Here is a 56495-nt window from a genome sequence, read left to right on the forward strand (position 1 = left end):
CTTCGCCCTGGCCTTCAAGGTTCGGCGGCCGGGTCTCCATTCGGCCGACATGATCCTGCTGTAGCTGAAGTTCCGCCGTGTCCTCAATTGTCACAATGCGTTCTTTATTGGAGATGAGGCTGGACATGGCGTTGAGGATGGTGGTTTTACCGGTGCCCGTGCCGCCCGAAATCAGAACATTCAGGCGTGAGCGAACAACGACTTCAAGCATGTCTGCAATTTCAGGCGTAATCGTATCGTTATCGATAAGCCGGTCGACAGTGAACGGCATTTTCGAAAACTTACGAATCGATAGTAGCGGGCCATCGACGGCGCAGGGCGGCAACAGGGCGTTAACGCGGCTGCCGTCCGCCAGGCGGGCATCGACCCAAGGCTGGGACTCGTCTACGCGACGCCCTACTGCAGAAACGATTTTCTGGATGATACGCAGCAGATGTGAGTCATCCTTGAATCGCACTTCCGTTTTTTCGAGTTTGCCGAGCCGTTCGACATAAACTTGAGAGAAAGTGTTGACGAGAATGTCCGAAATACTCGGATCCTTTAACAAGGGTTCTAATGGCCCAAGGCCTAACACCTCATCGAGAATTTCTGACAGGAGCTGGGCATATTCCGATGTGTTCAGCGCCGCACGCTCTTCGCTGAGAAGCTTTCTGACCAGCGGTGAAATCTGTTCTGCGATTTGCTCGCGCGGCATTTTCTCCAGCGCGGCCAGATTGATTTTATCAAGCAGACGCTGGTGGATCGCGACCTTAAGATGCGTGGCGACGGCGTTGTCGGTTCCGTCTGTCAGGCCATTGAACTGGGCGCTATCGGAATAGGCCAGGCGCGGTTCGAATTTGCCTTTAGGATTGTTATTAAAACGTTCAAACATCTGCGTCTCCGCGCTTGAATAAGCCTCCGCCGAACGACCGCTTTTTCTGCGTTGCCGGTTTTGCCGACGCGCTTTCAAGCAATTCATCGATGGTGCGTGAATATTTTGAAGTAGGTTGCTGCAATATCGCCGGCACGCCCTGATCCAGGCTATTAATCAGAAGCCCGAAATTGCTGGGGACTGTCGTATTGATCGAGACGCGGAGCATCTTCTCTGCTTCCGCGATTGAGATTTTTCGGCCCTGACCTTTGGAAGGATAGCGGTTAGCAATCGCCATGATCGACTTTCCGCCAAGGTTTTCTTCCTGCAGGGTGTCGATGAGCCTCCGGGCGGAGCGAAGAGCTAGCACGTTCATCTGGGTCACGAGGAATATGCAGTCCGCGGCTTTTAATACGCTGTCCGTCCATGATGTCAGTGTGATCGGCATATCGATGACCACATAACGATGGTGACGGCGCGCAAGGGAAATGACTTTTTCAACGGTGCTTTTTTCAAGCGCATCAAAAGGCAACGGCTCATCCGGGCTTGTCAGAACGTGCAGGCCGTCAGGGCCCTTGATCATCAGGTTTTCGAGCATCCGCGAGTCGAGCCGGTCAGGCGATTTGACGAGTTCGAATAGGTTCGAACGCATCGGCAAATCGAGCTGCAGGTCTGCGTCGCCAAACTGGATGTCGAGATCGATAAGGCAGGCGTTGCCGCCAAATCTCTTCGCTTCTTTCTGGAGCTGGAGGGCGCTGTTCACGGCAAGCGTTGTTGCGCCAGCGCCGCCCGAAGCGTGAATGAAGACAATCGTACGTCGGCGGGACGCTGCATTACGGTCATCGCCAACGACGGCGCGATTGACCGTGGAGCGGGCGAGAGAACTGCTGAGTTCGATTTCGTTCGGCGTCAACGAGAGAATATCATCAGCGCCTGCGCGTAGCAGGTTGACGATGGCGTTCTTGGTGGGTGACTTCATCAACAGGCAGATATGCAGGAACTCTAGCTCCGGCTCTGCGCGGATCGCTTCGATATGAACTTCCGCATCGGTTGCGTCTTTTACTTCCAGGACGAGAACGTCAGGAATTTCAGCGTTTACCGTTACGCCATGCTGTTCGAACTCCCGCTGATTAAGGAGCTCGTATTCGACCCCTTCGTACCCTTTAAGATACGTCTCGATGGAGATACGCGCTTCCTGCGAGCTGGCGACCGCCAACAATCGCAGGCCGTCAAAGTTCAGCGCGTCCTCAATCGAAGAATCCAATACGACTACATTATCCGTCGTGTCCGTCACGGTGCTCCCCCGGTGTTCAAATCTTCGCCAGTCATGCTGACCGAATGTGTCGGCAGGGTGGCGAGCACGCCTGCGTTGGTTAACAAAAGACCGACCACGCCGGTCTGAAACGGAACGTCCGAAACCGTCACGGTGACGAGCGGTACTGTGGGTCCTCCTGCAAAACCCAGTCCAGTCCATTCATAGGTGATGGTGACGTTGTCGGGTGCTAATTGGCCCGAAAAGCCCTGCATATGGGCGAAAATACGGTTAAATTGGGTGGCGTCACAGGCTGTCCCGGTGCAGGACACGGGCGGGAATGAGACGCAGGGCGCCGATACGTCAGTACATGCGACGCCGAAAATGCCGGCCGGTGTTTTGGCGTTTGTCGCTGGAACGCCCGCAGCAAGTGGCGTTGAAACCACTGCCGCCCGCGCCCCGGCCTGCGCTGACTTATGAATGGCAGCTGAGAAAAAGAGGTAGAGCGTCGACTCGAGAACAAAAAATATCGTCGCAAGAATGACAAACATCAAAACGACGAATTCGATCGTTGATGAGCCCGTATCGTTACCCCAGAAACGCTTACATCGAAAACGCATGCTCAATCCCCCGAATGTCTGATGTCTTCAACAACAGATATGGGGATGGTTCCGTTATTACCGCCGAAGAAACTGGCGATAAGGAACTGGAAGTTTCCGGTTGCGCCGATCCGGATGACATCGTCGTCAACGCGGAAATTCGTGCCGCTGATCGTTGTGAAAGTAGGCCCAACGATGTCGATGCTGGTGGCCCAGGCCGGCAGCGAGCCGCCCGAAGGAACGCCCGTCTGAATAATGTTTTCAACCGCGGTTGCACAAGGATCATTCTGCGGATCGTCGCAACGGGCGATATAACGCTCGGCGGCGCGTACGTTGTTTACCAGCGTGTGATGCGCGATGAACATGCGTCCGAATTCGAATGAAAAAGCGAGCGCCGCCAGAATAAGCGGGAACATCACCACTGTTTCGACTGTGATTGATCCATCGTCAGCGCGTAAGAATTTACGCCGGCCTATTTTGTCCCCCTGTGCGCTCATCGGTAGAGCACCGGATATTCGTGCAGGATGCCGTCATCGTCGCCCGGATCGACGACGCCGATCATCTCGTAATAGATGTCTTTGTTATCGGACGGCTCGCCATTGGGATAAAGATCATCGTAATCGTCAATGCCAATTGGCTCAGTCACGAACACCTTGGCGAATTCCTCAACCGGAATCGGCCTGTTGTTGCCAATGGTGCCGGCGTTCTGGACGCAGTTCGCCACGGCGACAATCAGCACCCGGCGATCTTTTCGTACATCAGTTGAAGGCGTCGCCTGGGAGCAGGTGGGGTTTCCCTGCTCTTCTCCGACTACATTAACAAGGCCCGGATTATCGGATCCGCCATAGAGATTGTCTGTTGAGATTTCATATCGATAGGTCTGATAACGAGTCCATGTATCCCAGCCAGCCGGGCGGGCTCCCGGCGCAACGGTTGGGTGATTTGCGGTCCAGTATCCGTCCCGGTCCCATTCGCCGTCGCCGAACCGGTGCGGATCGCCGGAGGCTGGACTGTCGGTGCAGCCGACGCCGGTGCCGTTCACGAAACAATTGTCGCGCGGCAGCGGTATCGTGTCGGCCAGTTCCGGGTTGTTGCCGTTTGTGCAGCCGGCATTGTTTCCATTGGTGGCGACGGCAAGGCCCTTGGTTACGTTTGCAGCGGGCACATATTGCGGGTCGGTTTTGCTCATGGGTCCGTCGAAAATGTCAAAGCGGACATTCATGCCCTGTTTCACGGGACCGGTGTTGGAGCCGCCCTTGGCTTCGAGCGTACCAGAAATGCAGCTTGTGTTCGGATCAACTCTCGCCATGGCGTCGCGCCAATCGGAGGCGCCGTTGCCGGTAAAGCTTTTGATGATGCCGAAATTGCCGGAAAAATACTGCTCGCCCATCTTGCCGTGGATCTGCACGCCTGCCGGCGTGATGAAGGGCGCACCCGATCCAGCGAGCTCTTCATTAGGGTTGCAAAGAAAAAGCGGTACGATGTTGCAGACTTCGCGTCTGAACCCAGCGACAGCCTGTGGGGCAACTGAAGCGTCGGTCGCAATGCCTGGCGCAAGCGCGGCGGCGATTGGGAACATCACGTAGTTTTCGGTTTCCGTGGTCGCTTCCACGAGAACGAATGAGGCCTCGAGATCGGCCTCGACTTCGTCAAGGCCCGATGCAGAACAGTCGAATCCGCCGCCGGGCGTCCATTCGCAAAGCACAGCATCGCCGGCGAGCGGGGAGCGCGCATAAGGATCGATGTCATCGTCAGTGATCGCCGACATGAACACCATGCGGGCGACGCCCACAGCATTGTCGCCAGAAAGAGAAAACCGGAAACCCTCGGGGACGACGGGGCCGTCGGTCGCATCGCCGACGCCTGCGCGTACGGCGCGCTCCATGGCGCCCAGATCGCCATCAAGTTCAGCCGCAGCGGCGAGCGCCACGCGGTCCACATAGGAATTCGCCTGGCTGTGAATGTTCATGATGCGCCCGACGTCGATGACCATGCCGGTGAAGGCAATCATCAATGCGAACATGACGACGATAAAAACTGTCGCCGCGCCGTCTTCCTTGTTGAGAAAGGTTCTAGCCGGAATTTCTTTCCTGCTGTGACGTGAACGAGCCTTTAGCCGCATGACGTAACCTCTTCGATCTGGTCATTAGTTAGACCCGCCGCCGCCGGACCCCGGCTGTGTTGAGCGGAGCGTGCTTGTATCATCCGGCTTTTCGACTTCATCTTCTTCGTATCGTTCCTGAGCGAGCGCAGAGCGAGCGCCGCTGGCGGTCAAGACGCCCTCCGGCGCATTCGGATTAACAGTCTGCGCAGCGATGTTCTGCCGCACGGCATCTCCGAATTTCGCTTCCGTCTGGTCAGCGTAGAAATCGGGCAGGCCTGCTTCATGGGCGCAGCCGCCGAGCCCGAACGCGAGTACTATCAAGGCTGTTTTGATTTTCATGGCTGTTCATACCCATATTGGCCATCGACGCCGCCGGCGCCGGAAAGCTCAGTTACTTCATAGGTTCTGCCGAACAAGAACATATCGAATTCTTTCGGCGGCAGGAAATGATCCGTAGGCGCAGCAAGCCGGTCGCCGCCCACTGGCTGGACGAGGCGTGCCGTAATGATCACGACCAGTTCCGTCTGGCGGCGCTGAAAATCCTGCGAACGGGCGAGGGCGCCGAGGATCGGCACTGAGCCAAGGCCCGGGATCTGACGGACGGCGGTTTCAAGATCATCCTGAATAAGGCCGGCGATCGCGAAACTCTGGCCGTCCAACAGTTCGACAGTCGTGTTGGTCCTGCGGACTTTCAGGCCCGGAATGGTAATGTCCTGTGTTTCAACCGAAACGGTCGGATCGATGCTCGACACCTCGGCGCGCAGTTCGAGGTTGACCTTTTCCCGGTCCAGAACGGTCGGCGTGAAGGCGAGGCCGACGCCGAATTCCTTGAATTCTATCGTGATCGTGATGCCTCCGGCGTCGGATTCCTGAGCGACTGGGATCGGAAATTCACCGCCGGCCAGAAAGCTCGCGGTGTCGCCGGAAAGGGCAATGATGTTCGGCTCGGCGAGGGTGCGTACAAGACCTTTTTCCTCAAGCGCGTCAAAAGCGGCGCTCAGCGAGAAATCACTGCCAGAAACCAGCGCGGCGCCGCCGGAGAAGAACGCCAGCGGGTTAATGCCGCCGGAAGTAGAGCCGCCAAACTCGCCCGGCACGCCGATAAATGAGTTGAACCCGCCGCCATCAAGGTCCGTTAGCCGCAAGCGCGTGCCGATATCTTTGAGCGCAGAGCGCTGCACTTCGGCGAATTTGACTTGCAGCATCACCTGCTGGCTGCCCGTGATGTTCAGCATGTTGGTGACACGGTCAGGCGCGTAACGCTCGGCCAGCGCGGAAATGCGGCCGGCTTTTTCGGCGCTGTCGACGGACCCGGACAGAACGATCGAGTTGTTTGCAGTCCGCACTTCGACAGCGTCATCGGGCGCGACTTCGTAAATCTTGCGCTTTAGCGACTGCACGTCATAGCCGACGAGAACATCGATGATGTCGATCACCTGTCCGCGCGAGTCGGTGAGCACGATATTCGTGGATCCGATCGCCTTGCCAAGAACATAAAAGCGGTTGCGCGACAGCGGGACCACATCGGCGATTTCCGGATTGCCGACTGCGAGCTCGCGGAACTGGCGCCGCGTATTGATGATGCTGGATTTGTGCAGGATGACGCTGACTTCCGAGCCGTCCACCATGTCGCCATTGCGCGGGGTGGATACCGGCGAAAGCGTCTGGGTGCTTATGGGCTGCGCGGCAACAGTATTGTCATCGTTGCCCGCAGGCGCTGTCAGTTTGGTCGGCGCGCTATCTTGTGCGAACGCGCCGGTGGTGAGGGCCATACCTGCTGCAAGCAGTACCGCCTGCCTGGTTGGCCTCGAAATACGCAACTTTCTCACTTTTATAGTCCCCACTTTTAATCGCCTTTATTGCGGAACGCGTTCCGATTCCAGATTGTCGACGCCTTTGCGGACGCGGACGTAAATGCCGTTATCGCGTACAACCGGGCGCGGCGTATCGATGCCGAGATCACTCACGGAAATCCGCTTGACCTCCGCCGATTCTAGGTTGGCGTAATTGCGTAGCGTCAGGCTCAACGTGCCCAGTTGCTCCGCCAGTGCGAGCTTTTGCGCCTGTTCCGGCGTGACCTCGACCGTCGCGGTTCTAGCGATGACTGGATTTTCCGCCTGCTCGCTGGAAAGCTGGTCGATACCGAGAACGCCGACATTCTGAATAATGACGTCGGTAATGAGATTGCCGCGGCTACCGGTCAGTTCCCGGGTTAGCATTACGTCCACACGATCGCCAGGCAGGAGAAAGCCGGCGACGCCGCTAACGTCGTTAATCCGGATCGAAAATGCGCGCATATCATCCGCGACTTTGCGCGAGAGAGTCGGCTTTTCGCCATAGCCTGAAACCTTCGTTTTCAGGAATGGTTCGCCGGCGACAAAACTGCGTATCGCAATGCGTTCGCCTTCAGGTCCTTCGAGGAGCTCGTTACGTGTGGTGACGATGTTTTCCGGCACGCCGTCAACGGGCCATTGTACTACTTTGATAAAGTCAGGCTTGATCGCGTCCCCGAAAGCAAGGTCCTGGCTGGCGACAAGAACAGCGGCGGTTATCGGCGCCTCGGCGGCAATAGCCTGGCCGCCGGAGTTGGTGCGCATGTTGTAGATCACAAACAATGCACCCGCCGCGAGGACGACGCCGACTAGAAGACTGATGATCGGTCTGCGCATAATATTGATCCTTTGTAACGCAACTAGAATCTGTTCGCGGCGTGATACCCGACGTTAAAGCGCCGAGAACCCGCAGTTAGTTTCCTTCTTCGCCATTAATTTCTTCAGCTGTCGCACTCATTTGGCCGGCGACTGCGCCGCCCAGATCGCTGGCGCCGCCCAAAAGGGCGCCGGAAATGGCGATCGCTGCGATAAACGCCACAGCGGCAATTGATACCCACTCGATAGCGACGAGGCCGTCTTCTGATTTCAGAAATTTCGTTTTCTTTGACATGGAACAATCCATTTGGATCTAGAGTTCGGTGAATTTGGGACCGCCTCATGCGTCTCCGCGTGACGCGGCCCCAACCAAATTCATCGCTGTCAAATTTATCGACAGCGAACCATTCCGATTAAGGGAATGTCGGCAGTGTCGGTGCGTTTGCGCCTTCCGCCATCGTATTTGCGCCTTCGGCAACGGTCGTGCCAGCATTGAATGCGCCGGTCATGACTGCACCGGCGATGGCGATCGCAGCGACGAGCATGACGGCTGCGATGCCGACCCACTCGATGGCTACAAGACCGTCGTCTTTCTTAACGAAGCCCATCAGTTTCTTCATGGTGAATTCCCCACATGCTTACTTACCGAAAACCGGGGAATGAATATCCTGGAATGTCCCCCGGCCGTTGTCCCACTGACAACGAAAGCCGTCCTTGAACGGCTGAGAACCACGCTTGCATAACTTATGCCAGCGAATCAATTAAATTCTTACCAAAAAGTTAGTTAACGGGCGGTTTTTACTCAATTTTAACCTATTTGTTAACCTTTATTAGCTCGAATCGTTAAAAGTTAACGATTTTCTCGCCTATTTGGATGCACGTCGGTGCTTTTCTCACCCCATCAGGGTGTTGAAATTGGTGAAAAAAATCGGGTTTGTGCGCTAAAGGGCCCAGTTTTGCCGTCGCAATTATTCCGGCGCCGAAAATGGCATTTATCTTGCTCGCCCAAATATTCGCATGGCAAACGTAATATAGCGATCCCAGCGCGTCCCAACTGTCTTTGACACCCGTTTCGGGACTTCTCAGCTGAATAACGTTTTCGCCGCTGCGCATCCCAATAAATTAATCGCGTTCATAAAATCGCTGTTAACGGCGCTGCCCTATGCTTTGCGGCATGGGCAGAAGGACTAGCGACATCCGGCAAAAGAGACTGTTGCGGATCGCAGGCAGGACGACGGGATGAAGAGAACGAGGAATTTGCGAGGGCCGCTTGCGGCCTTTTTTCACGATGAAAACGGCGCGGCGGCGATCGTCATGGCGCTGATGCTGCCATTGCTGATTGCCGGGCTCGCATTCGGCGCCGAGACCGGCTTTTGGGAGCTGCAGCGGCGCAAGCTCCAGAACGCTGCCGACATGGCGGCGCATTCTGCGGCCATGCAAAAGCGCTCTGGCGTCAGCAGTGAATCGGATCTCAAAAGCGTAGCCGAGGTTGTGGCTGCGGTCGGCGGATACAAGCTCGGATCGGCCGGCATTACTCTCGCGTCGCCGCCGGCAGGTGGCGCGTATGCAGGCGATGCGTCAGCGGTCAGCGTGGCGCTGAACCATTCAATGCCGCGACGGTTTTCAGCCATTTTTCTTTCTGGAAATATCAACTTTACGGTGTCAGCGACCGCGCTGATTTCAGCCGGCGACCCGGCCTGCGTCTTGGCGCTCGACCCTTCAGCAGCCGGCGCGATCTCCGTTGGCGGATCGACAGATGTGACGCTCACAGGGTGCAACATCGCGGCAAATTCATCGAGCGCCTCGGCCATTCAATCGACCGGCAACGGAGCAACCCTTGAGGCGGATTGCGCATCAACGCCGGGCGGCGTCGATGACAGCCATGGCATTCTCGACCTCGGCTGCAGTGCGCCGCAGACAGGGACGGCGCCGGTTTCCGATCCTTACGCCAGCGTGCCGGAACCGACTGTCGGATCTTGCAGCAGTCTTTCCAGTTTCACCAGCGGCAACCCGGCTACGCCGGCGCCCGGCTGTTTTTCGGTTCCATCGGGTACCAACACGATCGGCAGCAATGTCGAGCTGTCATCAGGCACCTATATCTTCAACGGGCCTGGCGAGGTCAGACTCAACGGCAACAAAAGCATGACCGGAACCGGCGTGACGCTGTATTTCACCGGCGGCGCGTCGTTAAAGGTCAATGGCAACTTCGACCTCGACATCAAGGCGCCGACGTCAGGAACATATTCGGGTATTGCGATCTTCGGCAGCCGGACGAATGGCGGTGACTTCGACCTAACTGGTAATTCCGGCGTCGCCATTGTGGGCGCCGTCTATGCACCGGATTCTGACGTTACCTATACGGGCAACACGGCAGGGTTTGGCGTCGGCGAGTGCACGCAAGTGATCGGCGGCACCGTAACTTTCTGGGGCAGCGCTGAGTTTGACACCGACTGTTCAAACAGCGGCACGACGCACCCCACAACAGCCGGCGGCATAAAGCTGGTGGAGTAGAATATGATCTGCAGTAAACGTAATATCAAAAAGACAACGCTCTTTGCGCGCAATACATTTGGCGGCGCTGGCGTCGAATTCGCCATAGCGGCGCCGATTCTGTTGCTCGTCGTGCTTTCCATGATGGATTACGGGCTGGCCTTCAGCCGCCAGATGAATCTCGATCAGTCTGTGCGCGCAGGCGCTGAATTCGCTATGGGCGGCGTCGATGATACGAGCAAGATTGAGGACCTCGTGATCGCCGCGGCCACCGGTTACAGCCGTGACGAAATACAGGATGTTGGCGAAGACGCGCCGACCGCGGAAGTGACAGAGGTCTGCCGGTGCCCCGGATCAGGTGTTGAGGTTTCCTGCACGGCGTCGTGTTCCGGTGCATCGCCCTCTCGGTTTTACTCGATAACGGCGTCTGAAGAGTATGATCCGATTTTCATCCGCGTGATTAATTTATCGGCTTCAATGCAGGTGCAGGTCCAATGAAGACATTGAAGTCGAGCATTCAAGACCTTTTAGGAAACTGCACGGGGGCCACGGCAGTCGAGTTCGCCATGGTGGCGCCGCTCATTTTTGCGGCAATTTTCGGCACCTTCGAAGCGGGGTTAGCGCTCTATGAGAGAAACCGTCTTCAAGGAGCATGTTCCGCCGGCGCCCGTGAAATCCTTATTGCCGGCGCCAGCGACGACAACGCCATCGAAGCGGCGATACGCGCGCAATACAAAAACCCGCAGCAGCAGGACCTGTCAGTCGTTCTCGCGACAAAAACCGTCTCGGGTGAGGACTTCAAGGAAATCCAGATCAGCTATTATCACGAACTGATCGTGGGTTTTGGCAATGCGCTCGATGGGTTTACTTTTACGAGCACCTGTTACGGCCGAGGCGTTTAGTTAAGATTTCCGGGCCGGCTATTTTTCTTCTTTGCCGCCATTTCCAACGGCGCCGTCCCGCCGCGGATCAGCAGCGCCCGCCCAGGCGCCGTTTTCAAATGCGATTGCGTGAACGCCGCCGAAATATGGATCAAGCGAGCCGCGCGCTACCCCGTAATACGGGCGCCGGAGCTGGTATCCGCTTTTTGCCAGCGCCTCGAGCAAGTCTGCGGCGATCTCCGGGTTCTCGATATACGCATTGTTGCCCGGCGTGGGCCTGAGCTGGATCTGAATGCGATGGTTTTGCTGGTGCAGGCAAAAAATGGTCTTCGGCACAAAACACGCAAGCTGGCGCAGTCGCATCATTTTGACCAAGGTGTATCAGATATTACATCCCGTTGACCAAATGGAAGCCTGGGAAAAGGCACGATAAAAGGTCCCTATAGCTGTAAAAAAGGGAGAAAGGTAAATATTTACATTGCTCTTTTACAGCAGTAATTTCGTAGCGGGGTTATTGTGGGGATCATAAACCCATGAACAAAATTAGCTTAGGTTGTCTCGCCGCCGCTGTTGTTTTTGCGCCGCAGAGTGTTTTTGCAGAGGGAAAATTATACACCGATCTTGTGATCGGCGCTGCATTTCCTTCAGAGGTTGAGACTGTTGATTACGAATTCACTTTCGATGGTGATGATTATGTGGGGACAGGCGCCATCAACTACAATCCGGGTGTCGCCGGTGGTGCGGAAGTAGGCGTGCAGGGCTTATTCAGCAACCGGTTCAGAATAGGCGTTTCCTATGATTTCCTGCACCCAAAAGTGGATAACGTGACATTCGCTGGAACGGTGAACGGAATGCCGGATTCCGTGACTTTCTCGAACGAGGATATTCGAGCTGTTGGTATCGAGCTAGGTAATCAGGCTCACGTCATCCAAGGTAACGGCTATTTTGTGTTTCCGATGCAAGATGGGCGATTTGAACCCTATATCGGCGGCGGCGCCGGCGTTGCATTCTTGGAGAATACAGACACAAACTTTGCTTATTCAGGCACAGCGGGTGTACGCTACAATGTAACCGAGAATGCGTATATTGGTTTTCGCTACCGGTTCATTCGCATCAATAACATCATGGATGATCTTGGCTTAGAATACGACCCGATCCATGCGCATGTGACGTCGTTTGTCTTTGGCGCCCATTACTAATGCTGTTTGCTTTGACTGCTGCTGGCTAGCCAGTCGAAACGTGGTGGCGTCTGCTTAATCGGGATGTACGCGATGTATGCATAGCGATAGCGAACACCGACTATCGCCACTTCTTTCACACAGAGACTGGGCGGCTGTTATGGCCGCCTTTTTCTCACCTGCCTTGCCGTCTCAGGCCTCGATTTTATTGGCGTCCCCGACAGGATTCGAACCTGTGGCCCCCAGATTAGGAATCTGGTGCTCTATCCTGCTGAGCTACGGGGACTTGTGGCTCCGGCGGGCGACCTTAGCCAATATCGCAGCGCACCTAAACCGGCTTTAGTCGTCCGCGCGCCTGAATTTTCCCGAATTCTCCTTCAAATCGTTTTCCTTGTGCTCATTAACCGCCATAATTATCGCTCAGTACCCGTAAAGGGCGGGCGTTTTAAGGCGGGAGAAGACTATGGCGCGGCGACAAGGGGCGATTATTGCGGGCGGATTACTGGCGGCGTTTGCCCTGGGGCTGCTTTTAGGCCGGGTGATTGCGCCGGGTTCCGGCTCGGGCGGTGCGCCCAACTCCCAGCAGGTGATTGCCGGTGACCCCCGCAGCGACGCGCCGCGGCGCCCGTTTCAGGAGCTCCGTTCCGAGAACGCCGAGCGGCCCGAAGAAGATGTCATAAAAACTTTCGCCTATCGCCGTCTGCGGCTCGATACCGGAACCGAAACCCCGAAAGCGTGCCTGCAATTCACGCGCGAGCTGAATGACAGCGGCGATGTCAACTATGCGGATTTTGTTCGCATCACGCCCGATGACGGCGCCGCTATTGAAATCGATGGTTCGTCGCTGTGTCTTGCGGGTCTTGAATTCGATAAGGACTATCGTGTGCGCCTGCGCGCCGGGCTGCCGGGCGGCAAGAATGAGCGGCTGGAACGCGCCGAAGAAGTTGTTGTCGCGTTTGGCGACAAGCCGGCTTACGCCGGATTTGCTGGCGACGGCGTTATCTTGCCGCGGCTCGAAGCGGACGGCGTCGGCATCGAAACGGTCAATGTCGAAGAAATAGAAATTACTGTTTACCGCGTTTCCGACCGGTCGCTCGCGCGCAAGAACATCGTTGCAGGCGAAGCGAGTGGCGAGGGCGAATATTCCTATGTCTGGGATCAGGAAGACGGTAAGGATCTTGGCGTCAAAGTCTGGACAGGAAAGATCGCGACCCCCGGCGAGCGCAATGAAACGGCGACGACGGTTTTCGCGCTTGGCGCAGCGCTCGGTGAGCTAAAGCCCGGCGCCTATTTCGTCCATATCAGGGATGTTTCTCCGGGAGCGGACGAATATCGTACGGCGCAGGCGTGGCGCTGGATCGTTTTCACCGATATGGCGTTGACGACTTACTCCGGCTCCGACGGGATTGACGTTTTCGTTCGCTCTATTTCATCGGCTCGCTCGCTCGCCGGCGTCGAGCTTTCCCTCATCGCCTATAACAACGACATTCTGGCGAGAGCTGTTACGAATGCAGACGGCCGCGCGCGTTTCGAAGGCGCCGCCGTCAATGGTGATTATCCCCTGACGCCGCAAATGCTGATGGCCTACGGGCCGCAGGAGGACTTTGCGGCGCTTGATATGACTCGCGCTGCGCTCGATCTATCCGACCGCGATGTGGGCGGACGCAACGCGCCGTCGAAAGTCGATGCGTTCGTGTATCTGGATCGCGGCATTTATCGCCCCGGTGAAACGGTGCATGTGTCCGGGCTGTTGCGTGACGATGCCGGGCGCGCCATCGAAAATCGCCCGCTTACCGTCACTGTACGCCGCCCGAATTATACGGAAGCGGAGAAACTGCGCATCGACCAAACCCAGATCGGCGGATTTTCGTTTGACTATGAGGTGCCGGCCTCGGCGCCGCGCGGCATGTGGCGGATCGAGGTGGAAGCGGACGGTCTCGACGGCTTTGTCGGGACGGAACAGTTTTCCGTTGAAGATTTCGTGCCGCAACGCCTTGAAGTGAAACTTGAGGGCGATGAAAAAACGCCGCTTCGGCCCGGTGAAACCCGCGATATGCACATTGATGCACGCTATCTTTACGGCGCGCCAGCGAGCGCGCTCAGCGTAGAGGCGGAAGCGCGTCTGAGGCTCGATCCCAACCCGTTTCCGGATTTTTCCGGTTATCGGTTCGGTCCGGTGAATGGCCGGTTTGACGAGCGCTTCATCACGCTGCCGAACACGACTACCGATGCTGCGGGCAAGGCGAGCGTCGCGCTGAATGTGGACTCAGCGCCGAAAGATTACGGCGCACCCATGCGCGCGGATGTGGTCGTCGGCGTTGTTGAACCCGGCGGACGCGTGGTGCGGGAATCCGCGCGTATTCCGGTGCGCCCGGATGATAATTATGTCGGATTAAAACTTTCCGGCGAGGGCGGCAGCTTCGGTCAGGGCGAAACGGTGGCGGTGAACGCCGTGTTGCTCGACTGGCAGGGTCAGCCCGTTGACGGCGATCTCGAATGGAAACTCGTCGAAGAGGATTACTGGTTCGACTGGTATCGTGAAAACGGCCAATGGCGGTGGCGGCGTTCTTTCCGTGACGTGCTGATCGCGGAAGGACGCGGCAAGTCGAGCCCTGAACAGATTGCGACGCTCGTCAACCAGCGGGTGGACCCGGGCACCTATCGCCTTTCGGTGACGCAGGCTGGCGGGAAAGCCACAAGCGATATCCGTTTCTACGTGGGCTGGCGTTCATACGCGTCCGGCGCGGACACGCCCGATCAGGCGGCGGTGACGCTGCAGAATGAAAACGTCACGCCGGGCTCGCGCGCGCGGTTGTTCCTCAATCCGCCTTATGAGGGCGAGGCGACCATCGCCATTGCAACGGACAAGGTGCATCTCGTTCAGCGCATGAAGGTCGGCGCCAACGGCCGCGAGATCATCATCGATACAGACCCGAACTGGGGCGCAGGGTTTTATGTTCTTGCAACGGTGGTGACGCCGCGCGATCCGGGCGACCGGCCCGTGCCACGCCGCGCCATGGCGGTTTCCTATGTGCCGTTCGACATGAAGGCGCGGAAGCTTGAAGTAACGCTCGATGAGCCTGAAGTGTTCCGTCCGCGCCAGCAGCTTGATCTGCAGATCGCCGTGAATGGCGCCGCGGCGGGTGAAGATGTCATGATGACGGTCTCGGCGGTCGATGAAGGCATCTTGCGCCTCACCAAATTCGAGAGCCCTGACCCTGTCAGCTACTATTATGGCAAGAAGGCGCTCGGTGTTGAAATGTACGACGATTACGGTCGGTTGCTTGACCCGAATATGGGATTGCCAGCCGAAGTCCGCTCAGGGGGAGACCAACTTGGCGGTGAAGGGCTGTCGGTCGTCCCGGTGAAATCGGTCGCGCTCTTCTCTGGCTTGGTTGATGTCGGCCGGTCGGGTAAGGCAAAAGTTCGCCTTGAACTGCCGGAATTCAATGGTGAGCTGCGCTTGATGGCCGTGGCCTGGTCGCGATCTGGTCTGGGGTCAGCGGAGTCCAGCATGATCGTGCGCGAGAAAGCACCGTCGGATCTGATCATGCCGCGCTTCATGGCGCCTGGCGATGAAGCTCAAATTACTGCCAGTATTGACAATGTCGAAGTCGGGCCTGGAGCGTTCACAGCCGAGATTTCAGCGGACGGCCCGATTGATGTTGCGGATGGCAAGCTGACGCGTTCGCTTGCAACGGGTGCGCGCGCGGATGTGCCAGTTCGGATTGGTGCGGATTCAGAAGGTATCGCAACGGTCAGGTTGGCGGTGACGGGGCCAAATGATTTCGAAACGGACCGGACTTACCAGATACAGACCCGTTCGCCCTATCTGCCGGTAACAAAGATCAGTCGGCAATTGATGGAACCGGGCGAAAGCTATTCTGTTGGCGCTGATCTGCTGGAGGGCCTTGTGCCGGGGTCTGCTGCGATCAGTGTCGGCTATTCGACGCTGCCAATGGATCCGGCGACGCTCTATGCTTCGCTCGACCGCTACCCTTATGGATGCACCGAGCAGACCACCAGCCGGGCCTTGCCATTGCTCTACTCCGAACAGCTGATTGCAATGGGGGCTCCAGAACGCCGCGACGATCCGAAGATGCGGATTCAGACTGCGGTGAACACGCTGCTCAACCGTCAGGGATCTGACGGAGCATTCGGCCTGTGGCGGGAAGGGGATGGCTACGCATCCCCTTGGCTTGGTGCCTATGTGACGGACTTTGTCTATCGCGCGAAACAGGCTGGCTTCTCTGTGCCGGACGAATCCTTGGAGCGGGCCTATGGCGCTCTGCGGCAGGTTTCGACTGGCGATGCATGGCGCGTTTATGGGTACGACACGGATGTCTATGAGAGCCGCTATTCCAACGATACGGCAGAGAAGCTGATGCAGCGCTCGTCGGCCTATGCACTTTACGTGCTCGCAAAGGCGGGCAAGGCCGACATTTCTCGCCTGCGCTACCTGCATGACCGCGAACTCGATTCCATCGATAGCCCGTTGGCACGCGCCCATATCGGCGCAGGCCTTGCCATGCTGGGTGATCGGGCGCGGGCTGCCTCGGCCTTCAAGGCAGCGGAAGACGCGCTCGGTTACGAGAATACCGGCGATTACTACCAGACCCCGCTGCGCGATGAGGCGGCCATCCTGGCCCTCGCATCCGAAGCGGACATGCTGGATGTGGTAGAGCGTCTTGCCGCCAAGCTGGGCGAGGATGCGCCAGACCCGACCGGATTGACCACGCAGGAAAAGGCTTTCGCGCTGCTGGCTGTGGACTCCCTGAACAAGGGGGCTGAAGGCTTCCGGCTCACCGTCGAAGGGCTTGGCCGTGGTAACAATAATGACCGGCAATATGCCCTGACCGAAGCGCAGGCCACGGAAGGTGTGACGTTCACGCTGGAAGGCAAGGCGCCGATGTTCCGGACAGTTATGGTCAGCGGTTCGCCAGAAACGGCGCCGCCCGCTGCGACATCCAAGATGGGCGTCGACAAGACATTCTTTACACTGACCGGTGGTCGTGTGAATCTGTCCCGGGTCGGCCAGGGGGACCAGCTGATCGTGCGCTTGACGGTGTCGCCACATGAGCGCCGCCTGAACCCTGTGATCGTGGCGGACCTGCTGCCCGCCGGCTTCGAGATTGAATCGGTGCTGCGCCCTGCAGATGGCAGGCGTGAATATGGCGGATCGGGCGCGTTTGCCTATCTCGGCCAGATTGCGAATGCACAGACTGCCGAGGCACAGGATGATCGGTTTGTGGCCGCCGTCGATGTCTATGCGCAGCCGGTCACGCTTGCCTATGTCGTCAGAGCGGTAACGCCGGGCGATTTCGCAATGCCGGGTGTGGTGGCTGAGGACATGTATCGTCCGGAAGTATTCGCCCGGTCCAAGCCTGGCCGCGTCACGATCAGCGCAGCGCCCGGAACGATGGGAGGCGGTCAGTAAGCCATGCTGACGCCTCGGCGTATCGTCATCGGGATAGCCGCAGTGTTTGCTGCGGTTGTCCTGATGGACTGGGTACTGCCGCCGCCAATTGACCGCGCGGGAGAAATCTCCGCGCTGGTGACCGACCGGGAGGGCAAGCCCCTGAGGGCCTTTCCGACCGAAGACGGACGGTGGCGGTTCCGCGGAGATCTCGATAAGATCGATCCAGAGTTCATCGAGGCGCTGCTTCGGGTCGAAGACAAACGTTTCTACAGCCATCGCGGGACAGATTGGACGGGGCTCGGCCGGGCTGTGGCAGACTCGGCGCGCGCCGGGCGGATCGTGTCTGGGGGCTCCACGATCACGATGCAGACTGCGCGCCTGCTGGAACCTCGGGACCGCAATGTCGGGTCCAAGCTGATCGAGATCGCGCGCGCCTGGCAGATCGAACGTCGCTTGTCGAAAGATGAGATCCTCGAACTCTACCTTACGCTGACGCCCTATGGCGGCAACCTGGAAGGTGTGCGGGCAGCGAGCTGGAGTTATTTCGGGCACGAGGCTGACCGCTTGTCCGCTGACGAGATCGCACTGCTGATCGCCCTGCCGCAATCGCCCGAAGTGCGCCGCCCGGATCGTCGGCCACACCAGGCGCAAAAGGCGCGCGATTGGGTCGCAACCAAGCTCGGTTGGTATGGTGTTTTCAGCGAGGCTGATGTGGAGGATGTAGCTACATCGCCGGTCCCGACGCGGCGGCGTGATTTTCCGATGCGTGCCTGGCACGGCACAGAGAAAGCGCTGGCGAGCGGATCGCGCGAGGATGTGCGCGCCACGCTGGATGCGGGTCTTCAGGCTGAACTCGAATCCATGGCCTTGCGCAAGGCTGAGGCGGAAGGCCCTGACGTTCAGGTCTCGGCGATTGTGGTTCACATTCCGACACGTGGTGTGCGCGCCCTGATCGGATCTGCCTCCCGGGACCGGGCAGGGGGCTGGCTCGACCTGACCGCGCAAGCTCGCTCGCCGGGCTCCACCTTGAAACCGTTCATCTACGCCATGGCGTTCGATGACGGGCAGGCCGCGCCGGATACGCGCATTTCCGATCTACCCAAACGGTTTGCGTCCTACCAGCCGGAAAACTTCGACCGGATGTTTCGCGGTGATGTGCGGGTTTCGGATGCTTTGCAGCATTCGCTCAATGTGCCGGCGGTGCTTATGCTGGATCGGGTCGGGCCAGAGCGGTTTGCGGCGCAGCTCGCGCTGGCGGGCGCGCGACCACGTATTGGCGGCGGCGCAAATCACGACGCTGGCCTTGCCCTCGCGCTGGGCGGTGCAGGCCTGACAGCGCGCGAATTGGCCATCCTCTATGCTGCTCTGGGCGATGAGGGTGTGGCCAAGCCTCTGGTCTGGCGCGCCAGTCAAGAAGCTGCAAGTTATGAACGGATGGGACGGCGGCTGGTCAGCGCCGAGAGTGCGTCAGATATCGTCCGTATCCTGCAAAATGGTCCCATGCCGGAAGGCCGCATGCCAGGGCGCCTGACTGCGGGCGCGCCACAAGTTGCTTTCAAGACCGGCACATCGTACGGCTTCCGCGACAGCTGGGCAGCCGCAGTTTCCGGCGAACATGCCATTGTCGTCTGGGTTGGCAGGGCCGATGGCGCGCCGCGACCTGGCAAGACCGGCCGGGTGACCGCATTGCCCTTCCTGTTCGAGATTGCTGACCGAACTGCCCATCATTTACGAGATGAAGGCGAAGCTCGCACACGCCTGACCACGCAACGCAAAATCGAAACACGCGGCGCGCTACATGACTTTTCGCCTGAAGCGCCGCCCGAAATCCTGTTTCCACCCGCGAGCGCGGAATTGTGGGCCGGCAGTGTTGATGGCAAGTCGGCCCGGCCCTTTGTATTGGCTGGACGCGGGGAGGGGCGCGTCTCTTGGTATATCGACGGAAAGCCCAGCCAGATCGATGATGCCGGTGCGCCAGTCTGGCAGCCGACGCAGGCGGGATTTTACACGATTACGGCCGTCGATCAGAGCGGTCGGTCCAGCCGGGTCAGGGTCCGTGTGCTGATGGGGCCGTCCTGACATACTTCCTGCCATGCCAATCAGCCTCATTGCTGACGCAGTTTGGCAACACGCAGGCAACACATTTATGTTAGGACTGACTTTCTGGCCTTCACGGCGGACGGGAGACCGCCATATGACGGACAGAACGCAGCGTGTGTTTGCTGCGACTGTATAGAGTATCGGGAACTGCCATGCGTATGCCATCCGCCCCCACCTTCACCATCGCCGCTGGCTTGGCCGCCATGGCGCTTGCGTTCTTCTCGAATGCGGGCGCGCAGGACCAACCCCTGGCAGAAACGGCCCCCAAGCGGCTGTCTTCGGCCATTTTTGCGGGCGGGTGTTTCTGGTGCGTTGAGTCTGATTTCGACAAGGTTGATGGCGTGATCGACACCGTGTCCGGTTATACGGGCGGTGAAATCGCCAATCCGACTTACAAGCAGGTCTCCAAGGAGAACACCGGCCATTACGAGGCCGTAAAGGTTACCTACGATCCGGATCTGGTCAGCTACGACACATTGGTCGAGTATTTTTTCCGGCACGTGGATCCCACAGATCCCTATGGTCAGTTCTGCGACAAGGGCGACAGTTATCGTACCGCGATCTTCGTCAACACTGATGACGAGCGCGCGGTGGCTGAAGTCGAGATTGCCGAGATCGAGACGTCAGGTGTGCTGAAGGACCCCATCGTGACGCGGGTGATTCAGGCCGAAACATTCTGGCCCGCCGAAGATTATCATCAGAATTATTACAAGAAGAACCCGCTCAAGTATCGCTACTATCGCGCTTCATGTGGCCGGGATGGCCGGGTCGAAGATCTTTGGGGCGAGTCAGTCGGTCATTGATCGGTTGGTGATGGGCAGGGCTCAGGCTTGAATTCCGTCTGTCCATCAAAACGTTCCTCCCATTCGGGTGTCCGGTCCTGACGGTCATATCCGTTACCCAGATAAAGTTGGAATTCCCGCAAGATCGGGCATCCATTGCTACGCGTTCCAAGCGGAATTGAAATTTCGCCCACATGGTCAAAGGACTGGAAATCGCTTCGCAGTTTCGGGCGCATGCCGGGATGTAGCGACGCGATGAGTACGCGATTGGCCAAACCGCCCTCAAGTGGCTGGGCCTCTGAAAAACTCTTCGGTCCGGCATAGCGGCGCCATGAAATCATCGGCGTGGTGCGCTCGCGTGCGTAATAGTCCAGGCCGTGCCAGGCTTCTCGCTCATCCACGAGCACTGAGGTTGCGCCAAGTGCATCGGCGCGCGCAAACAATTGCTCAGCGGCGCTATCCCAGCCACGAGTGCGTTTGAGGGCGTTGTCGAAACCAAGCGAGGTCGACAGGGAGGCGGGCAGTAGCGCGAGGGTCAGCAGGGCCAGCATCAGAGCAGCGTGCAGAGACAAACTGGTCCAGAGCAGGCCGGACGGGGAATGGCGCACAAAATGGCCGTAACCCAGAATGGCTGCTGCGACTATGGCACCAATCAACAGGCGCGTGGCGAATGACACATCCGGCGCGAGCAGAAAAGCGACGAAGCTGACCGCTGCAATGATGTACCAAAGTTTGCGATTTGGCTTTGCGCGGGCGAGCCATGAGGCCACCAGCACGCTCGCGGCCGGATAGGCAGTTGCAGCCCAATTGGCATTGGCGCGCGACAGGACCGCTTGTGCCATGATGATCAGCAAGACCGGCAGGATAAAGCAGAGCAGCCAGCGGTCCCGGCCCATGATGCCATCATCCTCGCTACGCATCACAAAGATGCCGAAGACGAGCGCAAGGAAACTGATCGGCCCGAACACGCCGAGCTGATCGACCAGGAAGGTGAGGGCGTTCTCAGGATTGATGAGGTCGCCGCCAAGATTGGCATTGTCGACCGTATGGCTCACCGTCTTGAAATCATTCGCGGCATTCCAGGCGAGATGCGGCGCAAAGATCGCTGCTGCCACGGCCAAGGCTGCAAGGCCTTTCCAACTCAGCAAGGCACGGCGACTCTGTACGTCGATCAACAGGACCAGCACGATGCCGATCGCGAAATAGAGCATCGCGTATTTCGACAGGAAGCCGAGCCCGACCGCGACGCCGAGACCCAGCGCGCTGACCCATGCGCCTTGCCCGCTGCGCAACCGCCACAGAGCCCAAAGGGCGGCGCACCAGAAAGGGATGAGCAAGCCATCTGTAGAGATCACGACAGAAGACAGTATGACAGCCGGCATCAGTGCATAGCCGAGGCTGGCAAACATGCCGACACGCGCACCGTACATATCTCGCGCAAGGAAATAGATGAAGGTGGCACCGGCGGTGTGCAGGAAGGCGGCGGGAAGCCGGACGGCCCATTCTGCATCACCCAATACAGCTGTCACAGCATGGATAATCCACGCAATCATCGGAGGCTTGGAATAATAGCCCCATTCCAGCGTATCGCCCCAACGCCAGTACTGCGCTTCGTCTGCATATAGGTTCAGGGGGGAAATGCCTGTGAATACAACCCTCAGTACAAGCAGCATTGCCAGCACGGCGAATGTGATGGTCTGCCAGCGGCCAGGCGATTCGGATTCCTCGACGGTCATGGGGCGTTATTCCTTCTCAACTTGAGACTTATGCCGCCCCTCCGAGATGGAATATACCCCGAACCGCACGCATTCTGCGCATGTCCGCCTCCAAACCGTGTCTTTTTTGCATCGCAACATATCGATCCACCGTGATCGCAGCCTTATGTGCTGAACCTTCAAGATCTTGTCACTAATCTGTCATCCGGTGTCGTTATCCGACCCGCAGTACCGGCGACCCGCAAGGGGCGGTTGTCGGCGCATCACCGACTAGGGGAATAGTCATGACAAATTGGACCACTTTCGGGCGTGGGGCAGCAGTATCTGCCATTGCGCTGAGCATGGCCGGCGTCGCTATGGCGCAGGTTACAACTTCAGCCGTCCGCGGCGCAGTGACCGATGATGACGGCCAGGCCGTATCCGGTGCGCTGGTTACCATCACCGATCCTTCCACAGGGCTGACACGGACTGCGACGACCAACCAGACCGGTCTGTACAGCATCCGCAACCTGCCTGTTTCCAGCGGCTATGTCGTTACGGTAACTTCGTCAGAGTTTCAGGGCCAGTTCATCGAAGATGTTGGCCTGAACCTCGGCGATGCGACCCAGGTCGACTTCACGCTCACCAATGATGGTGAAGCGCGTCAGGAAACGATCGTTGTTACGGCTTCCGTCTCCGATCTCGCGCCGACAGCTGCTGGTCCTTCGGCGACCTTCGGCCTGGAGACGCTGCAGAAGGCCCCGGCCATCAACCGCAACATCACGGATGTCCTGCGCCTCGACCCACGCATCTATGTTGACGAATCCCGTGGCGACATCAACGCAGTCCAGTGTGGCGGTAAGAACTCCCGCTTCAACTCGCTGACCGTTGACGGCATTCGCATGAATGACAATTTCGGCCTGAATTCGAATGGTTACCCAACCGAGCGCATCCCATTTTCTTATGATGCCATTGAGCAGGTTGCGGTCGAACTGGCTCCCTTCGATGTGCAGTATGGTGGCTTCTCCGCCTGTAACATCAACGCGGTCACGAAATCCGGTACGAATGAATTCCACGGCTACCTCTTCGGCGACTACACAAATGACGGCCTGCGTGCCGACAGCCTCGAAGGCGACGACATCACGACGGGTGAATACGACGAAACCCGCTACGGCTTCGGCGTCGGTGGTCCGATCATCAAGGACAAGCTGTTCTTCTTCGCGGCCTACGAGAAACTTGACGGCGTGAACCTGTTTGACCGCGGCGCGATCGGCTCCGGCGCTGTCAACGAAGTGAACATCACTCAGGCCGAAGTCGATGAGATCCGCAACATCGCCATGGAACTCTATGGCTATGATCCGGGCACGATCCCGAGCAGCGCTGATAACTCCGACGAGAAGATCCTGGTCAAGCTCGACTGGAACATCAGCAACGATCACCGCGCATCCTTCACCTATAACTGGAATGATGGTTTCAACATCGCCCAGTCGGACGGTGACTCCGATGAGCTGGAATTCTCCAACCACCTTTATGAGCGTGGCGCGGAACTGACGTCCTATGCCGGTTCGCTTTATTCTGACTGGACGGACAATTTCTCCACTGAAGTCCGTGTTGCTTATTCCGAGCTGGACAATCGTCAGATTTCCGTCGGCGGTACCGATTTCGGTGAGATCACCATTGAGACCGACGATGTTGACGTCTATCTCGGTGGCGACGATTCCCGCCAGGCAAACAAGCTGTACTACGAGACCCTCAGCCTCGCGCTGAAAGGTTACTACTCGACGGGCAACCACAATTTCAGCTTCGGCTATGAGCGTGAAGCCCTCGACGTGTTCAACATGTTCGTCCAGCACGTCGAAACCGAAATCGACTTCGATGGTAATCCGTCCTCTGGCGGAGCATTCGACGATGCGATTGAAAACTTCCGTCTCGGCATCGCCGACAACGTGAACTACAACAACTCTCCAACAGGCGATCCGAATAATGCGGCTGCTGACTGGGGATATGAGATCAACACGCTGTACGCCCAGGACGAAATCGACTTCGGCAACGGTATCGTGGTGATCGGTGGCCTGCGCTACGACTGGTACACGACCGACGACGCACCTGAAACCAATGCAGACTTCCTGGCTGACTATGGCTTCACGAATGGTGAGACCCTGGATGGTGAAGGCCTGCTTCAGCCACGTCTCGGCTTCGAGTGGGACTTCTCCGACAATCTCGACTTGCGCGGTGGTGTCGGCCTCTACTCCGGTGGCAACCCGAACGTGTGGCTGTCCAACACCTACTCAGCAAACAACGTGCTGCAGTTCGGTTCGGACGGTGGTGCATTCGGTCTTGAAAATGGCGTGACATCGCTCTTCGATATTGACTACGGTCTTTGTGAAGACGGCGTGCCGACTGGACCAGGCTACTGTGTGCCACAAGACATGATCGACGCTGTCGCAGCTGGCGAAGGCTCGAACTTCGAGATCAACTACCTTGATCCGAACTTCGAAATTCCATCTGAGCTGAAATTTGCTTTCGGCGGTACATACTATGCTGACGCGCCTGGGCTCGGCGGCGAGTATGTCCTCTCGGGCGACATTCTGTACACCGTTGCTCAAGATAGCGCTGTCTGGATCCGCGGTGATCTCGAGCAGACTGGCACAACCACAGTCGACGGTCGCGAATACCCGACCTACAGCAGCGTTCGTGAGGCAGCCTTCGTGCTGACCAATGCGAAAGAAGATGCCAAGTCTCTGCTGGTTTCCGGCTCGATCTCGAAGTCCTATGACTTCGGTCTCGACTGGGCCCTGGGCTACGCCTACACGGACGCAGAAGATGTTCACCCGATGACGTCTTCGGTGGCCTTCTCGAACTATGTCAGCCGGGCATTTGGCGATCCACAGGATGTCAGCGCCGCAACGTCTGACTACAACACCAAGCACCGCTTCACGGCACTTACCAATTATGAACGCGCTTTCTTCGGCGACAACATGACCACGTTCTCGGCCTTCGGCCAGGCTGTGTCGGGTCGTCCATACAGCGTGGTTTACGGTGGTGACGCGAACGGTATCAGTGGCTTCAACCCTTACCTCGAAGGCAACCCGTACCTGGCTGCTGGTGCAGAGCGTAACGGCGAAGAAGGTTCCTGGTGGGGCAAGGTCGACATCAAGCTTGAGCAGGAATTCCCTGGCTTCCTTGATCACAAGGCTTCCGGCTTCATTGTTGTCGACAACTTCACAAATCTGCTGAACGACGAGTGGGGCGTACTGCGTGAGCCTGGCTTCCCGGCGGTTTGTACGGTTGGTGACTTCCAGGCTGGTGATTGTGAATCTCGTCAGGGCGACGCGTCGCGCTACGAAATTCGCTTCGGCCTGCGCTACGAGTTCTAGTCACTCGGAACTCCGAAACTCAAAATCGGGAAGGGCGGCTCTGAGAAGAGCCGCCCTTTTCCTTTGGAACAAGGTGTGGCATGGCGCGCTCAATGTCTGACATGAAACCTCATCTCCTGCCCGAATGGGCCCCTCATGCTGCTCTCTGGGTTGGCTGGCCGCGTCTTCTTGAAGAGTGGGGCGGCAACCTTGAAGGTCCACGCAAAGATATCTCCGGATTCATCCGCGCTGCATCGGACTATGTGCCGATCCGGGTCGCGGTAGGGGCGGATGAAGCCGAGGCAACGGCGGGTGCAGCCGTAGGTGATTGCGCTGAGGTCTGCCGAATTCCGACCGGTGACATCTGGATGCGCGACACCGGGCCAATCATTACAGGAACGGGCGATGCGCGCCGCGCGCAGGCCTTCCGCTTCAATGGCTGGGGCGGAAAATACCTGATGCCGGGCGACACGGAGACGGCGACGGCCATTGCGCAGCACGAAGGCATTCCGGTTTCGCAGCACGAGATGGTTCTGGAAGGCGGGGGCATTGATGCGGACGGCACAGGCCGCCTGCTGACAACCGGACAATGCCTGCTCAATCCAAACCGAAATCCGGGTATGGATCAGGCCGAGATCGAGATGGCGATTGCCGAGGCGCTCGGCGTACTGGAATTCATTTGGCTCGGCGACGGCTTGCTCAATGACCATACAGATGGCCATGTCGACAATATCGCCCGTTTCATCGCGCCGGGACATGCGATCTGCCAGCATCCATCGGGCGCAGACGACCCGAATGCTGATACGCTGCAGGAGATTGAAACAACGCTCCGCAGGGCTGGGCTCGAGGTTACCACCATTCCATCACCAGGGCTTGTGGAAGACGAGGATGGAAATCCGATTCCGGCAAGCCATATGAATTTCACAATCACGAACGGCGCGGTCCTCGTGCCCGTCTACGAAGATCGGTACAGCCTTGTGGCGCTGGCCGAATTGAGTGCTTTATTCGAAGGACGCAAGGTGATCGGCCTGCCGGCACGCAATATCCTCAATGGCGGGGGCAGCTTCCACTGCATGACCCGCGAAATTCCAGCATGATTTCCAGGAGCGAGCCATGCCCCGTACCCTAACGCTTGCCTGCATCCAGTTTACGCCATCAGACGATGTGCAGGACAATATCGACCGCGTGGCGGAGCGTGTGCGCGAGGCCGCAGAGCAGGGGGCCGACGTTGTGCTGCCGCCGGAACTCTTCACGGGGTACTATTTCTGCAAGACACAGGAAGAAGAGCATTTCGCGCGCGCCTATCCTTGGCGCGAGCATCCGGCTGTCGAGCAACTGTCGGCGCTGGCCGAGGAACTTGGCGTCGTCATCCCCGTCTCAATCTATGAGAAGGACGGTCCGCTCTATTACAATTCTCTGGTCATGATCGACGCGGATGGGTCGCCTCTGGGCGTATATCGCAAGAGCCACATTCCGGACGGGCCAGGCTATCAGGAAAAATACTATTTCCGCCCAGGCGATACCGGGTTTCGCGTATGGGACACAATGAAAGGCCGGATTGGTGTGGGAATCTGCTGGGACCAATGGTTCCCGGAAGCTGCGCGCGCCATGACGCTAATGGGCGCGGATGCGTTGATGTACCCGACAGCGATTGGCGCTGAGCCGCAGGATGCGGCCCTTGATACGGCCGCCCGCTGGCGCCGCGCGATGCAGGGCCATGCCGTCTCGAACACCATCCCGGTCGTCGCGGCAAACCGTGTGGGCGATGAGGAAGGGCAGATCTTCTACGGAACCAGCTTCATCGCGGACCCAACCGGCGAGATCGTGATTGATTTCGGTCGTACCGAACAGGGCGTGCTGGTCGCAGAATTCGATCTGGACGAAATTGAACGCGAACGGGCCGCCTGGGGGTTTTTCCGGGATCGGCGGACCGACCTCTACGATATTCTCACCTAATTTCGGCGAAGCGGCGGATCATTGCGGACGAAGCGGGTCTCTTCCCGTTTTTCCGGCTTGGGCGCTTTCAGGTCGGCCACGCGAATGATGCCGGAATCCGAGGCGTAGTCTGCGGCGAGGCTGGTGAGAACCGTGTCGAATTCGTCGAAACTGGCGCGCCGATCCAGATTTGGGTCGAAGCGAGCCGGATTTCCCAGCGTGTCGTCGCGGGTCGGCTGGCTTTCCGCCCATGAGAGCTGTTCGAGCGGGCTGAGATAGCCGTCCTTATTGGAATCGGCCTCAAGGAAGGCAGCCTCAATGCCCGTGGCGAGTTCTTCCGGGGTGACATTGCCATCCAGGTTGGCATCGAAACTGACAATCAATCCACCTCCCGCCACAAGGCGTTCTGGGACATGTCCATTCGCTTTGGCACCGCGTCTTGTCGGGCCGGGATAAGACTGTCCCGGCAGGCGCACAAGATCGTCGCCCTCATCTTCGGCACCGGCAGATGCAGGTGCACCAAGGAAAACGAGTGCCGCAGCGGAAAGGGCCAGGGCCAGATTGCGCATGAAGAGACTCCCAAGAGGTTTGAGGGATCAGACTATGTCGGTGTGGCGTTTTTGCAACATGACGTTTCAGTTATCTTGTCTGGACATCGGTCTGGCATTAGCGTCTCGTTAACGCCGCCTTAACGCAAAGGGAGCAATCCGTTAACCAGTTGCGGCCGCCGACCGGTGGTCGATTCGTGCGATTTGGATTGAAGACACTATGGCAATCACGGCGGACCAGGTCCCTATCATCATGTCTGCTGGTGCGACCGCGCTGGGCCTCGCCGCCTTGCTATGGGCGCTGCGCGTGTCTGATGGGGCACGTGGCGCGGCGCGAAAATACAAAGACCGGTCATCCGATCTCGAGACTCTTCTGGCAGAGCACCGCTCAATCCTTGGCGCTCACCCGGGCGTAATCCTAGTCTGGCAGGGTGAAGCGCTTGAGCCCGACAGTGAAGAAATGACCCCGCCGGAGCTTTACGGTTCGCCGGTGGCATTGGCCGGCTTGCTCAGCTTCACCGATGATGCGATTTCGCCCGATCCGGCGGTGCGCATCATCGAAGGTCTTGCCGACCTCGAAGCGCGTGACAGTTCCGGACAGGACACCACGCTGCGGATTCGCATGCGCGAGCTGCGCGATACCGGACAGGCCTTCTCGCTCACCATCATCGGGCCGTCTGGCCGCTTCCTCGAAGCCGACGGGCGGACGGCTGGCGCGCGGGCTGTCGTCTGGGTCACAGACACGACCATCAAGGGACTGGAAGAAAGCTCCGCCCGCGGCAAGCTGGAAGAGGCGCGCCAGGTTATCGCGCGCGATCCCACTGCCTTCCTCGACATGTTGGGCAAGGCGCCGTTCCCGGCTTGGCGCGTATCCGGCATGGGCAAGCTGCAGTGGGTGAACCCGTCTTACATTGAGGCTGTCGATGGGGTGAACCTCGACCGCGTCCTGGATCGCCAGATCATGCTGGACCAAGCTTCAGCTGACCAAGCCCGCAAGACTATTTCTGAAGGCGCCGACATCGACGATACGCGTCATATGGTCGTGAACGGAGAGCGGCGTGCCATGCGTGTGCTGACCTTCCCTCTATCCGGCGGGGCAGGGGCGATGGCGTTCGATGTGACCGCCCAGGAAAATGCGCGCGAGGAACTGAACCGCCATGTTCGCGCGCATGACGAGACACTGAACCATGTTGCCGATGCTGTCGCGATCTTCGGGGCGGATCGCAAACTGACCTTCTACAACAAGGCCTTCCGCGACATGTGGGACCTCGATGAGAGCTTCCTGCTGGACCGCCCGAACCACGGCCAGTTGCTGGACCGCCTGCGCGAGCGTCGCAAGTTGCCGGCCCGTACAAATTACGCTGAATGGCGTGCTGAGGAGCTGTCCTACTACCTCGATATTGATGGGGTAAAGGAAGATACATGGTCACTGCCGGATGACCGGACTCTGTCCGTCACACGCCAGCGCCACCCGATGGGCGGCCTGTTGCTGTTGTTCAAGGACATCACAGGCGAACTGAACCTTCAGACCAAGTTCAATGCCATTGTGAAGACGCAGGCGTCCACGCTCGACAATCTGCACGAGGCAGTTGTCGTGTTCGGCGGCGACGGGCGGCTGAAACTGTTCAACAAGGCTTTTGAACGTCTCTGGTCCCTGGACCATGACGAGTTGAAAGACCATCCGGACTATAGCGATGTGATCGAGGACTGCGTTCCGCTGTTCCATGACCTGGATGTCTGGGACGCGATCAAGGGCCATATTACGGACCCGTCCGCCCGCGCACGCCAGTCCACCACCGGAGAGATGCGCAGGTCTGATGGATCTATCCTGACATATCTGACCCATCCGCTGCCGGATGGAAACACGCTGATCGCCTTTGCGGATGTGACGGCCACACGCAGGGTTGAGTCCGCGCTGAGAGATCGGGCTGAAGCATTTGAGGCTGCGGACCGTCTGAAAACGGAGTTCGTGCGCAATGTGTCCTACCAGCTGCGGTCGCCGCTGACGGTCATCTTTGGCTATGCTGAACTGCTGGAAACAAAGCGCAATGGCGATCTGACCGAGCGCCAGACAGACTATGTCAGCGCGATCCTGTCAGCTTCCGACCACCTCTCGAAACTGATCGAGAACATTCTCGACCTCGCCATGATCGAAGCAGGCCGTATGGATCTCGATCTGAAGGATGTGGATCTCAGCCATGTCATCGAGGAAAGCATCGACATGGTCGTATCCAAGGCAGAGGACACGCAGATTGCCGTTCGCGCCGACATCAAGGGCAAGCTTGGAGTCATTCGGGCGGATGAGCGCCGTATCCGGCAGGTCTTGTTCAACCTCATTTCCAATTCGCTCCGCTTTACCGAATCCGGTGGTGAAATCGTCGTCTCGTCCCAGCGCGTGGGCGACATGGTGACCCTGTCTGTGCGAGACAATGGCCGCGGGCTTGCAGCCGACAAACGTGCCACCAGCTTCGACAGTTTCGTTTCGGGCGACCAGCGCGGGGCCGGCCTCGGTCTTGCGCTCGTGAAGCATTTCATCGATCTGCACGGCGGAACGGTCGGTATGAAACCGGTCGATGGCGGCGGTCTGGAAGTGACCTGCTGGCTGCCGGTGAAGGTCACGAAAGTTGTGCAGAACCAGGAAATGTTGCTGACTGAGAGCCTGCCAGCCTGATTATCTGAGGGCCTGTTTAGGACGTCTCACAAACAAGTTTACTGACTTTCTGCGCGCCATGCCTACATGTTGGTTTGACAAAACCAAGCAAGAAGGCACGCAACATGGCTGACGATACCTATATCCCACCGAAGGTCTGGAAATGGGATGCTGAGAGCGGCGGGCGTTTCGCCAGCATCAACCGGCCGATTTCGGGCGCGACCCATGACAAGGATTTGCAGGTTGGGAAACATCCGCTGCAACTCTATTCGCTGGGCACACCGAACGGCGTTAAAGTCACTGTAATGCTCGAAGAACTGCTCGCGGCGGGTCATTCCGGCGCTGAGTATGATGCCTGGCTGGTCAACATCATGGAGGGCGACCAGTTTTCCAGCGGATTTGTTTCTGCCAACCCGAACTCCAAGATCCCGGCCCTGATGGACCATTCGACCAATCCGCCCACCCGCGTGTTCGAATCCGGATCGATCCTTCTGTACCTGTCAGAGAAGTTTGACGCTTTCCTGCCCAAGGATCCGCGCAAGCGCACGGAAGCGCTTTCCTGGCTGTTCTGGCAGATGGGATCGGCGCCTTATCTCGGCGGTGGCTTTGGCCATTTCTACGCATATGCGCCAATCAAGATCGAATACGCGATTGATCGGTTTGCAATGGAGGTGAAGCGGGAACTGGACGTGCTGGACAAGCGGCTCGCCGATAATGAATTCATGGCTGGCGACGAGTACTCGATTGCAGATATGGCAATCTGGCCCTGGTACGGCGCTCTGGCGTCAGGTGTCGTGTATGATGCGGGAGAATTCCTGCAGGTTCACGAATATGAAAATGTCCAGCGCTGGACCAAGCAGATCGCCGAACGTCCGGCAGTCAAGCGTGGCCGCATGGTGAACCGCACTTTTGGCAAGCCGGAGACCCAACTGCGCGAACGCCACGACGCCAGCGATTTTGATACCAGGACCAAGGACAAGCTGGATCCCGAAGGCTCCAGCTGATCCTGTCTTTGGTCAGGATTTCTCGAATTTGAGAATGTAGCGATCCGTCTGTCTCCGGATAGACGGATCGAATACGTTCAGCGTGCCATCGTCGCCGGGATTCGCGAGTAGGTCACTCTCCTCAACAAGGACGAGGCCGACATCGCCCATCATTTCCATCAAGGTGTCTTGCGCCAGCCGATGTGTCACGCCGCCAGTTGTTGCGGGCGCACCGTCAGGCGCGCGGTGATCAATCACGACGAAATGCCCGCCGGGTTTCAGGACGCGTGCGATTTCGGAAAAGGCGACTTCCGGATCTCCGAGTGCACCCGGCTCCGCGCCTTCCGGCGTGTACCAGAGCTCATGTGGACCGAGAAACCAGGTTACGAGATCCACCTCCATATCGCCAATGGGTTCGAAATCATCGAACGATGTCTGGATGTGAGTCACGTTGATCAGCCGGCCATCCATGCGTTTCTCGACCGCATCGCCGAGGAAGGTTTCAAACTCTGGTGGGTTCTGAAGGTAGACTTTTCCCTCTTCGCCCACGACCAGTGAGAAGAGTTCGGTATAGATGCCGCCGCCAGCTTCCATATCCAGCACTGTCATGCCCGGCATTACTCCGGTGAATGCAAGGATCTGCCGCGAATTGCGAAGCTCATACTGCTCGAAATCATCTTCCGGTCGACCATCATGCACGAAGACGGAATCGTAATCGAACGCAGGGACGGTAGTTTCCGGCATTGTTGGCATGCTCTCGGGAATCGGCGCAGCACATGCGGCCAAGCTCAAGCAAGCAGCTGCGAAACTTAGTGAATGTCTCATGGGAATGTCCTCTGTCCGCTCAGGCCTTGCTGAGCATGGTCTCGCTGATATCCCAAAGCCGCTCGGCTTTTTCGTCATCACAGATCCAGGGTCGGGCGTGCTCCCAGCGTTGACTCTCTTCGGTGGCAAGCTTGGCAATATCGCAATCTTCGCAATAAACGCCGCCCTTGTCCGCCAGGGCAGGGGAAGTAGCGGCCCAGACGCTGGTGGACGCGCCTTGCTCTGGTGTCTTGAACATGGCCTGAACTTGAGGCGGGATTGTTCCGTCGGGGTTTTTCCAACCGAGTTCGGCCATTTCCTCATCAGTGAGGTGGCGTTGCAGGGGCGTGAAAATCCCTCCCGGATGCACCGAGAATGCCCGCACACCGATATCCTTGCCGCGATGGTCCACGCCCAGAGCAAACAGGGCGCACGCTGATTTGGACTGGCCGTAGGCTTTCCATTTGTCATAGGGATGGGATTCGTAATTGGGATCGTCCCAGATCACGTCGGAGCGCACATGCGCTGTTGATGAAAGGGCGACCAAGCGCGCGCCGTCCGCGCGTTCAAGAGCGGGGGCGAGCGCGAGGCTCATCGCCATATGCGCGAGATGGTTCACGCCCAACTGGCGTTCCCAGCCGGGCCCAACCCGCGTTTCAGGGCAGGCCATGACACCCGCATTGTTAATAAGGATATCAAGTGCGCGGCCTGTGTCCTCAAAATCAGCGGTGAATTTTCGCACAGTGGCGAGGTCTTCCAAGTCCATCGCCGCAATCTCGATATCGCCGGGAATGTCAGCGAGCGCAGTCTCGGCGGCGTCGACGCGTCGCGCAGGAACCGTCACGCGCGCGCCTGCGCCCGCCAGGGCGCGAACGGTTTCCAGGCCAATCCCCGAATAGCCGCCAGTGACGATTACGTTGCGTCCGGTCAGGTCGATGCCGTCGATAACTTCCTGTGCCGTCGACTTTGCATGAAAGCCTGATCCGATCGGCGTCTGGTCTGTTGCGGCCATGTGTTTCCCCTTTGGTCGTTTGGTTTCTTATGCTGAGCCAGCCGGTGCGACGGCAAGCGATCATGCGTGATGTTACCAATCTGTAAGCAGCGGTTTACATGGACGCACTCCGTATCGCCACTTATATCCCGAATATAACCAAGGGAGAAATTGCATGCGTATTCTTGCCGCCGCGATATCTGTTGTCGCCATGTCAGTCGCTGTTCTTCCTGCTGCTGCGCAGTATGGTCAGGTTGAGCGGACCCAAGCGGAAATTGCGCTCGAGGAAGCTACGGCTAACCTTGAGACCAATCGCGTCACACGCACCGAAGCCAGTCAGGCCTGTGACACCAGGGATTATCAAGCCTGCTTCGAGCTGGCCGATATGTATCGCAAGGGGCTTGGCGGCGACCAGGATTACAAGAGCGCTGCGGACAATTATCGCAAGGCGTGCGATGGAAAAGTCGCAGAGGCCTGTTCAGGACTTGCCTATCTGACTGTTCAAGGGCGCGGCATGGATGCCGATACCGCTCGGGCGCGCCAGCTTTATGATAAAGCGTGTGATTATGGCGACGTGAGCGGATGTGCAGCCTATGGCAACATGATCTATACCGGCCAAGGTGGTTCCAAGAACGTTGCGGAAGGCACGCGCCTTCTCCAGGAATCCTGCGATGAGGCGTATGAATGGGCCTGCGAACGCCTGTCGACGCTGGGGGCCTATCAGCCCGATGACTCGACTTGGGAGCGTCTTGAAGACGTCAGGCGCCGCTACTGATTTTCGCTCAAGGTCGACAGTTTGCGCGCAAGGCTTGAGCCTGGCAGCGGGCTGGCGGGTCGGTTCGGGTCGATAGCGGGGGTCTCGGAAACTGTATCAGCAGTGATATGCTCAGGTGTGTCCACAGCCTCATGCGTCGGTATGGGACCGTCGGTTGCGACGTTGAGGTCAGCGGTCATCAGCGACCCTGCGTCAACGCGGATGCTGCGGGTGAACACCTTTCCGGTGACAACAGCTTCATTCCATATCTCGAGGCTCTCATGAGCAGTCACATTGCCCGTCAGCTTGCCATGTACGACGATGATTGCCGCCTCCAGCGATCCTTCGATATGACCGGTCGCTTCGATCAATACCAGCCCGTCCGATTTGACCGGACCTTTCATATGGCCTGCTACGGTAAGCGGGCCAGAGAAATTGAAGCTGCCTTCCAGCGCGCATTCCGTGCCGATGAAGCTGCCCTGACCTGAGCGGCCCTTGCCGGCAGCATTGTCCGTTTCGAATTTGGCCATCACCCATACTTTCCCATGTTCTGACCTGGTGCGCCTGTTGTCGGCGTTGGGGTTTTCATCCGGGCCAGAGAATTGATTTCATTGCTCTTATAGCGCGCAATTGGCCGCGCGCACAGTTCCAAGCAGAGATTACCTTGCAAGATACGGGCAAGTTTTCCTCGTCATAAGGCCATATTCCTGTGTTGAAACAGCTCATGAGCCTGTTTCGGTCCGTTTCATTTACCTTGATGCTGGTTGCAGCGGCGTGTTCACAATCGTCTGAACCGGTTGCAGGCGGTGTTATCCCGTTGCAATCCGGTTTCACCGGCATTGACCTGTCGCACCATAATGGTCGCATCCGCTGGGACGAGTTCGAGGCCGCACCCGTCGATTTTCTTTACCTCAAGGCTACCGAAGGTCGGGACTGGAAAGATCCACGTTTCCTGGAAAACTGGCGCGAAGCGACAACGCGCGGCTGGACGGTCGGCGCTTATCATTTCTACCGACTCTGCCGGCCGGGAGCCGAGCAGGCTCAGAATTTCATTCAGTCGGTGGAAGTGCGGGCAGGGGCGCTGCCGCCCGCAGTTGATCTGGAATATGCGCACAATTGCGAGCCGCGCGGCAGCACGACTGAGACTTTGGGAGAATTGGACACATTCCTGACAGCGCTAGAGGCCGAATATGGCGTGCGGCCGGTGATCTACACGACGCCAGAGTTTCACACCCACTGGCTGGCCGGCAGTTATGATGACTATCCGCTCTGGTTGCGCGGCCTTGGCGAGACGATGCCGCGGACCATCAACGGCCGCGTACCGGACATCTGGCAATACACCATGTCCGGCCGCGTACCGGGAATTGACGGCCGGGTGGACATGAACCGGGTTCCGGACCGTCCACCCGGATAAGGTTTAGTTGCGGGATTTGTCGACCAGGCGATCGTTCTGGGCCCAGTGCATCATGCCGCGAAGTTTCTCGCCGACTTCTTCGATTTCGTGGCTGTTCATGCGCTGGCGCATGGCGTTGAAGCCCGGTGCGCCGGCCTGGTTTTCGAGGACCCAGTTGCGGGCAAAGGTGCCGTTCTGGATGTCTTCGAGAACCTTTTTCATGTTGGCCTTGGCTTCGGAATTAATCACGCGCGGGCCGGAGACGTATTCGCCATATTCGGCCGTGTTCGAGATCGAGTAGTTCATGTTGGCGATGCCGCCTTCATAAATAAGGTCAACGATCAGTTTGGTCTCGTGAAGGCATTCGAAATAGGCCATTTCCGGCGCGTAGCCAGCCTCGACCAGGGTTTCATAGCCAGCCTTGATCAACTCAACGATGCCGCCACAGAGCACAGCCTGTTCGCCGAAGAGGTCTGTTTCGGTCTCTTCGCGGAATGAGGTCTCGATGACACCAGCGCGCGTATTGCCGATGGCCTTGGAATAGGACAGGGCAACATCCTGCGCCGTGCCGGTCGCGTCCTGATGGATTGCGATCAGACCCGGCAAGCCGAAGCCCATCTGGTACTGGGCGCGCAGCGTGTGGCCGGGGCCTTTCGGGGCGGACAGCGAGACATCAACATCGGGGCGTGGACGGATGAGGTTGTAGTGCACGTTGAAGCCGTGGCCGAACATGACATGCTGGCCAGCGCGCAGATGCGGTTCGATCTCGTTTGCATAGAGCACGGCCTGCTTTTCGTCCGGGATAAGGATCATCAGCACGTCGGCCCACTGGGCGGCCTCGGCGGGCGTGACAACTTCAAGGCCCTCGGCTTCTGCTTTGGCGCGGCTGGCCGACCCCTCATAGAGGCCAACCTTCAACTGCTTCACGCCGCTGTCGCGCATGTTCAGAACGTGGGCGTGGCCCTGGCTGCCATAGCCGATCACGGCGACTTTCTTGCTCTGGATGAGGGAAAGGTCTGCATCCTGTTCGTAATAGATTTTCATGGGCCTCTACTTGCTCCGCTGGAGGATTGATTGTTGGGGTAAGGGTCTTCAGATCAGTTGGACTTGCACACCCAGCCATCTGAAAAATTGGCGACGCCGATAACGCTACGGTTCAATTCGGCAATTATGTCTGTGGCCTCCGAATGGCGCGAAAACTGTTTCAGGCCATTGGTGGTTTCAATTGAGGTGATGATGTCGTGCGACGCCAGCAGCAGCTCATAGCTGCGCGATCCGTCGGCATTGACCACCATTTTTTCCCGCGCGCCATAGGCGGGCAGTCCTGCATCGCTGGTGGTCAGGAGAGACAAGGCGACCTTGCTTGCGACGGGGGCAGGCAGTTGGGTCTGCAGGCGACAGAGCGGAATATGTGTATTGGTGTCGGAATCGACCGGTACCGTTCGCGCATCCAGCATCATTGTGCCGTCCGCATCGACGATATCGTAGACATAAGCGGCCCCGCTGGGCGCTGCGGTGTCCACGATGCGCAGGATGGGGTCATTGGAGGAATCAAACGTTGCATCGGCCCGGTCGGCAATCAGGGCCGCACGGTCGATATCGCATTGCAGCTGAGCCTGATCGGCATCATCTGCAAGCGCCAGGGCCGAGCCGGCCACTTTCGGGCGGCAGCTTTCGGGCTGTTCTTCTATGGCGTGCGCATTGCCAGCGAGAAAAAGGACGCCGAGCGCAATCAGGCTGGTGCGTGTCATCCCTTCTCCTTTCCCCTCTTGATCGACAGAACACCTGTCCGGCTTACCTCAACCAAGCCGAGCGGTCGCATCAGATCCACAAACTGGGTGATCTTTTCAGAGGCGCCTGTCAGCTCGAAAATGAAGCTCTCATTTGTCGTGTCTATCACATTCGCGCGGAAAATCTGAGATATGCGCAGCGCTTCAACGCGGGCTTCGCCTTTGCCGGCGACCTTAATCAATGCCAGTTCGCGCTCGATGCCGCGCTTGGACTTGGTGATGTCGATCACCTGTTCCACGGGCACGATGCGCAAGAGCTGGGCTTCGATCTGCTCCAGAATATGCGGTGTGCCCTGGGTCACGATGGTGATCCGCGAGCGGCGCTCATTCACGTCGACCTCGGCCACGGTCAGGCTGTCGATATTGTAACCCCGGCCAGAGAACAGTCCTACAACTCGGGCCAGAACGCCCGGCTCGTTATCGACCATGACAGCCAGTGTGCGGCGTTCGACGGCCTCGTCCTCATGAGACAGGAAATAGGCCGATTTCGGATTGCCAGCGGGGGGCGTAGCTGTTGATCCATCGCTCATGGCTGTGTCTCCGGTTTCGGGGTGTCACGATTCCAGAAGTCGATGGAGAGGTCGGGACGGCGAGTCAATAGCTCGTCCCGCAGCGCTCCAGACCGGCTGATCGCGTCGTCCTGGTGTTTCTGCTTTTGTTTGGTGTAGCGGCCCAATAGCTGGTCCATGCGCCGTGGATCGAGATGGGCTTGCAGTTCAGAGACCAGCAATTTGCGGCAAGCATCTATGAAAGCCGCACTGTCCTCGCTTGTCGGGCCGCCTTTGCGGGTCAGGGCATGAACCTCTTCATGGGCCCAGACGAGGCTGTCCAGGATCGGCGCGCGGAAGCCTTGATATGCGCCATCCTTGTTGAGGCCGTGACGGTCAGGCGCAAGGTTTGGAAAGAACATCCGCCCACGGTCAATCAGGGTCGACAGGTTAGTCAGACTGTCTGCGCGCGCCTCCTGGAAGGCGCGGTCGGAGTCCATCACGTGGCGGTTGCGCGCCAGCATGGCAGCAGAGGCCAGCGTTTCGATGGCGGTATTGCCCCAGTCGAGGCTGGCGCTGTCGATGCTCTGGCGCAGCTGTTCGGTGCGCAGCTGGTGTTGTTTGCGAGTTTCGGCGCGGCTTGCGAGCGCGCCAAGTACAGCCGCAATGGCGGAGACCACGGTCACGATCGTGCCGATATTCTCCATTCCCCACTGCCACAGATCACTCGCAGCCATCACATTCGTCCTATCAAGCTCCCGCGGGGTCTGGTCGGTCAGACCAGTCCCTTGCCAGCTTCGCCAATCTCATCGCCCTTGATTTCGCCAAGGATCATCTCGTTGTGCGCTGAGCCCGACGGTATCATAGGCAGGCAGTTCTCGGCCTTTTCGACACGGCAATCGAACAAGACCGGCCCGGGATGGTCAATCATCTCGCGGATCTTGTCGTCCAGCTCCGCTGGATTGTCACAACGGATGCCATGTCCGCCCATCGCTTCGGCAAGTTTCACGAAGTCGGGCAGGGTTTCCGAATAGGAGTGGGAATAGCGCTCGCCATGCAGCAATTCCTGCCACTGGCGCACCATACCCATCCATTCATTGTTGAGGATGAAGACTTTGACCGGAAGCCTGTGTTGAACGGCGGTGGAGAGTTCCTGCGTCATCATCTGGATTGACGCTTCGCCCGCAATGTCGATCACGAGGGCGTCCGGATGCGCTGCCTGAACGCCCACTGCGGCGGGCAGGCCATAGCCCATCGTGCCGAGCCCACCGGAGGTCATCCACCGGTTCGGCTCGTCGAAATGATAGAATTGCGCCGCCCACATCTGGTGTTGGCCAACTTCGGTCGTGATGTAGGTCTCGCGATCACGGGTCAGCTCATACAGGCGCTCAACGGCATGTTGGGGTTTGATGACCGTGTCGGAGTTTGCGTAGGTGAAGCATTTCCGGGCGCGCCAGATGTCGATTTCCTGACGCCAGGGTTTCAGGTCCGGCTTCTTCGCCTTGCGGGATTTGAACTCTTTCAGGATTGCGGCCAGCGCCTCTGCGCAGTCGGCAATCACGGGGATATCGACTCGGACGATCTTGTTCACCGAGGAAGGATCGATGTCGATGTGCACCTTCTTGGAGTTGGGTGAGAAGGCGTCGATACGGCCGGTCACCCGGTCATCGAAGCGCGCGCCGACGCAGATCATCAGATCGCAATCGTGCATCGCATTATTTGCTTCGAAGCTGCCATGCATGCCGACCATGCCCAGCCAGTCCGGATGGGAGGCAGGGAAGGCGCCAAGCCCCATCAGTGTAGAGGTCACCGGATAACCCGTGACGTTCTGAAGCTCACGCAGCAGGTCGGACGCCTTCGGACCGGAATTGATGATACCGCCGCCAGTGTAGAAGACTGGCCGCCGCGCGTGCATCATCAGATCCACTGTCGCCGAAATCGCATCCGGGTGCGGCTTGGTGGTGGGGTGATAGCTCGGCTTGTGAACGCCCTGCTTGCCGACATAAGTGCCGGTGGCGAACTGGATGTCCTTTGGAATGTCGACCACGACCGGGCCGGGCCGACCGGATTTGGCGATCAGGAAGGCTTCGTGAAGCGTGCGTGCGAGCTGGTTCACATCGGTAACCAGGTAATTGTGTTTGGCACAGGTGCGGGTGATGCCGGTTGTGTCGCATTCCTGGAACGCGTCGGTGCCGATCAGGTGTGTCGGAACCTGTCCGGTCAGGACCACCATCGGAATGGAATCCATCATCGCGTCTGCAATCGGGGTGACCATATTGGTCGCGCCGGGGCCGGAGGTGACGAGGCAGATGCCGGGTTTGCCTGTTGTGCGGGCATAGCCTTCGGCCGCGTGGCCAGCGCCCTGTTCGTGGCGCACCAGAATGTGGCGAATTCCATCGGAATTGTAGAGCGCATCATAGATCGGAAGAACCGCCCCACCCGGATAGCCGAACATGACTTCCACGCCCTGTTCCTTGAGCGCCGTGATGACGATTTCGGCGCCTGTCATGGTCAAGGTTTCAGCTGCGGGCTTGGTCTTGGTGTCGGTTGTCATGGGGAGATCTCTGATGGAACTGAGTTTGGACTGTATCGGAAAAGAAAAAGGGCTCCAATGGAGCCCCGTTTTGTGCGCGCATCCGCAACTGGCTACTTAAAGCCAGCTACGGATGCTTAATAACGAGTACCACGTATTTGCGCACGGTGCGTTTCCTCCAACGTCGGGATTAGGAATAATCTGCCTCAACCGGCCTGTCAATCTCCCTATACAAGGCAAGAATAACCCTCAATCGATCTTCTGGCTCCGGTGAAGGAATGCGCGGCCAGAAGGGAAATTGGCGACCGATCCACGTGAATTGCCGTTTTGCGTAGCGTCTTGTGTCGCGTTTTGCGTTTTCTGCAGCAAATTCTGCCGTTATCTCTCCGCGTGCGAAGGCTGCGAGCCACGGCATTCCATGTGCTTTCATGGCAGGAAGTTCCGGGTCGAGATCGCGTTTTATCAGTTGGCGGGCTTCTTCCATCGCGCCCTGCATCAGCATGCCTTCAAAACGGCGGTCGATTTTCTGATAGAGTTTCGCGCGAGGTGGGGTCAGCGCAACGCCCATCCATTCATTCTCCTGCAGGACCGGCGGCTGGCGGTTGCGCTGGAAGTCGGTCAGAGGTTTGCCGGTGGCCAGATAGACCTCATAGGCACGCGCGAGGCGCTGGCGGTCACCGGTGCCCAGTCGGTCAGCAATTTCCGGATCGACCCGCACCAGCCGGGCACGCAGGCCGTCCGCGCCCTCGGCATCGGCAATGGCGCGCACATCGGCGCGGACATCGTCGGGTACAGGGGGAATATTCGACAGGCCTTGAGTCATTGCGAGCAGGTAAAGGCCGGTGCCGCCGACCAGTACAGCGCGCTTGCCGCGCAGCTCAAGCGTGCGAATGGTCGCGCGGACCTCTTCCAGCCATTCGCCAGTGGAGTAGCGCTCGGCCGCGTTCACATGGCCAAAGAGATGGTGCTTCACACCGTCCATCTCTTCTTCGGTCGGGCGAGCTGAAATCACTTGCAAGTCGCGATAGACCTGCATGGAATCGGCATTGATGACCTCACCGCCCAGACGGCGCGCCACTTCGATGGCGAGCGCGGTCTTGCCGCTGGCCGTGGGTCCGTGAATGAGTATTGCCGGTGTCATCCATATAGACGTAAGGGCTTGTCAGCGACGAGGAAACCCGTGAAGAGGCGGGAATGATTGAGAAAGCAGTTAATTCCATGATCCTGATCGCCGCCGCCAATGCCCCGGAAGACAATATTGCCTCGCGCCTGGGCATGATCCTTGGAGATCTCGGCATTGCCCAGACCTTGCCTCAAATAACAGGGCTGGGACAGGTCGGAGATGTCAGCGCTGTGGAGATTCCGCTTGCTCCGATGGATGCCGATTTCCAGCACGCAGCGCTCGTTGCGCTGGAAGCGGAAGAAATGGACGTGGCCCTGGTGCCCGCAGGAAATCGTCGCAAACGGTTGCTGATCTCCGACATGGATTCCACAATTATCGGACAGGAATGCCTCGATGAATTGGCGGATTTCGCTGGTCTGAAAGCGGAAGTGTCCGCGATCACAGAACGTGCCATGCGGGGCGAGCTGGATTTCGAGGGCGCGCTGACAACCCGCGTGGCCATGCTGAAGGGGCTCGACCTCAAAGCGCTGCAGGACGCTTATGATGCGCGCATTTCGCTGAATACCGGCGCGAAGACACTGGTGGAGACGATGAAGGCGCAGGGCGCGATGACCGTGCTGGTCTCCGGCGGGTTCACCTTCTTCACGGGCCGGGTCGCCGATGAAGCCGGGTTTGCTGCCCACCGCGGCAATACGCTGATCGATGATGGCGCAGTGCTGACCGGGGAGGTGGGCATGCCGATCCTCGGACGCAAAGCGAAACTCTCGGCGCTGGATGAGTTTTCAGCGGAAGTGGGCCTCAGCCGGGCAGATTCACTTGCACTCGGCGATGGGGCGAATGATCTTGCGATGATCCACGCGGCGGGCCTCGGCATTGCCTACAAGGCCAAGCCCATTGTCGCGGCTGAAGCGCATGCTGCGATCAATCACACCGATTTGCACACAGCGCTGTTCTTCCAAGGCTATCACGCGGACGAATTCGTCACTGAATAGACTGCCGGATCAGGAATTGGTCAGGTCGACCGAGATGAACTGATCGAACCAGCCCGCTTCGCCGCGACGTTTGACGCGGAGCAATAGTGGCTGGCGCGGTGTGGTCATCGCGGCTTCTACCTTGCTGATCGTGTCGGTAACGGTGGTGACGCGCTCGAAATTCACTTCAACCAAGACGTCGCCGCGTTGGAGCTTTCCAAAAGAGCGCCCACGCGCAGAGACCGTTGTAACCACAACGCCGTCAACATCCTTGGGTATGCCATAGCGGCGGCGGATATCATCGTCGAGGCTGGTCAGTTCTGCGCCGAGATCGTTGGAACTCGCCGGCGCATCCAGCGTGGCATCGGCGGCGGGCGTATCGGCCTCGTCTTCCAGTTCACCGAGCGTGACATTGACGGTGCGTCCCTTTCCATCTCGCACAATCGCGATGGGAACGGTGCGGCCGATCTCGGTATCGGAAATCAGGCGTGTCAGTTCGCGAACACTGGTCACGGTCTGGCCATCGAAGCGCAGAACCAAGTCGCCGACTTCCATATCGGATTTTGCCGCCGGTCCTTCATCGGAAATGCGGGTGATGATTACGCCGCCTTTTCCAGTCGCCTTGTACGCGCGCACGAGTGCTTCATCCGCATCCTGTACGTTGACGCCCAGCCAGGCGCGACGCACGCGGCCTTCCTTGATGAGTTGGTCGGAAATGCGTTTGACGAGGTTTGCCGGCACGGAGAAACCGATGCCGACCGAGCCGCCCGTAGGGGAGATGATCGCGGTGTTCACGCCGACGACTTCGCCGCCGAGATTGAACAAGGGTCCGCCGGAATTACCGCGGTTGATGGCGGCATCGGTCTGGATGAAGTCATCTGAGCGACCCGCATTCAGGTCGCGATTGCGCGCCGAGATAATGCCAGCCGAAACAGAGCCCCCGAAGCCGAATGGGTTGCCGATGGCGATAACCCAGTCACCGACTTCTGCTTTGTCGCTGTCGGCGAGGTCCACATAGGGCAGGGCAGTCGAGGATTTCACCTTGAGCACGGCGAGATCGGTGTCGCGATCACGACCGACGAGTTCCGCCTTCAGGACGCGGCCGTTCGAGAAATTGACGTCAATCTCGTCGGCATTCTCGATGACATGATTATTGGTGATGATGATGCCGTCAGCCGAGATGACAAAGCCGGAGCCAAGTGATCCTTCACGCCGGAAACCGTCTTCATCCCGACCGAAGAATTCGTTGAAGCGCTCCATGGGCGAGCCTTCCGGAAAGGTCGGCATGCCATCGGGCGCAATTGTTTGCGATGTTGAAATATTGACCACGGCTGGCATCAGGCGCTTGGATAAGTCACGGAAGCTTTGCGGTTGGACCTTCTGATCAATTCCATCGACTGCCGTCGACAGGCTGTCCTGAGCATGGGCAGGCAGAACGGCGGTTGCCGAACTCAACAGGAACAGGGCAGCAAGGGCCGGGATACGCATAGGCCGCTGAGCCTCCTTTCGAAGCACAATATACACTAATGTCTATAAACTATGGCGCTTTGCAGGCGTCTTGCAACAGCTTCAACAGAACCGAACTGCAATGACGATGAAGATTGCGCCGATTGCCGCGGACCCGATCCCGGCAAGCGCAATCTCGCGTCCCGGCATACGCGCTAGATACTCTGCCATACGCCGCATGAATTCGGGGACGACCGCATAGATCGCCCCCTCAATGAATAGCCACATGCCGATCCCAATCAGGATCAGTTGTATGGACATGTCAAACCCGTCCTAGCGAGAGCCGCCATTGGCCCGTGCGCGATTGATAAACTCATCGCACAGGCCCAGGGAATCCGGTGCCACGACAATGCGTGTGCCTTCCTGGATGGAGTTTTCACACGCGATGAGCGCGCGCTGGAACCGGAAGAATTCGACGTCCTTGTTGTAGGCACTGGCGTAGATTTCGGTGGACCGGGCATCGCCTTCACCGCGAATGACTTCTGACTGTTCCCGGGCCTGGGCCTCAAGTACGGTCTTCTCACGTTCGGCTTGCGCGCGAATCAGTCGGGCGCGTTCTTCACCTTCGGCACGGATGCGCTCGGCTTCCTGCTTACGGGCTGTCTGCATCCGACTGTAGACACCATCGGCCACTTCGCGCGGCAGGTCTGCCTGACGAATACGGACATCGATGATCGAAATCCCCGCATCTGCCAGTTCATTGGCAACCTTTTCGCGGATATTTTCCATCAGTTCGGACCGCTGGCCCGAAATGATCTCAGGCACGGGCACATCGCCCATGACTTCCCGAATGGACGCCTTGGTCACATCATTCAGTTGGTTGGCGGCGCCCGGAATGGTCCGGAGGCTCTGATAGAATTGCAGCGGGTCGCTGATTCGCCAGCGTACGAACGCGTCCACAGCGAGGCGACGCTGGTCGGATGCGAGAACCTGAATATTCTCGATGTCGAGTCCCAGATTCTTGCGGTCGAGTTTTTCAACCGTCTGGATGACCGGAATCTTGAAATAAAGACCGGCTTCATCCGTACCCGGCGCGTTGATCACCGCGCGTGGTTCCCCAACTTGCAGGATCAGAGCCTGCTCGTCCTGGCGAACAACATAGAAAGAATTGAAGATAGCGACCAGTACGATCGCGACGATGGCAAGGGCAAACCAGCTCAGATTACGCATCAGTTCTCTCCTCCGCGGTTGGCAGGTTGCACCCGGTCAAGCGGCAGATAGGGAACCGCGCCGGAATTGCTATCAAGAATGGTCTTGTCAGTGCGTTCAAGCACGCGCTCCATGGTTTCGAGATACATACGCTCCCGCGTGACGCGTGGCGCCTTGCGGTACTCTTCATAGATTTGCTCAAAACGGGACGCTTCACCTTGGGCATCGGCGACGATCTGGTCACGATACCCTTCAGCTTCCTGCAGCAGTCTCTGAGCCGTACCACGGGCCTGAGGCACGATCTGATTGGCGTACTGGGTGGCCCGGTTGATATTGGTTTCGGCGTCCTGTTCGGCGACGTTCACATCATTGAAGGCCTCGATGACCTGCTGAGGCGGGTCGGCCTTGTCGATCTGAATACTCACGATCTGGATGCCTGCGCGATAATCGTTCAGCAGGGTCTGGACCTGATTGGCCACTTCGGTCTGAACGACGTCGCGTTCGGTCGTGATGACACTTTGAAGGCGGGTTTTGCCGACAACTTCGCGCATCACGGACTCTGCCACCATTTCGACAGCGATATCGGGCTGTTTCACATTCAGGATGTAATCCTGTGGTGCTTCGGGCTTCACGCGCCAGAAGACGGAGAACTGAATGTCGACGATATTTTCGTCTTCAGTCAGCATCAGACTCTCGTCCATGGTCTGGCCGATTTGAGTCTTTCGGCGGGCTTCGACCTCGACCAGTTCATGCTCCTCGAAGGGGGCAGGCAGGTGGAAGTGGAGGCCGGGGCCAAAATTGGTCTGCCATTTGCCGAAGCGGAAGACGGAGGCCTGTTGGCCCGGATCTACCATAACGACGCTGGTGGACAGCCAGGCAAGCAGGGCGATGCCTGCGATGACCAGAAAGCCGAGCGGACCGAAATTGGTTCCTCCGCTGCCGCCACCGCCGCCGCCGCGTTTGCGACCGCCGCCGCCGCCGCGCTGCCGGAAACGTTCCTGCATGCGACGCATCTGGTCTTCGAGGTCATTGCCCCCATTGCCGCCCGAGCCGCCGGGACGGTTCCAAGGAGAGCCGCCATCCTTGCCGCCTCCATTGTCATTTCCGCCCTCGCCGCCCCAGGGGCCGCTGGATTTAGTTTTGTCATCCCAGGGCATGAGCCCTCCCTGTATTACTGTGCATGGGTTCTATATAGGCGCTTTGGTGATAAGTGCATGCCTGTTTGCAGGCATCAAGAGCAGCGGAGTCGCAGATTTTGTTCGGATCTAGGGATAAATCACGCCGGAAACTCGAAGAAAAGATCATCGAAGCCCTCGGTCGGCCCGATTGGCTCGAATCGGTTTCGGTGGGTGAAGACGGTCGCGCGGTACTTGTGATCGAGGCGGACCCAGCCGCGCCAGAGGCCGCTGAGGCCCGCCGGATCGAGGCTGAAGGCAAGGTCGAACTGGTCTCCGGGGTCAAATCCGTGAGCAGCGTCCTGACTGCAGAACGCGCTGCGGTCGCTCCGGCGAAGGAGGTTCATCTGTCTCATGCGCCCGCCTCCAAACGTGTGCGCAAGGGCGCCCGCCTGTCGGATGAGGCGATGCAGCAAGGCAATGTTCCGGCCAGCACACCAAAGTCCTCAATCCCCGGTGTTTCCAGGATTCTAGTCGTGGCGAGCGCCAAGGGCGGCGTCGGCAAGTCTACAGTCGCGGTCAATCTGGCTGCGGCGATGGCAAAAGCGGGCATGAATGTCGGCCTCATGGATGCCGACATTTATGGCCCCTCTATCCCGACCATGCTGGGGACAGTGTCGGCTGAGCCAGTGACGTCCGCGGAGTCCGGCAAGCTGCAACCTGTCGAAGCCTTCGGCATGAAGACGCTGTCGATTGGATATTTGTCCGATCCGGACTCGCCGATGATCTGGCGCGGACCCATAGTAATGTCAGCAATCACTCAGATGTTGAACGATGCGGAATGGGGTACCGTGGATGATCCGCTGGACGTGCTGATTATCGACACGCCGCCGGGAACGGGGGATGCACAGTTGACGATAGCCCAGCGCGTGCCCGTAACGGCGGCGCTGATCGTCACCACGCCCCAGGAAGTCGCGCTGGCGGATGTGCGTCGCGGCGCGGCCATGTTTGCCAAGACTGAAGTGCCGGTCCTTGGCATTGTCGAGACAATGAGCTGGTTCGAAGATCCGGCGGGCAATCGCCATTACCTGATGGGGCAGGGGGGCGGTGCGGCCACGGCGAACGCCCTTGGTTTACCATTGCTGGCTGAACTGCCTATGTTGCAGGCGATCCGCGAAGGTGGCGATTCGGGCAAGCCGGCAGCGCTGTCAGATGAAACAACGGACCAGCTCTTTCATGAACTGGCCCGCCGCGTTGCGATGGGGCTGGATACGCTTCAATCGAAGCCCGCACCCGAGATTGTGTTCGAGGACTAGGTCGGCTCACTGAAGTATTCTTCAGCGAGCGTGCTCGCTATGGTCAACAGATTCTCGTAGCCGACCGTATTGTTGTTGAGGACGACGATGACACCGTCTTGTTCCGGAAGGAGCAAAACAAGGCTGAGATAGCCGATCAGACGTCCATTATAGAAGATGACCTCGGTCGGTTCTCCGCTGCCGATGGTCATTTGAGTCACCGTCCAGGCCATCGGCGCTTCCGGATTGAAGGCCTCCTTCCGGCCAGTTTCGGACAGGAGGTCTCCGTTAAGAACGGCCTGTCCCCATGCAAACAGATCATCAATGGTGGAGTACATTGAGGCGGTTCCGCGGAACAGGGCGGGATTGGTAATCGGAATGATCTCGTAGCCGCCATCATCGGTGCGTAAATAGTTTGCCGCCAGATCACTTGCGTCCTGATAAATCTGCCCGGTATGGACGAGGCCGAGCGGATCGAGAATCTGTGACCGCAAATAGTCTTCGTATTGGGCGCCAGCATGGCGGTCGATGATGCGCGCGAGCAGGTAATAATTCACGTTCGAATACAGGTAGTCGCTTCCTGGCTGGAATTTCAGGTCCAGCGCTTGAAGGGTGTCCAGAAAGGACTCATCGGTGAAGGATCGCTTCACCTCAGTGTCGAACCAACCGGGAATGTCGACATAGTGCGGAATGCCGGACCTGTTCTGGAGCAGGTGGCGCAGGGTAACGTCACGCGCGTAGAGCGTCTCAAAATCGGGCAGGAGCTCTTCCAGTGACTGGTCCAGATCGAGTTTTCCCTCATCGACCAGTTGCAGGACAAGCGAAGCGGTGAAACTCTTTGTCATCGACGCAATTGGGAAACGGGTGTCGGAATTGATCGGTTGAACGTCTTCGATTGGCCATGCGTTCACAGCCTGACGCAGGATGATTTCTTCTTTTTTGCCAACAAGAATGCTGCCAGAAAACTCCAGCTCTTTCAGAACGCCCGTGATTTCCCGGGAGGGTTGGTCGTTGGTGTCTATCGCCGGTGCATCATAGGAGGCGGCGTGTTCCGGCGTGCAGCCGATGGTCAGGAGTGCAGCCATCATGGCCACAATCGTCGCGTAGTTCATGGTTCGCTCCAAATCGTCAGCGCTCCGATCTAGCGGCGCTGGCCGGCATTGCATATCGAAAAGCTGAAAGTTTTTTGAGGCCTTGGCCGAAGCGAACCGGGTCTAATCCAGCCGCTTACGGACGATCTTCTCGCTGCTTGCAGACAATTCGAATGCCATGCCGTCTTCGCCCATAATGATCGGGCCATCATAGGCGTCATCCGTTCCTTTCAGGAATGCCGGGTATAGAAGGCGGCTCGGCACCGCCGGAACGAAATGGCTGAAGACCAGCATGCGCGCGCCCGCTTCGCTGGCGACTTCCGCGCCCTCGACCGGCGTCGTGTGGTAGTCGAGGATATCGTTCATGATGGCCGCGAGGCGGGCCTGCCCGTTCGCATTGAGTTGGTCGCGGATTTGGCTGACCATGTCGGCATTCAACGCTTCGTGAACGAGTATGTCCGTGTCCCGCGCCAAGGCGACCAAGCGTGGATCCTTGACCGTATCTCCGGAAATCGTGACGGACCGTCCTTTGTAGTCGAACCGGTAGGCTACAGCTGGCTCAACTGGATCATGATCGACTGAAACTGCGGTAACGTTCAGGCCATCGCGGTCATACACTTTGCGAGCTGTGCTCGCAGGCGTGATTGGAACAGCATCTGCGCCTCGTCCAGATGGGGACAGGACATCCGCTCCGTGATGGGCGACACGGTATGCAGAATCCAGAGCATAAGCAGCGTCGAAGCCAGCGACGACCTGGCCGACGCCATCCGGACCGTTGATCGGCAAGGGTGCCTGTGCGCCACCGGCTGCCCAGTGTTGCAGCATCACTTCGCCAAGCCCATCAATGTGATCGGAATGGAAATGGGTCAGGAACACCGCCTCGACATTGGTCCAGGGCAGACGCAGCTCTCCGAATCTTCGGCCTGATCCGGCCCCGGCATCAACGATAAAGACGCGGTCTCCCGCAACGACCACCGTCATGGGTCCCACACGCCCCGGATCGGGCAGGGGAGATCCCGTGCCGACAAGTACAACGGTCAGACCGTCTGGTGCGTCGGTAAGCGCATTTTGCCCCAAGGTCGATTTGACCGCAGCTTTGAACGCAAACTCGCCAATTTGTACGCCGAACAGGCTGCGTGCGCCAATCACGGCGAGCACCAGGACTGTCGCGGCGATCAGAATGATTTTGAGAACTCTCATCGCTTATCCTCCTGAATTGCAAACTAGGCGTTGAAGTTCAGTTTCAGGCCCGGCTCCGGCCACCGGCATTTGGCAAGCTGGCCGGTACTCGACAGGGTGACATAGGCGTCCTGCATATCGTCGCCACCAAAGGCGATATTGGTGACGATCTGGTCGGGAAAAGCCGTGTGGTGAAAATCTCCGCCCGGCGTGATCGTTGTGATGCCGCCATTCAGAATGGTTGCGACACAGACATTGCCCGCCGCCGTCATGGCCAGGCTGTCAAAATACTGTAGGCCCGGCATGGTGGCGACTACGCGCCCGCCATTGAAAGGGGAGGCAGGTTTGATGATGCCGGGGCTTTCCAAATCAAACGCCCACATGCGTCCGGTCATGGTGTCGGCCATGAAGACGGTCTGCTCATCAGGAGCAAGGCCGACACCGTTTGGACTACTATAATGGAAGTCCAGTTCCTTGGCTTCGCTGGCACCATTGGCGAGGAAAAAGAGCCCGCCGAAATCGCGGTGGCGCGAGTAGGTTTTGCCATGATCGGTGAAGTAGAGATTGCCTGCCTTGTCGAAGACGAGATCGTTGGGGCCTTTCAGGGGGTGCCCACCCACTGTGTCCAGTACCCGGTCAACCTTGCCTGTAGAAAGATCAACCCGTTCGATGCGGCCACCATCATAATCGTCCGGACAGTTTCCGGGGATGAGCAAACCGTCCATGTCAGTATAGATGAAGCCGCCATTATTGCAGACCCAGAGTGCGCCGTCCGGACCGATCGCAAGGCCGTTGGGGCCACCGCCGGGCGTCGCGATCACTTCGGTCTTGCCGTCACCCCAGCAGCGCGTGATGCATTTCTTCTCGATCTCGACAACGATAATGCTGCCATCGGCCATGACGACCGGGCCCTCCGGAAAGCGCAGACCGCTCGTGATGATTTCGTATTCCATGTGGCTGTTTCCTCCTCGCCCTTTTTTGGGAGGAGGTTAGGCGTCGCGATGGGGAAGGACAACGCGTATCCTAGGGGGAAGTGAACGCGCTGATCCGGTCGAGCTGGCGGATGGAGAAGGCGAAATCATTGCCTTCGCCGGCCTCGAACTGTTCTGCGCCGGTTTCTTTCCACTGCTTTGCGTCGATTTCCGGGAAATGAGCGTCTCCATCGGGTGCAGCATCGACTTCCGTAAGATAGAGGCGATCTGCAATCGGCAGGGCCAATTTGTAGATGGCTTCGCCACCGATCACGAAAACCTTGTCGGCGTCGGTTCTGGCGGCCACGGCGCGGGCGGAGTTCGTTGCCGCCGCAAAGCTGGAATAGACACGGGCGCCTTCGGCATTGTAGGCCCAGTCGCGGGTCATCACGATGTTCTCGCGACCTTTGAGCGGGCGCACCGGCAAACTTTCCCAGGTCTTTCGGCCCATGATGATTGGGCACCCAAGCGTCGCTTTCTTGAAGAATGCTAGGTCACTTTTCAGGCGCCAGGGCAGATCACCTCCTGAACCAATCACATTGTTGCTGGCCCTGGCGGCAATCAGGCAAAGTTTTACATGTGCCGACATAGTGACCGGTTCCAATCTACTTGCATCCAATTTCGCGCGCGGCCCTTGTGACCAGAAGCGTCTGCGTGAATACATGCAGAGCCGAGTTTGTATGGTGAATGCAACCTTCTTTCATCAGTTTTCACAAGCCCAAAAACAGTTCCGTGGGGGATAATCAGAATGAAATCGATTGTAGCGATTCTGACCAATGGAAACCCGGAACAAATCGGACTGGCAATTCCTGCTCTTCTGTTGTCGTTCTTGGCAATTTGGCTGCTCAGAGGGCGCGGATGGGCGCTCATTTATGTCGCACTCATTCCCTTTTTGAACTGGTCGTTCGGGATCATCCCGGAGTTTCAGATTCTTGCCCCGACAGGCACCGGACTGACCGCTCAAGGCGTGTCTCTCCATCCGATGACAATGGTAACCGGAATGGTGTTCGTGGTCCGCGATTTCGTGCAACGCGAAATGGGCCACCGGGTGTTGCTTGTGATGGCCATGGCGATCGCCTGGTCGTTTTACTATGCGTGGCCCGTGATTGCGCTGGCCAGCGGCATCGCATTTGCCATTTCCGAGGGGGTGGATTGGCTGATGTTCACCTTCACCAAATATCGGCTATCGACCCGGATTCTGCTCTCCAGCGCGCTGGCAGCGCCGGTCGATACGACTGTGTTTCTGTATGGCGCTGATCTCGCCAAGCAGATGGAACTTGGCATGGACCCCGGAAACTCGCTGCATGTGTGGAACTGGATCGTGTTCGTGATCGGCAAGATGGTCGGCGCGGTTATCGTTTCGGCAGTCATTCGGCGGCGGGAAAACCTCGGTCTCGTGGATCCGGCGGCCGCCTGACTGCACTATCCGGGAATACCCATATTGCTGATGTCATAGAAACATGCATATTTGCGCAAATATGCAAATAAGGAGTCGATCATGGCGGACGGCAAGAAGGACTATGGCGTGATAACGGGTGCGATCAGCGAGGGAATATCCGGGCTTCGCGGCACCGGGGCCAAGGAGACGCTGACGCAGTTCAACGCGATGGCGAAGGCCGCTCTCGCGGATGGGGCGCTCGACACGAAGACCAAGGAACTGATCGCGCTCGCCATCGGCGTTGCCAAGCAGTGCGATGGATGTATCGGCTTTCACACCAAGGCGCTCAAGAGGCTGGGCGCGACGGATGAGGAAGTGGCCGAGACGCTCGGCATGACCGTTTACATGGGCGGTGGCCCAAGCCTGATGTATGCGGGCGACGCCTGGACGGCTTGGCAGAGCCTCAATGATTCCTAGACGGCCACCGGCGCCTTGATGTGAGCGTGCGGTTCGTAGCCTTCGACCGTGAAGTCTGAATACTCCCAGCCGAACAGGTCGGTCTTGTCGGGATTCAGGATCATGCGGGGCAGGGCACGCGGCTCACGGGTCAGCTGGAGCCGGGTCTGCTCCATATGGTTCAAGTAGAGGTGCGCATCGCCGAATGTGTGGACGAACTCGCCGGCTTCCAGCCCGGTCGCGCGCGCCATCATCAGGGTGAGTAGCGCATAGGATGCGATGTTGAACGGTACGCCGAGGAAGACATCGGCCGAACGCTGGTAGAGCTGGCAGTTTAGCTTGCCGTCCATGACATTGAACTGGAACAGGCAGTGACAAGGGGGCAGGGCCATGTCGTTCACATCGGCCGGGTTCCAGGCGGACACAATCAAGCGGCGGGAATTGGGATTGGTGCGGATTTCGTCCAGAACCCACTGGATCTGGTCAATCACCCGGCCGTCCGGCGCGGCCCAACTGCGCCACTGCTTGCCATAGACGGGGCCAAGGTCGCCATTCTCATCGGCCCACTCATCCCAGATCGAAACGCCGTTCTCCTTCAGATACGCGATGTTCGTATCGCCTTTCAGGAACCAGAGCAGTTCGATGATGATTGAGCGCAAATGCAGTTTCTTGGTGGTCACCATTGGAAAGCCGTCGGCAAGGTCGAACCGCATCTGACGGCCAAACACAGCGCGTGTGCCCGTGCCGGTCCGATCTCCGCGTTCATGGCCATTGTCCAAAATGTCCTGCAGGAGATTGAGATATTGCTGCATGTCGGCCTCGGTCGGGAATCGATTTTCAGAGTTCAGGATACCACGGAAACAGGCTGTGGGGGCAAGGCCCGACAGCGGGTTTTAACCAGATGGTCCAGGCTCAATCAGGGTAAATGCTGTCTTTCCCCACCGCACCAATTTTGAGGCCATATCTGAAGACGCAGGAAATCAGTCTGAGCGAAACTCAGGATTCGCAGACAGGTGCTGACGATCGATGGGGCAAGTGATGGATATGTATCCTGCAAACAGGCAATCGCACTCACTCGCGCGCGATGATCGCGGCAATCTGACTGTGCTCACTGCGTTCATTCTGGCCTCCATGGTGGCGCTGGTTGGTTTGGCTGTCGATCTCGAGTTTATCTTCAGGCAACAGGCGCGCGTTCAATATGCGATGGACTCGGCGGTGCTGGCTGGGGCGTTGTCGCGCCAGGCGGGCGCGACAGATGAGGAAGTGACCGCAGACATTCGCGAATACATGAGCCCGCTGATTGCGAGCGCTGGCGGCGGTATGACATGTACACCCGTCACTGTGGTCTTCACCGATGACAGCGAAGACATTCTCGGGAAAATGAATTGCACCCAGCCGACCTTCATTTCCAACATCATGGGAAATGACGACATGAGCTTCAACGTCGCTTCGACCTCGACCTTCTCGGTCGGAAAGATCGATGTCTCGTTTGTGTTCGACGTATCGGGCTCCATGAACAGCAACAATCGGCTGACCCTGTTGAAAGAAGCTGCGGTCATCGCGTTTGATGAATTGCTGCCAGATGATCAGGTGCGGGACGGCACGGTCAGGCTGGGCATTGTGACCTACAATAATGCGGTCAATGCGGGGGCGTATTTTGATGAGGTGACGCGTGCGGTCACTATCCCGGCCGACACCTCCAACAGCAATGGGTTGAGCAATTACAATTCCTACAATAGCGCGCGGATGTATGACGACGCGACCGGCAAGCGTTTCATGTACTACGAAAACGGCACGTGCACCGAAAGCGATCCGGATGAGTGTGACCAGCATGGTGACTATGACTGGGACGTTGCCCGATGGTTCTGGGAAGACTCGTCAGCCACTGACACGTGTGTGTACGAGCGGACAGGCACCTATGCTGACAGCGACGCAGCGCCGGGCAGCTTTGCCTGGATCGGAGCAGGCAATCCACGCTGGAACTTCTATGATAGCGATCGCGACAAGTATCGCGGCGAAAACGAAATCGAAAATGGCGGCGCGAATGGCTCTACCGGCGCGCTCGATTTCTACTATGCGACGTGCCGCGCCACCGGGCCGGTCCCCTTGACCGAAGACAAGGCAGCGCTGACGGCCCATGTGAACAGCATGACGGCGAATGGCGGCACCGCCGGACATCTGGGAGTGGCGTGGGGGTGGTACCTGCTGTCGCCGAACTGGCAAAATGTCTGGCCAGAGACGGCCAAGCCCTGGGACTATGACGAGGTCAATGTGACCAAGGCCGTGATCCTGATGACAGATGGCGATTTCAATGCAAACCATCCCAGCGCCAGCAAAAACTCCTTCAGGCAGGCCATGGATTTATGCGACGCCATGAAGGCCGAGCCGTCCAATGTCCAGATTTACACGGTCGGTTTTCAGGTGCCATCCTATGTGCAGACCACGTCTGATGGGCAAACCATTATGGAATATTGCGCCACCAGCCCGTCTTATGCTTTTGATGCGTCGAGTGGGGACGAGTTGAAGGAAGTCTATCGCGAGATCGCCCAGTCGATTTCAGATCTGCGCATCAAGAGCTAGGTTTCAGGGACTGCCATTCCGTCATCTACGCGTACGGTTTGCGCCCGGTCCCCAAATGCTTCGAACAGGAAGGCTTCGGTGCCGGTCAGCCAGGCTTGCCCTCCCAGCGCTGCCAGCTCATCAAACAGTGCGGCGCGCCTGTCCGCATCAAGGTGGGCGGCTGCCTCGTCCAACAGCAGCAGGGGAGAGGGGCCATCGCCGCCAGCGCGGAGCGCCGCAGCCGATGCGAGGATCAAGCCGATGAGCAGGGCCTTCTGCTGGCCGGTTGAGGCGTCCTTGGCGGGCGCACCGGTTGGCCGGTGAATGACCGTGAGGTCTGAGCGATGCGGACCATCAATGGTGCGTCCGGCGGCGATATCGCGGCGACGGGTCGTTCGGAAGGTTTCGGTCAGCGCTTCGAAGATCGTCTTGAAGTCATCGCCGCGAATGGCGGCTTGTTCGGCCTTGCCTTCCAGTGCGAGGTCAGCCTTCGGGAAATAGCCTTCGGGTCTTGCATCAATCGCCACCTGCAGGGATTCCAGCACATGGGCGCGGTTAATGGCCATTTCTGCTCCGGACTCCGCCATGCGGGCCTCGATGGCATCGGCCCAGGCCGGATCCACATGACCGCGTTCCAGCAGGGCATTGCGTTCGCGCATCGCTTTCTCATAACGGCCCGCAGCGGTGCCATGGGTCGGCATATGGGCCATGACCTGACGGTCAAAGAAGCGCCGCCGGTCGGACGTGCTGCCACGAAATACACCGTCCATTGTGGGCGTGAGCCAGACGATGCGCACAAGATCTGCGAGGTCGGATGCGGTTGCTGGCGCGCCATCAATACGTACCGTACGTTTCGTACTGGGGCCGGTATCGACACCTACGCCGATCCGCTGATCGTTTGCGAGTGCGGCGGAAACAGTCCAACCGCCCAGCGCGTCTTTTCGTATCATTTCCGGCAGGGTGGCCGAACGCAGACCTCGGCCCGGCCCCAATTGGCTGACGGCTTCCAGCAAATTCGTCTTGCCTGCGCCATTCGACCCATAGAGACAGACATGCCGGCCATCGAGTGGCAGGCTGAGCGACTCGTAATTTCGAAAGTCAGTCAGGGTCAGGCGGGTCAGGGCGGTCATTCAGGCTGTATGGAGGGGCCAGAGGTCAGGAGTCGAGACCATGGCCGCCTTCGGGCCGGGTCTCTGCGATGCGTTCCATGCCGGCGATCATTGGGCGGCCCTTGGTGATGGCATCCTGTACGATTGGCATCGACAGGCTCGCCGTGTGGCATTCCTGACTATCCCAGGCTTCGGTTATCCAGATGGCGTTCGCGTCGGTTGGATCGCTGGCCACGATATAGCTGAGGCAGCCGGGCATACCCGAGACGCCATCGATAAGGATGCGCATCAGCGCGTCGCGGTTGCCATCCGTTGCAGTGAACTTTCCGATGAGGCCGTACATGCTTGTCTCCTTCCGGGTCTGGATACCA

The 56495-nt window shown here is 58.3% G+C and carries 52 protein-coding genes and 1 tRNA gene; 19 read left to right on the forward strand and 34 right to left on the reverse strand.

The features are described from left to right. From B2P82_RS07190 to B2P82_RS07235, 10 genes are all read right to left on the reverse strand, one after another. Positions 1-871 (reverse strand): TadA family conjugal transfer-associated ATPase (locus tag B2P82_RS07190; protein WP_290496082.1); only part of this gene is annotated, 871 nt, incomplete at its 3' end. Then, the gene (locus B2P82_RS07195; RefSeq protein WP_290496084.1) at positions 864-2144 is read right to left on the reverse strand and encodes a CpaE/TadZ family protein; all 1281 of its coding nucleotides are present in this window, start codon (positions 2142-2144) and stop codon (positions 864-866) included. The genes B2P82_RS07195 and B2P82_RS07190, both read right to left, overlap by 8 nt. Beyond that, entirely contained in the window at positions 2141-2722 is a 582-nt protein-coding gene (locus tag B2P82_RS07200) for a TadE/TadG family type IV pilus assembly protein (protein ID WP_290496086.1), read from the reverse strand. The genes B2P82_RS07195 and B2P82_RS07200 overlap by 4 nt, the downstream gene beginning before the upstream one ends. Positions 2723-2724: 2 nt before the next feature. Continuing rightward, positions 2725-3198 (reverse strand): TadE/TadG family type IV pilus assembly protein, encoded by a 474-nt coding sequence (locus B2P82_RS07205; RefSeq protein WP_290496088.1) that lies wholly within the window; start codon positions 3196-3198, stop codon positions 2725-2727. Next, a complete protein-coding gene (locus tag B2P82_RS07210) occupies positions 3195-4823 on the reverse strand; it encodes a TadE/TadG family type IV pilus assembly protein (protein WP_290496089.1) in 1629 nt (542 codons plus the stop codon). Before B2P82_RS07210 ends, B2P82_RS07205 begins: the two co-directional genes overlap by 4 nt. A 24-nt stretch (positions 4824-4847) precedes the next feature. Then, positions 4848-5144, reverse strand: coding sequence for a hypothetical protein (locus B2P82_RS07215; RefSeq protein ID WP_290496090.1), 297 nt, complete (start codon positions 5142-5144; stop codon positions 4848-4850). Continuing rightward, positions 5141-6577: a type II and III secretion system protein family protein gene (locus B2P82_RS07220; RefSeq protein WP_290496091.1), complete on the reverse strand. Its 1437-nt coding sequence runs from the start codon at positions 6575-6577 to the stop codon at positions 5141-5143. Before B2P82_RS07220 ends, B2P82_RS07215 begins: the two co-directional genes overlap by 4 nt. Before the next feature lie 84 nt (positions 6578-6661). Then, entirely contained in the window at positions 6662-7474 is an 813-nt protein-coding gene (cpaB, locus tag B2P82_RS07225) for a Flp pilus assembly protein CpaB (RefSeq protein WP_290496093.1), read from the reverse strand. A gap of 76 nt (positions 7475-7550) precedes the next feature. Beyond that, entirely contained in the window at positions 7551-7748 is a 198-nt protein-coding gene (locus B2P82_RS07230) for a hypothetical protein (RefSeq protein ID WP_290496095.1), read from the reverse strand. Between the two features lie 118 nt (positions 7749-7866). Continuing rightward, positions 7867-8073 (reverse strand): hypothetical protein, encoded by a 207-nt coding sequence (locus B2P82_RS07235; RefSeq protein WP_290496096.1) that lies wholly within the window; start codon positions 8071-8073, stop codon positions 7867-7869. Between the two features lie 619 nt (positions 8074-8692). On the opposite strand from B2P82_RS07235, the gene B2P82_RS07240 reads away from it, so the two are divergent. Genes B2P82_RS07240 through B2P82_RS07250 form a run of 3 tightly spaced genes read left to right on the forward strand, consistent with a single transcriptional unit; the run spans position 8693 to position 10845 of the window. After that, on the forward strand, positions 8693-9964 hold the full coding sequence (locus B2P82_RS07240; protein ID WP_290496097.1) for a TadE/TadG family type IV pilus assembly protein: 1272 nt from the start codon (positions 8693-8695) through the stop codon (positions 9962-9964). Positions 9965-9967: 3 nt separating this feature from the next. Then, positions 9968-10441, forward strand: coding sequence for a TadE/TadG family type IV pilus assembly protein (locus tag B2P82_RS07245; protein ID WP_290496099.1), 474 nt, complete (start codon positions 9968-9970; stop codon positions 10439-10441). Then, a complete protein-coding gene (locus B2P82_RS07250; protein WP_290496101.1) occupies positions 10438-10845 on the forward strand; it encodes a TadE/TadG family type IV pilus assembly protein in 408 nt (135 codons plus the stop codon). The genes B2P82_RS07245 and B2P82_RS07250 overlap by 4 nt, the downstream gene beginning before the upstream one ends. Before the next feature lie 18 nt (positions 10846-10863). Here B2P82_RS07250 and B2P82_RS07255 read toward each other — a convergent pair whose 3' ends face one another. Next, positions 10864-11190, reverse strand: a complete 327-nt coding sequence (locus tag B2P82_RS07255; RefSeq protein WP_290496103.1) for a hypothetical protein — start codon at positions 11188-11190, stop codon at positions 10864-10866. 167 nt (positions 11191-11357) lie between these two features. Here B2P82_RS07255 and B2P82_RS07260 point away from each other — a divergent pair, with 167 nt between their 5' ends. Further along, positions 11358-12023 (forward strand): outer membrane protein, encoded by a 666-nt coding sequence (locus B2P82_RS07260; protein ID WP_290496105.1) that lies wholly within the window; start codon positions 11358-11360, stop codon positions 12021-12023. Between the two features lie 188 nt (positions 12024-12211). On the opposite strand, the gene B2P82_RS07265 is transcribed toward B2P82_RS07260, so the two are convergent. Beyond that, positions 12212-12288 (reverse strand) — tRNA-Arg (locus B2P82_RS07265). A gap of 177 nt (positions 12289-12465) precedes the next feature. On the opposite strand from B2P82_RS07265, the gene B2P82_RS07270 reads away from it, so the two are divergent. The 3 genes from B2P82_RS07270 (at position 12466) to msrA (ending at position 20324) form a co-directional block, all read left to right on the forward strand. Continuing rightward, positions 12466-17439, forward strand: a complete 4974-nt coding sequence (locus tag B2P82_RS07270) for an alpha-2-macroglobulin family protein (protein ID WP_290496107.1) — start codon at positions 12466-12468, stop codon at positions 17437-17439. Between the two features lie 3 nt (positions 17440-17442). Then, on the forward strand, positions 17443-19500 hold the full coding sequence (gene pbpC / locus B2P82_RS07275) for a penicillin-binding protein 1C (protein ID WP_290496109.1): 2058 nt from the start codon (positions 17443-17445) through the stop codon (positions 19498-19500). Between the two features lie 173 nt (positions 19501-19673). Next, positions 19674-20324 carry a peptide-methionine (S)-S-oxide reductase MsrA gene (gene msrA, locus B2P82_RS07280; protein ID WP_290496111.1) on the forward strand — a complete coding sequence of 217 codons (651 nt, stop codon included), beginning with the start codon at positions 19674-19676 and terminating at the stop codon, positions 20322-20324. Here the strand turns inward: msrA and B2P82_RS07285 are convergent. Next, positions 20318-22039 (reverse strand): ArnT family glycosyltransferase, encoded by a 1722-nt coding sequence (locus B2P82_RS07285; RefSeq protein ID WP_290496112.1) that lies wholly within the window; start codon positions 22037-22039, stop codon positions 20318-20320. The genes msrA and B2P82_RS07285 overlap by 7 nt on opposite strands. A gap of 263 nt (positions 22040-22302) precedes the next feature. Here B2P82_RS07285 and B2P82_RS07290 point away from each other — a divergent pair, with 263 nt between their 5' ends. The 3 genes from B2P82_RS07290 to aguB all read left to right on the forward strand — a co-directional run bounded on the left by B2P82_RS07290 (position 22303) and on the right by aguB (position 27309). Then, positions 22303-25374, forward strand: a complete 3072-nt coding sequence (locus tag B2P82_RS07290; RefSeq protein WP_290496115.1) for a TonB-dependent receptor — start codon at positions 22303-22305, stop codon at positions 25372-25374. 92 nt (positions 25375-25466) lie between these two features. Then, positions 25467-26450 carry an agmatine deiminase family protein gene (locus tag B2P82_RS07295; protein ID WP_290496117.1) on the forward strand — a complete coding sequence of 328 codons (984 nt, stop codon included), beginning with the start codon at positions 25467-25469 and terminating at the stop codon, positions 26448-26450. A gap of 16 nt (positions 26451-26466) precedes the next feature. After that, positions 26467-27309 carry an N-carbamoylputrescine amidase gene (gene aguB / locus B2P82_RS07300; protein WP_290496119.1) on the forward strand — a complete coding sequence of 281 codons (843 nt, stop codon included), beginning with the start codon at positions 26467-26469 and terminating at the stop codon, positions 27307-27309. Here the strand turns inward: aguB and B2P82_RS07305 are convergent. After that, entirely contained in the window at positions 27306-27857 is a 552-nt protein-coding gene (locus tag B2P82_RS07305) for an EF-hand domain-containing protein (protein ID WP_290496121.1), read from the reverse strand. The genes aguB and B2P82_RS07305 overlap by 4 nt on opposite strands. A gap of 199 nt (positions 27858-28056) precedes the next feature. Here B2P82_RS07305 and B2P82_RS07310 point away from each other — a divergent pair, with 199 nt between their 5' ends. Together B2P82_RS07310 and yghU are read left to right on the forward strand one after the other, a co-directional pair. After that, complete coding sequence (locus B2P82_RS07310) at positions 28057-30507, forward strand: sensor histidine kinase (protein ID WP_290496122.1); 2451 nt, start codon at positions 28057-28059, stop codon at positions 30505-30507. Between the two features lie 104 nt (positions 30508-30611). Further along, on the forward strand, positions 30612-31490 hold the full coding sequence (gene yghU / locus B2P82_RS07315; protein WP_290496124.1) for a glutathione-dependent disulfide-bond oxidoreductase: 879 nt from the start codon (positions 30612-30614) through the stop codon (positions 31488-31490). A gap of 12 nt (positions 31491-31502) precedes the next feature. Here yghU and B2P82_RS07320 read toward each other — a convergent pair whose 3' ends face one another. Beyond that, on the reverse strand, positions 31503-32213 hold the full coding sequence (locus B2P82_RS07320) for a class I SAM-dependent methyltransferase (RefSeq protein ID WP_290496126.1): 711 nt from the start codon (positions 32211-32213) through the stop codon (positions 31503-31505). Between the two features lie 100 nt (positions 32214-32313). Beyond that, positions 32314-33285 carry an oxidoreductase gene (locus tag B2P82_RS07325; RefSeq protein WP_290496128.1) on the reverse strand — a complete coding sequence of 324 codons (972 nt, stop codon included), beginning with the start codon at positions 33283-33285 and terminating at the stop codon, positions 32314-32316. Between the two features lie 154 nt (positions 33286-33439). Here B2P82_RS07325 and B2P82_RS07330 point away from each other — a divergent pair, with 154 nt between their 5' ends. Continuing rightward, the gene (locus B2P82_RS07330) at positions 33440-34039 is read left to right on the forward strand and encodes a tetratricopeptide repeat protein (RefSeq protein ID WP_290485438.1); all 600 of its coding nucleotides are present in this window, start codon (positions 33440-33442) and stop codon (positions 34037-34039) included. Here B2P82_RS07330 and B2P82_RS07335 read toward each other — a convergent pair. Continuing rightward, positions 34033-34548: a bactofilin family protein gene (locus B2P82_RS07335; protein WP_034810523.1), complete on the reverse strand. Its 516-nt coding sequence runs from the start codon at positions 34546-34548 to the stop codon at positions 34033-34035. The two genes, B2P82_RS07330 and B2P82_RS07335, sit on opposite strands and share 7 nt — an antisense overlap. A 194-nt stretch (positions 34549-34742) precedes the next feature. On the opposite strand from B2P82_RS07335, the gene B2P82_RS07340 reads away from it, so the two are divergent. Then, complete coding sequence (locus B2P82_RS07340) at positions 34743-35432, forward strand: GH25 family lysozyme (protein WP_290496130.1); 690 nt, start codon at positions 34743-34745, stop codon at positions 35430-35432. Positions 35433-35435: 3 nt separating this feature from the next. Here the strand turns inward: B2P82_RS07340 and ilvC are convergent, their stop codons facing one another. The 6 genes from ilvC to miaA all read right to left on the reverse strand — a co-directional run bounded on the left by ilvC (position 35436) and on the right by miaA (position 41363). After that, entirely contained in the window at positions 35436-36455 is a 1020-nt protein-coding gene (gene ilvC / locus B2P82_RS07345; RefSeq protein WP_034810525.1) for a ketol-acid reductoisomerase, read from the reverse strand. Between the two features lie 53 nt (positions 36456-36508). Continuing rightward, entirely contained in the window at positions 36509-37162 is a 654-nt protein-coding gene (locus tag B2P82_RS07350) for a hypothetical protein (RefSeq protein WP_290479942.1), read from the reverse strand. Beyond that, entirely contained in the window at positions 37159-37731 is a 573-nt protein-coding gene (gene ilvN / locus B2P82_RS07355) for an acetolactate synthase small subunit (protein ID WP_051607411.1), read from the reverse strand. Before ilvN ends, B2P82_RS07350 begins: the two co-directional genes overlap by 4 nt. Next, positions 37728-38426 carry a hypothetical protein gene (locus B2P82_RS07360; protein ID WP_290496132.1) on the reverse strand — a complete coding sequence of 233 codons (699 nt, stop codon included), beginning with the start codon at positions 38424-38426 and terminating at the stop codon, positions 37728-37730. Before B2P82_RS07360 ends, ilvN begins: the two co-directional genes overlap by 4 nt. Before the next feature lie 38 nt (positions 38427-38464). After that, complete coding sequence (locus tag B2P82_RS07365; RefSeq protein WP_290496134.1) at positions 38465-40243, reverse strand: acetolactate synthase 3 large subunit; 1779 nt, start codon at positions 40241-40243, stop codon at positions 38465-38467. A 169-nt stretch (positions 40244-40412) separates the two neighbouring features. Further along, complete coding sequence (gene miaA, locus B2P82_RS07370; RefSeq protein ID WP_290496136.1) at positions 40413-41363, reverse strand: tRNA (adenosine(37)-N6)-dimethylallyltransferase MiaA; 951 nt, start codon at positions 41361-41363, stop codon at positions 40413-40415. Positions 41364-41416: 53 nt separating this feature from the next. Between miaA and serB the strand changes: the two genes are divergently transcribed. Further along, positions 41417-42337: a phosphoserine phosphatase SerB gene (gene serB / locus B2P82_RS07375; protein ID WP_290496138.1), complete on the forward strand. Its 921-nt coding sequence runs from the start codon at positions 41417-41419 to the stop codon at positions 42335-42337. Positions 42338-42346: 9 nt separating this feature from the next. Here the strand turns inward: serB and B2P82_RS07380 are convergent, their stop codons facing one another. The 4 genes from B2P82_RS07380 to hflK all read right to left on the reverse strand — a co-directional run bounded on the left by B2P82_RS07380 (position 42347) and on the right by hflK (position 46128). After that, entirely contained in the window at positions 42347-43804 is a 1458-nt protein-coding gene (locus B2P82_RS07380) for a Do family serine endopeptidase (RefSeq protein WP_290496140.1), read from the reverse strand. 81 nt (positions 43805-43885) lie between these two features. Beyond that, a complete protein-coding gene (locus B2P82_RS07385; RefSeq protein ID WP_290496141.1) occupies positions 43886-44083 on the reverse strand; it encodes a DUF2065 family protein in 198 nt (65 codons plus the stop codon). Positions 44084-44095: 12 nt separating this feature from the next. Then, positions 44096-44992: a protease modulator HflC gene (gene hflC, locus B2P82_RS07390; RefSeq protein ID WP_290496142.1), complete on the reverse strand. Its 897-nt coding sequence runs from the start codon at positions 44990-44992 to the stop codon at positions 44096-44098. Next, a complete protein-coding gene (gene hflK / locus B2P82_RS07395; protein WP_290496144.1) occupies positions 44992-46128 on the reverse strand; it encodes an FtsH protease activity modulator HflK in 1137 nt (378 codons plus the stop codon). The genes hflC and hflK overlap by 1 nt, the downstream gene beginning before the upstream one ends. 98 nt (positions 46129-46226) lie before the next feature. On the opposite strand from hflK, the gene B2P82_RS07400 reads away from it, so the two are divergent. Then, positions 46227-47402 (forward strand): Mrp/NBP35 family ATP-binding protein, encoded by a 1176-nt coding sequence (locus tag B2P82_RS07400; protein ID WP_290496146.1) that lies wholly within the window; start codon positions 46227-46229, stop codon positions 47400-47402. Here the strand turns inward: B2P82_RS07400 and B2P82_RS07405 are convergent. From B2P82_RS07405 to B2P82_RS07420, 4 genes are all read right to left on the reverse strand, one after another. Beyond that, positions 47399-48493 carry a serine hydrolase domain-containing protein gene (locus B2P82_RS07405; RefSeq protein WP_290496148.1) on the reverse strand — a complete coding sequence of 365 codons (1095 nt, stop codon included), beginning with the start codon at positions 48491-48493 and terminating at the stop codon, positions 47399-47401. The two genes, B2P82_RS07400 and B2P82_RS07405, sit on opposite strands and share 4 nt — an antisense overlap. A 102-nt stretch (positions 48494-48595) precedes the next feature. Beyond that, positions 48596-49672, reverse strand: a complete 1077-nt coding sequence (locus B2P82_RS07410; protein ID WP_290496150.1) for an MBL fold metallo-hydrolase — start codon at positions 49670-49672, stop codon at positions 48596-48598. A 23-nt stretch (positions 49673-49695) separates the two neighbouring features. Then, the gene (locus tag B2P82_RS07415) at positions 49696-50604 is read right to left on the reverse strand and encodes an SMP-30/gluconolactonase/LRE family protein (protein WP_290496152.1); all 909 of its coding nucleotides are present in this window, start codon (positions 50602-50604) and stop codon (positions 49696-49698) included. A gap of 70 nt (positions 50605-50674) precedes the next feature. After that, positions 50675-51211 (reverse strand): dihydrofolate reductase, encoded by a 537-nt coding sequence (locus tag B2P82_RS07420; protein WP_290496154.1) that lies wholly within the window; start codon positions 51209-51211, stop codon positions 50675-50677. A gap of 159 nt (positions 51212-51370) precedes the next feature. Between B2P82_RS07420 and B2P82_RS07425 the strand changes: the two genes are divergently transcribed. Together B2P82_RS07425 and B2P82_RS07430 are read left to right on the forward strand one after the other, a co-directional pair. Next, the gene (locus B2P82_RS07425) at positions 51371-52039 is read left to right on the forward strand and encodes a hypothetical protein (RefSeq protein ID WP_034810545.1); all 669 of its coding nucleotides are present in this window, start codon (positions 51371-51373) and stop codon (positions 52037-52039) included. An 81-nt stretch (positions 52040-52120) separates the two neighbouring features. Next, positions 52121-52477 carry a carboxymuconolactone decarboxylase family protein gene (locus B2P82_RS07430; RefSeq protein WP_206991307.1) on the forward strand — a complete coding sequence of 119 codons (357 nt, stop codon included), beginning with the start codon at positions 52121-52123 and terminating at the stop codon, positions 52475-52477. On the opposite strand, the gene B2P82_RS07435 is transcribed toward B2P82_RS07430, so the two are convergent. Further along, on the reverse strand, positions 52474-53268 hold the full coding sequence (locus B2P82_RS07435; protein WP_206991306.1) for a thymidylate synthase: 795 nt from the start codon (positions 53266-53268) through the stop codon (positions 52474-52476). The two genes, B2P82_RS07430 and B2P82_RS07435, sit on opposite strands and share 4 nt — an antisense overlap. 226 nt (positions 53269-53494) lie before the next feature. Between B2P82_RS07435 and B2P82_RS07440 the strand changes: the two genes are divergently transcribed. Continuing rightward, positions 53495-55036: a TadE/TadG family type IV pilus assembly protein gene (locus B2P82_RS07440; protein ID WP_290496157.1), complete on the forward strand. Its 1542-nt coding sequence runs from the start codon at positions 53495-53497 to the stop codon at positions 55034-55036. On the opposite strand, the gene recF is transcribed toward B2P82_RS07440, so the two are convergent. Next, positions 55033-56145, reverse strand: a complete 1113-nt coding sequence (gene recF, locus B2P82_RS07445) for a DNA replication/repair protein RecF (protein WP_206991304.1) — start codon at positions 56143-56145, stop codon at positions 55033-55035. The two genes, B2P82_RS07440 and recF, sit on opposite strands and share 4 nt — an antisense overlap. A 25-nt stretch (positions 56146-56170) precedes the next feature. Beyond that, a complete protein-coding gene (locus B2P82_RS07450; protein WP_290496159.1) occupies positions 56171-56467 on the reverse strand; it encodes a putative quinol monooxygenase in 297 nt (98 codons plus the stop codon). Positions 56468-56495 lie beyond the last annotated feature (28 nt).

The organism is Hyphomonas sp. UBA4494, from assembly GCF_002388935.1.
Taxonomy (GTDB): Bacteria; Pseudomonadota; Alphaproteobacteria; order Caulobacterales; family Hyphomonadaceae; genus Hyphomonas.

Excerpts from the sequence above, each read along its gene's own strand:
- B2P82_RS07200 (WP_290496086.1), bottom strand. The coding sequence starts at position 2,722 with ATGCGTTTTCGATGTAAGCGTTTCTGGGGTAACGATACGGGCTCATCA.
- B2P82_RS07205 (WP_290496088.1), bottom strand. The coding sequence starts at position 3,198 with ATGAGCGCACAGGGGGACAAAATAGGCCGGCGTAAATTCTTACGCGCT.
- B2P82_RS07210 (WP_290496089.1), bottom strand. The coding sequence starts at position 4,823 with ATGCGGCTAAAGGCTCGTTCACGTCACAGCAGGAAAGAAATTCCGGCT.
- B2P82_RS07215 (WP_290496090.1), bottom strand. The coding sequence starts at position 5,144 with ATGAAAATCAAAACAGCCTTGATAGTACTCGCGTTCGGGCTCGGCGGC.
- B2P82_RS07220 (WP_290496091.1), bottom strand. The coding sequence starts at position 6,577 with ATGGCCCTCACCACCGGCGCGTTCGCACAAGATAGCGCGCCGACCAAA.
- cpaB (WP_290496093.1), bottom strand. The coding sequence starts at position 7,474 with ATGCGCAGACCGATCATCAGTCTTCTAGTCGGCGTCGTCCTCGCGGCG.
- B2P82_RS07230 (WP_290496095.1), bottom strand. The coding sequence starts at position 7,748 with ATGTCAAAGAAAACGAAATTTCTGAAATCAGAAGACGGCCTCGTCGCT.
- B2P82_RS07235 (WP_290496096.1), bottom strand. The coding sequence starts at position 8,073 with ATGAAGAAACTGATGGGCTTCGTTAAGAAAGACGACGGTCTTGTAGCC.
- B2P82_RS07240 (WP_290496097.1), top strand. The coding sequence starts at position 8,693 with ATGAAGAGAACGAGGAATTTGCGAGGGCCGCTTGCGGCCTTTTTTCAC.
- B2P82_RS07245 (WP_290496099.1), top strand. The coding sequence starts at position 9,968 with ATGATCTGCAGTAAACGTAATATCAAAAAGACAACGCTCTTTGCGCGC.
- B2P82_RS07250 (WP_290496101.1), top strand. The coding sequence starts at position 10,438 with ATGAAGACATTGAAGTCGAGCATTCAAGACCTTTTAGGAAACTGCACG.
- B2P82_RS07255 (WP_290496103.1), bottom strand. The coding sequence starts at position 11,190 with ATGATGCGACTGCGCCAGCTTGCGTGTTTTGTGCCGAAGACCATTTTT.
- B2P82_RS07260 (WP_290496105.1), top strand. The coding sequence starts at position 11,358 with ATGAACAAAATTAGCTTAGGTTGTCTCGCCGCCGCTGTTGTTTTTGCG.
- B2P82_RS07270 (WP_290496107.1), top strand. The coding sequence starts at position 12,466 with ATGGCGCGGCGACAAGGGGCGATTATTGCGGGCGGATTACTGGCGGCG.
- pbpC (WP_290496109.1), top strand. The coding sequence starts at position 17,443 with ATGCTGACGCCTCGGCGTATCGTCATCGGGATAGCCGCAGTGTTTGCT.
- msrA (WP_290496111.1), top strand. The coding sequence starts at position 19,674 with ATGCGTATGCCATCCGCCCCCACCTTCACCATCGCCGCTGGCTTGGCC.
- B2P82_RS07285 (WP_290496112.1), bottom strand. The coding sequence starts at position 22,039 with ATGACCGTCGAGGAATCCGAATCGCCTGGCCGCTGGCAGACCATCACA.
- B2P82_RS07290 (WP_290496115.1), top strand. The coding sequence starts at position 22,303 with ATGACAAATTGGACCACTTTCGGGCGTGGGGCAGCAGTATCTGCCATT.
- B2P82_RS07295 (WP_290496117.1), top strand. The coding sequence starts at position 25,467 with ATGTCTGACATGAAACCTCATCTCCTGCCCGAATGGGCCCCTCATGCT.
- aguB (WP_290496119.1), top strand. The coding sequence starts at position 26,467 with ATGCCCCGTACCCTAACGCTTGCCTGCATCCAGTTTACGCCATCAGAC.
- B2P82_RS07305 (WP_290496121.1), bottom strand. The coding sequence starts at position 27,857 with ATGCGCAATCTGGCCCTGGCCCTTTCCGCTGCGGCACTCGTTTTCCTT.
- B2P82_RS07310 (WP_290496122.1), top strand. The coding sequence starts at position 28,057 with ATGGCAATCACGGCGGACCAGGTCCCTATCATCATGTCTGCTGGTGCG.
- yghU (WP_290496124.1), top strand. The coding sequence starts at position 30,612 with ATGGCTGACGATACCTATATCCCACCGAAGGTCTGGAAATGGGATGCT.
- B2P82_RS07320 (WP_290496126.1), bottom strand. The coding sequence starts at position 32,213 with ATGCCGGAAACTACCGTCCCTGCGTTCGATTACGATTCCGTCTTCGTG.
- B2P82_RS07325 (WP_290496128.1), bottom strand. The coding sequence starts at position 33,285 with ATGGCCGCAACAGACCAGACGCCGATCGGATCAGGCTTTCATGCAAAG.
- B2P82_RS07330 (WP_290485438.1), top strand. The coding sequence starts at position 33,440 with ATGCGTATTCTTGCCGCCGCGATATCTGTTGTCGCCATGTCAGTCGCT.
- B2P82_RS07335 (WP_034810523.1), bottom strand. The coding sequence starts at position 34,548 with ATGGCCAAATTCGAAACGGACAATGCTGCCGGCAAGGGCCGCTCAGGT.
- B2P82_RS07340 (WP_290496130.1), top strand. The coding sequence starts at position 34,743 with ATGAGCCTGTTTCGGTCCGTTTCATTTACCTTGATGCTGGTTGCAGCG.
- ilvC (WP_034810525.1), bottom strand. The coding sequence starts at position 36,455 with ATGAAAATCTATTACGAACAGGATGCAGACCTTTCCCTCATCCAGAGC.
- B2P82_RS07350 (WP_290479942.1), bottom strand. The coding sequence starts at position 37,162 with ATGACACGCACCAGCCTGATTGCGCTCGGCGTCCTTTTTCTCGCTGGC.
- ilvN (WP_051607411.1), bottom strand. The coding sequence starts at position 37,731 with ATGAGCGATGGATCAACAGCTACGCCCCCCGCTGGCAATCCGAAATCG.
- B2P82_RS07360 (WP_290496132.1), bottom strand. The coding sequence starts at position 38,426 with ATGGCTGCGAGTGATCTGTGGCAGTGGGGAATGGAGAATATCGGCACG.
- B2P82_RS07365 (WP_290496134.1), bottom strand. The coding sequence starts at position 40,243 with ATGACAACCGACACCAAGACCAAGCCCGCAGCTGAAACCTTGACCATG.
- miaA (WP_290496136.1), bottom strand. The coding sequence starts at position 41,363 with ATGACACCGGCAATACTCATTCACGGACCCACGGCCAGCGGCAAGACC.
- serB (WP_290496138.1), top strand. The coding sequence starts at position 41,417 with ATGATTGAGAAAGCAGTTAATTCCATGATCCTGATCGCCGCCGCCAAT.
- B2P82_RS07380 (WP_290496140.1), bottom strand. The coding sequence starts at position 43,804 with ATGCGTATCCCGGCCCTTGCTGCCCTGTTCCTGTTGAGTTCGGCAACC.
- B2P82_RS07385 (WP_290496141.1), bottom strand. The coding sequence starts at position 44,083 with ATGTCCATACAACTGATCCTGATTGGGATCGGCATGTGGCTATTCATT.
- hflC (WP_290496142.1), bottom strand. The coding sequence starts at position 44,992 with ATGCGTAATCTGAGCTGGTTTGCCCTTGCCATCGTCGCGATCGTACTG.
- hflK (WP_290496144.1), bottom strand. The coding sequence starts at position 46,128 with ATGCCCTGGGATGACAAAACTAAATCCAGCGGCCCCTGGGGCGGCGAG.
- B2P82_RS07405 (WP_290496148.1), bottom strand. The coding sequence starts at position 48,493 with ATGAACTACGCGACGATTGTGGCCATGATGGCTGCACTCCTGACCATC.
- B2P82_RS07410 (WP_290496150.1), bottom strand. The coding sequence starts at position 49,672 with ATGAGAGTTCTCAAAATCATTCTGATCGCCGCGACAGTCCTGGTGCTC.
- B2P82_RS07415 (WP_290496152.1), bottom strand. The coding sequence starts at position 50,604 with ATGGAATACGAAATCATCACGAGCGGTCTGCGCTTTCCGGAGGGCCCG.
- B2P82_RS07420 (WP_290496154.1), bottom strand. The coding sequence starts at position 51,211 with ATGTCGGCACATGTAAAACTTTGCCTGATTGCCGCCAGGGCCAGCAAC.
- B2P82_RS07425 (WP_034810545.1), top strand. The coding sequence starts at position 51,371 with ATGAAATCGATTGTAGCGATTCTGACCAATGGAAACCCGGAACAAATC.
- B2P82_RS07430 (WP_206991307.1), top strand. The coding sequence starts at position 52,121 with ATGGCGGACGGCAAGAAGGACTATGGCGTGATAACGGGTGCGATCAGC.
- B2P82_RS07435 (WP_206991306.1), bottom strand. The coding sequence starts at position 53,268 with ATGCAGCAATATCTCAATCTCCTGCAGGACATTTTGGACAATGGCCAT.
- B2P82_RS07440 (WP_290496157.1), top strand. The coding sequence starts at position 53,495 with ATGGATATGTATCCTGCAAACAGGCAATCGCACTCACTCGCGCGCGAT.
- recF (WP_206991304.1), bottom strand. The coding sequence starts at position 56,145 with ATGACCGCCCTGACCCGCCTGACCCTGACTGACTTTCGAAATTACGAG.
- B2P82_RS07450 (WP_290496159.1), bottom strand. The coding sequence starts at position 56,467 with ATGTACGGCCTCATCGGAAAGTTCACTGCAACGGATGGCAACCGCGAC.